The organism is Acinetobacter sp. IK40 (assembly GCF_035615075.1).
GTDB lineage: Bacteria > Pseudomonadota > Gammaproteobacteria > Pseudomonadales > Moraxellaceae > Acinetobacter > Acinetobacter courvalinii.
The window spans coordinates 1-57,671 of sequence record NZ_JANBOE010000006.1 but is presented as its reverse complement, the minus strand read 5'-3'; the positions used below and the strand labels follow the sequence as shown (position 1 = coordinate 57,671).

At 43.1% G+C, this 57,671-nt stretch carries 51 protein-coding genes, 1 tRNA gene, 1 other RNA gene and 1 pseudogene (1 of these 54 running past the window's edge); 22 read left to right on the top strand and 32 right to left on the bottom strand.

Annotated features, from left to right (window positions below):
- From MSG93_RS11810 to MSG93_RS11800, 3 genes are all read left to right on the top strand, one after another.
- Positions 1–708, top strand: the 3' end of a protein-coding gene (locus MSG93_RS11810; protein ID WP_324621987.1) for an aminopeptidase P family protein. It extends 1,095 nt beyond the left edge of the window; 708 of the gene's 1,803 nt are visible here — the last part of the coding sequence; the start codon falls outside the window, past its left edge; it ends in the stop codon at positions 706–708.
- Between the two features lie 285 nt (positions 709–993).
- Positions 994–1,578 (top strand): anthranilate synthase component II, encoded by a 585-nt coding sequence (locus tag MSG93_RS11805; RefSeq protein ID WP_005287941.1) that lies wholly within the window; start codon positions 994–996, stop codon positions 1,576–1,578.
- Positions 1,579–1,937: 359 nt separating this feature from the next.
- Entirely contained in the window at positions 1,938–3,302 is a 1,365-nt protein-coding gene (locus tag MSG93_RS11800; protein WP_005287944.1) for an L-cystine transporter, read from the top strand.
- 60 nt (positions 3,303–3,362) lie between these two features.
- Here MSG93_RS11800 and MSG93_RS11795 read toward each other — a convergent pair.
- A pseudogene (locus tag MSG93_RS11795) lies at positions 3,363–6,129 on the bottom strand (M1 family metallopeptidase).
- Between the two features lie 13 nt (positions 6,130–6,142).
- Positions 6,143–8,875, bottom strand: a complete 2,733-nt coding sequence (locus tag MSG93_RS11790) for a TonB-dependent receptor (protein WP_324621984.1) — start codon at positions 8,873–8,875, stop codon at positions 6,143–6,145.
- Between the two features lie 351 nt (positions 8,876–9,226).
- Here MSG93_RS11790 and trpD point away from each other — a divergent pair, with 351 nt between their 5' ends.
- Entirely contained in the window at positions 9,227–10,276 is a 1,050-nt protein-coding gene (gene trpD / locus MSG93_RS11785; RefSeq protein WP_009511060.1) for an anthranilate phosphoribosyltransferase, read from the top strand.
- A gap of 9 nt (positions 10,277–10,285) precedes the next feature.
- Entirely contained in the window at positions 10,286–11,092 is an 807-nt protein-coding gene (gene trpC / locus MSG93_RS11780; RefSeq protein WP_324621983.1) for an indole-3-glycerol phosphate synthase TrpC, read from the top strand.
- Between the two features lie 69 nt (positions 11,093–11,161).
- Here the strand turns inward: trpC and MSG93_RS11775 are convergent, their stop codons facing one another.
- Positions 11,162–11,899, bottom strand: a complete 738-nt coding sequence (locus MSG93_RS11775) for a hypothetical protein (protein WP_324621982.1) — start codon at positions 11,897–11,899, stop codon at positions 11,162–11,164.
- A gap of 90 nt (positions 11,900–11,989) precedes the next feature.
- On the opposite strand from MSG93_RS11775, the gene MSG93_RS11770 reads away from it, so the two are divergent.
- From MSG93_RS11770 to MSG93_RS11755, 4 genes are all read left to right on the top strand, one after another.
- Positions 11,990–12,583: a TetR/AcrR family transcriptional regulator gene (locus MSG93_RS11770; protein ID WP_324621981.1), complete on the top strand. Its 594-nt coding sequence runs from the start codon at positions 11,990–11,992 to the stop codon at positions 12,581–12,583.
- 174 nt (positions 12,584–12,757) lie between these two features.
- Positions 12,758–13,444 carry a Smr/MutS family protein gene (locus MSG93_RS11765; RefSeq protein ID WP_324621980.1) on the top strand — a complete coding sequence of 229 codons (687 nt, stop codon included), beginning with the start codon at positions 12,758–12,760 and terminating at the stop codon, positions 13,442–13,444.
- Between the two features lie 91 nt (positions 13,445–13,535).
- Positions 13,536–14,084, top strand: coding sequence for a GTP cyclohydrolase I FolE (gene folE / locus MSG93_RS11760; RefSeq protein ID WP_171062185.1), 549 nt, complete (start codon positions 13,536–13,538; stop codon positions 14,082–14,084).
- 14 nt (positions 14,085–14,098) lie between these two features.
- The gene (locus tag MSG93_RS11755; protein ID WP_202740711.1) at positions 14,099–14,461 is read left to right on the top strand and encodes a cupin domain-containing protein; all 363 of its coding nucleotides are present in this window, start codon (positions 14,099–14,101) and stop codon (positions 14,459–14,461) included.
- Here MSG93_RS11755 and MSG93_RS11750 read toward each other — a convergent pair.
- The 5 genes from MSG93_RS11750 to hemE all read right to left on the bottom strand — a co-directional run bounded on the left by MSG93_RS11750 (position 14,440) and on the right by hemE (position 19,815).
- Positions 14,440–15,300, bottom strand: a complete 861-nt coding sequence (locus MSG93_RS11750; protein WP_324621979.1) for a PoNe immunity protein domain-containing protein — start codon at positions 15,298–15,300, stop codon at positions 14,440–14,442. The two genes, MSG93_RS11755 and MSG93_RS11750, sit on opposite strands and share 22 nt — an antisense overlap.
- Before the next feature lie 2 nt (positions 15,301–15,302).
- Positions 15,303–17,183, bottom strand: a complete 1,881-nt coding sequence (locus MSG93_RS11745; RefSeq protein ID WP_199950071.1) for a DUF4105 domain-containing protein — start codon at positions 17,181–17,183, stop codon at positions 15,303–15,305.
- An 81-nt stretch (positions 17,184–17,264) separates the two neighbouring features.
- Positions 17,265–17,735, bottom strand: a complete 471-nt coding sequence (locus MSG93_RS11740) for a DUF3015 family protein (RefSeq protein WP_005231668.1) — start codon at positions 17,733–17,735, stop codon at positions 17,265–17,267.
- A 168-nt stretch (positions 17,736–17,903) separates the two neighbouring features.
- Positions 17,904–18,698: a DUF817 family protein gene (locus MSG93_RS11735; protein WP_324621976.1), complete on the bottom strand. Its 795-nt coding sequence runs from the start codon at positions 18,696–18,698 to the stop codon at positions 17,904–17,906.
- Positions 18,699–18,741: 43 nt separating this feature from the next.
- Complete coding sequence (gene hemE, locus MSG93_RS11730) at positions 18,742–19,815, bottom strand: uroporphyrinogen decarboxylase (RefSeq protein WP_324621974.1); 1,074 nt, start codon at positions 19,813–19,815, stop codon at positions 18,742–18,744.
- A 197-nt stretch (positions 19,816–20,012) separates the two neighbouring features.
- Between hemE and MSG93_RS11725 the strand changes: the two genes are divergently transcribed.
- Positions 20,013–21,215: a L,D-transpeptidase family protein gene (locus MSG93_RS11725; protein WP_005231671.1), complete on the top strand. Its 1,203-nt coding sequence runs from the start codon at positions 20,013–20,015 to the stop codon at positions 21,213–21,215.
- 58 nt (positions 21,216–21,273) lie between these two features.
- Here the strand turns inward: MSG93_RS11725 and MSG93_RS11720 are convergent, their stop codons facing one another.
- Entirely contained in the window at positions 21,274–22,545 is a 1,272-nt protein-coding gene (locus MSG93_RS11720; protein ID WP_324621973.1) for a diguanylate cyclase, read from the bottom strand.
- Positions 22,546–22,707: 162 nt separating this feature from the next.
- On the opposite strand from MSG93_RS11720, the gene pyrC reads away from it, so the two are divergent.
- From pyrC to MSG93_RS11705, 3 genes are all read left to right on the top strand, one after another.
- Positions 22,708–23,742 carry a dihydroorotase gene (pyrC, locus tag MSG93_RS11715; protein WP_004773730.1) on the top strand — a complete coding sequence of 345 codons (1,035 nt, stop codon included), beginning with the start codon at positions 22,708–22,710 and terminating at the stop codon, positions 23,740–23,742.
- Complete coding sequence (gene rnt / locus MSG93_RS11710) at positions 23,727–24,392, top strand: ribonuclease T (protein WP_032871505.1); 666 nt, start codon at positions 23,727–23,729, stop codon at positions 24,390–24,392. The genes pyrC and rnt overlap by 16 nt, the downstream gene beginning before the upstream one ends.
- 19 nt (positions 24,393–24,411) lie before the next feature.
- A tRNA-Glu gene (locus MSG93_RS11705) sits at positions 24,412–24,487 on the top strand.
- Positions 24,488–24,555: 68 nt separating this feature from the next.
- Here the strand turns inward: MSG93_RS11705 and MSG93_RS11700 are convergent.
- From MSG93_RS11700 to MSG93_RS11670, 7 genes are all read right to left on the bottom strand, one after another.
- Complete coding sequence (locus tag MSG93_RS11700) at positions 24,556–25,101, bottom strand: DUF2726 domain-containing protein (RefSeq protein ID WP_324621971.1); 546 nt, start codon at positions 25,099–25,101, stop codon at positions 24,556–24,558.
- A 110-nt stretch (positions 25,102–25,211) separates the two neighbouring features.
- Positions 25,212–26,456, bottom strand: coding sequence for an NADH:flavin oxidoreductase/NADH oxidase family protein (locus MSG93_RS11695; protein ID WP_005231675.1), 1,245 nt, complete (start codon positions 26,454–26,456; stop codon positions 25,212–25,214).
- A 99-nt stretch (positions 26,457–26,555) separates the two neighbouring features.
- The gene (locus tag MSG93_RS11690; RefSeq protein WP_324622108.1) at positions 26,556–28,160 is read right to left on the bottom strand and encodes a dipeptide ABC transporter ATP-binding protein; all 1,605 of its coding nucleotides are present in this window, start codon (positions 28,158–28,160) and stop codon (positions 26,556–26,558) included.
- Positions 28,138–29,148, bottom strand: a complete 1,011-nt coding sequence (locus MSG93_RS11685; protein ID WP_324622107.1) for an ABC transporter permease — start codon at positions 29,146–29,148, stop codon at positions 28,138–28,140. The genes MSG93_RS11690 and MSG93_RS11685 overlap by 23 nt, the downstream gene beginning before the upstream one ends.
- Positions 29,148–30,218 carry a microcin C ABC transporter permease YejB gene (gene yejB / locus MSG93_RS11680; protein ID WP_324621969.1) on the bottom strand — a complete coding sequence of 357 codons (1,071 nt, stop codon included), beginning with the start codon at positions 30,216–30,218 and terminating at the stop codon, positions 29,148–29,150. The genes MSG93_RS11685 and yejB overlap by 1 nt, the downstream gene beginning before the upstream one ends.
- Before the next feature lie 306 nt (positions 30,219–30,524).
- A complete protein-coding gene (locus MSG93_RS11675) occupies positions 30,525–32,366 on the bottom strand; it encodes an extracellular solute-binding protein (RefSeq protein WP_324621968.1) in 1,842 nt (613 codons plus the stop codon).
- A 6-nt stretch (positions 32,367–32,372) separates the two neighbouring features.
- The gene (locus MSG93_RS11670) at positions 32,373–35,633 is read right to left on the bottom strand and encodes a lytic transglycosylase (RefSeq protein WP_324621967.1); all 3,261 of its coding nucleotides are present in this window, start codon (positions 35,631–35,633) and stop codon (positions 32,373–32,375) included.
- 329 nt (positions 35,634–35,962) lie between these two features.
- Between MSG93_RS11670 and dnaQ the strand changes: the two genes are divergently transcribed.
- From dnaQ to nudC, 3 genes are all read left to right on the top strand, one after another.
- Positions 35,963–37,312, top strand: coding sequence for a DNA polymerase III subunit epsilon (gene dnaQ, locus MSG93_RS11665; RefSeq protein ID WP_005288002.1), 1,350 nt, complete (start codon positions 35,963–35,965; stop codon positions 37,310–37,312).
- Positions 37,313–37,439: 127 nt separating this feature from the next.
- Positions 37,440–39,086 carry a hypothetical protein gene (locus tag MSG93_RS11660; protein WP_005288005.1) on the top strand — a complete coding sequence of 549 codons (1,647 nt, stop codon included), beginning with the start codon at positions 37,440–37,442 and terminating at the stop codon, positions 39,084–39,086.
- Positions 39,086–39,838 (top strand): NAD(+) diphosphatase, encoded by a 753-nt coding sequence (gene nudC / locus MSG93_RS11655; RefSeq protein WP_324621965.1) that lies wholly within the window; start codon positions 39,086–39,088, stop codon positions 39,836–39,838. Before MSG93_RS11660 ends, nudC begins: the two co-directional genes overlap by 1 nt.
- A 38-nt stretch (positions 39,839–39,876) precedes the next feature.
- Here the strand turns inward: nudC and MSG93_RS11650 are convergent, their stop codons facing one another.
- The gene (locus MSG93_RS11650) at positions 39,877–40,380 is read right to left on the bottom strand and encodes a hypothetical protein (RefSeq protein WP_324621963.1); all 504 of its coding nucleotides are present in this window, start codon (positions 40,378–40,380) and stop codon (positions 39,877–39,879) included.
- A gap of 211 nt (positions 40,381–40,591) precedes the next feature.
- On the opposite strand from MSG93_RS11650, the gene MSG93_RS11645 reads away from it, so the two are divergent.
- Positions 40,592–40,846 (top strand): helix-turn-helix domain-containing protein, encoded by a 255-nt coding sequence (locus MSG93_RS11645; protein WP_005288014.1) that lies wholly within the window; start codon positions 40,592–40,594, stop codon positions 40,844–40,846.
- A gap of 66 nt (positions 40,847–40,912) precedes the next feature.
- On the opposite strand, the gene MSG93_RS11640 is transcribed toward MSG93_RS11645, so the two are convergent.
- The 4 genes from MSG93_RS11640 to MSG93_RS11625 form a co-directional block, all read right to left on the bottom strand.
- Positions 40,913–41,785: an alpha/beta hydrolase gene (locus MSG93_RS11640; RefSeq protein WP_324621961.1), complete on the bottom strand. Its 873-nt coding sequence runs from the start codon at positions 41,783–41,785 to the stop codon at positions 40,913–40,915.
- Positions 41,786–41,788: 3 nt separating this feature from the next.
- The gene (locus MSG93_RS11635) at positions 41,789–42,499 is read right to left on the bottom strand and encodes a BON domain-containing protein (RefSeq protein ID WP_005288019.1); all 711 of its coding nucleotides are present in this window, start codon (positions 42,497–42,499) and stop codon (positions 41,789–41,791) included.
- Between the two features lie 66 nt (positions 42,500–42,565).
- Positions 42,566–42,973 carry a YraN family protein gene (locus tag MSG93_RS11630; RefSeq protein WP_324621960.1) on the bottom strand — a complete coding sequence of 136 codons (408 nt, stop codon included), beginning with the start codon at positions 42,971–42,973 and terminating at the stop codon, positions 42,566–42,568.
- Between the two features lie 11 nt (positions 42,974–42,984).
- Positions 42,985–43,917, bottom strand: coding sequence for a penicillin-binding protein activator (locus MSG93_RS11625; RefSeq protein ID WP_199950059.1), 933 nt, complete (start codon positions 43,915–43,917; stop codon positions 42,985–42,987).
- Between the two features lie 16 nt (positions 43,918–43,933).
- Here MSG93_RS11625 and rsmI point away from each other — a divergent pair, with 16 nt between their 5' ends.
- Entirely contained in the window at positions 43,934–44,776 is an 843-nt protein-coding gene (gene rsmI, locus MSG93_RS11620) for a 16S rRNA (cytidine(1402)-2'-O)-methyltransferase (protein WP_324621959.1), read from the top strand.
- A 66-nt stretch (positions 44,777–44,842) separates the two neighbouring features.
- On the opposite strand, the gene MSG93_RS11615 is transcribed toward rsmI, so the two are convergent.
- Positions 44,843–45,484, bottom strand: coding sequence for a cation transporter (locus MSG93_RS11615; RefSeq protein ID WP_324621957.1), 642 nt, complete (start codon positions 45,482–45,484; stop codon positions 44,843–44,845).
- A 61-nt stretch (positions 45,485–45,545) separates the two neighbouring features.
- Between MSG93_RS11615 and MSG93_RS11610 the strand changes: the two genes are divergently transcribed.
- Complete coding sequence (locus MSG93_RS11610) at positions 45,546–45,995, top strand: MerR family transcriptional regulator (RefSeq protein WP_005288033.1); 450 nt, start codon at positions 45,546–45,548, stop codon at positions 45,993–45,995.
- A gap of 25 nt (positions 45,996–46,020) precedes the next feature.
- Here MSG93_RS11610 and MSG93_RS11605 read toward each other — a convergent pair whose 3' ends face one another.
- The 5 genes from MSG93_RS11605 to MSG93_RS11585 form a co-directional block, all read right to left on the bottom strand.
- Complete coding sequence (locus tag MSG93_RS11605) at positions 46,021–46,269, bottom strand: hypothetical protein (RefSeq protein WP_005231697.1); 249 nt, start codon at positions 46,267–46,269, stop codon at positions 46,021–46,023.
- Positions 46,270–46,443: 174 nt separating this feature from the next.
- Complete coding sequence (locus tag MSG93_RS11600) at positions 46,444–47,676, bottom strand: FAD-dependent monooxygenase (protein WP_324621954.1); 1,233 nt, start codon at positions 47,674–47,676, stop codon at positions 46,444–46,446.
- A complete protein-coding gene (ubiH, locus tag MSG93_RS11595; RefSeq protein WP_005288039.1) occupies positions 47,673–48,884 on the bottom strand; it encodes a 2-octaprenyl-6-methoxyphenyl hydroxylase in 1,212 nt (403 codons plus the stop codon). Before ubiH ends, MSG93_RS11600 begins: the two co-directional genes overlap by 4 nt.
- A 931-nt stretch (positions 48,885–49,815) precedes the next feature.
- On the bottom strand, positions 49,816–51,129 hold the full coding sequence (locus MSG93_RS11590; RefSeq protein ID WP_324621953.1) for an aminopeptidase P N-terminal domain-containing protein: 1,314 nt from the start codon (positions 51,127–51,129) through the stop codon (positions 49,816–49,818).
- A gap of 69 nt (positions 51,130–51,198) precedes the next feature.
- Positions 51,199–51,831, bottom strand: a complete 633-nt coding sequence (locus MSG93_RS11585; protein WP_309351619.1) for a UPF0149 family protein — start codon at positions 51,829–51,831, stop codon at positions 51,199–51,201.
- A 66-nt stretch (positions 51,832–51,897) separates the two neighbouring features.
- On the opposite strand from MSG93_RS11585, the gene MSG93_RS11580 reads away from it, so the two are divergent.
- From MSG93_RS11580 to ssrS, 3 genes are all read left to right on the top strand, one after another.
- A complete protein-coding gene (locus tag MSG93_RS11580; RefSeq protein ID WP_004773773.1) occupies positions 51,898–52,452 on the top strand; it encodes a hypothetical protein in 555 nt (184 codons plus the stop codon).
- Positions 52,453–52,454: 2 nt separating this feature from the next.
- Positions 52,455–52,742 (top strand): cell division protein ZapA, encoded by a 288-nt coding sequence (locus tag MSG93_RS11575; RefSeq protein WP_005288050.1) that lies wholly within the window; start codon positions 52,455–52,457, stop codon positions 52,740–52,742.
- Between the two features lie 90 nt (positions 52,743–52,832).
- A non-coding RNA gene (ssrS, locus tag MSG93_RS11570) (6S RNA) lies at positions 52,833–53,014 on the top strand.
- 107 nt (positions 53,015–53,121) lie between these two features.
- On the opposite strand, the gene MSG93_RS11565 is transcribed toward ssrS, so the two are convergent.
- From MSG93_RS11565 to MSG93_RS11545, 5 genes are all read right to left on the bottom strand, one after another.
- Complete coding sequence (locus MSG93_RS11565; RefSeq protein WP_005288053.1) at positions 53,122–53,562, bottom strand: SMI1/KNR4 family protein; 441 nt, start codon at positions 53,560–53,562, stop codon at positions 53,122–53,124.
- Between the two features lie 80 nt (positions 53,563–53,642).
- Complete coding sequence (locus MSG93_RS11560; RefSeq protein WP_324621950.1) at positions 53,643–54,881, bottom strand: putative solute-binding protein; 1,239 nt, start codon at positions 54,879–54,881, stop codon at positions 53,643–53,645.
- A gap of 285 nt (positions 54,882–55,166) precedes the next feature.
- A complete protein-coding gene (locus MSG93_RS11555) occupies positions 55,167–55,367 on the bottom strand; it encodes a hypothetical protein (protein ID WP_005231707.1) in 201 nt (66 codons plus the stop codon).
- A 253-nt stretch (positions 55,368–55,620) separates the two neighbouring features.
- The gene (gene tpgA / locus MSG93_RS11550) at positions 55,621–56,412 is read right to left on the bottom strand and encodes a trimeric autotransporter adhesin/peptidogylcan-associated protein TpgA (RefSeq protein WP_324621948.1); all 792 of its coding nucleotides are present in this window, start codon (positions 56,410–56,412) and stop codon (positions 55,621–55,623) included.
- Positions 56,413–56,469: 57 nt separating this feature from the next.
- Positions 56,470–57,671, bottom strand: a 1,202-nt coding sequence (locus tag MSG93_RS11545; RefSeq protein ID WP_324621946.1) for a YadA-like family protein, incomplete at its 5' end; no start/stop codon positions are given.

Sequence of the window (57,671 nt, the reverse complement as noted above, 5' to 3'; positions counted from 1 at the left end):
GCCACGATTGCAGGCTTTAATGCCAATGGTGCATTGCCTCACTACCGTGCAACGCCAGAACACTACTCATTCATCGAAGGTGATGGTCTATTATTGATCGACTCTGGCGGGCAGTACGTCGATGGCACCACGGATATCACCCGTGTTGTTCCCGTTGGGACACCGACAGAACAACAAAAACGTGACTATACGCTGGTTTTAAAATGTCATATTGCTTTGGCAAAAAGCATTTACCCAGAAGGTTTGGCTGCACCGCTCCTGGATTCAATTTGTCGCCAGACTTTATGGCAGCAGGGTCTGGATTATCGCCATGGCACAGGACACGGCGTAGGTTTTGCGCTGAACGTTCATGAAGGACCGCAAGTGCTTTCTTATTACGCGCCAATACATGCCTATAGCAAATTACGTGAGGGCATGATTATCTCCAATGAACCGGGCCTCTATCATGAAGGGAAATATGGCATTCGCATCGAGAATCTGGTGGCAAACCGGCTCCATGCAGGTTTTGAAAAAACCTACGGTGAATTTCTAGAGTTTGAAACACTCACCCTTTGCCCCATCCATTTAGATTGCATTGTTGTGGATATGCTTACGCAGGAAGAGAAAGACTGGTTAAATCGCTACCATCAAACTGTACAGGAAAGACTGGCCGAACATCTGTCTGGAGAGGTTTTAGACTGGCTGATTGATAACACCCGTAAGATTTAATCTTCTTCCGTGACTGAGGCAGAGGGGTTTTCTATGTCTAAAGAAAAGCTGATTCTGCCTTGATTGGCGTGATCTGTGTGAGTAATCATATGTGGCCTCCGTTAAACTTTTTTCTACAAAGTTTTAATGAATGAAATAGTTAAACTGGCCACTTCATTTTTTGTTATATTAGCCGCTTAAATAGCGGCTTTATTTTTATCCATTGTTTTGGGCACTTAATTCAAAACGGGTATCTTGAGAGACGAAATTTAAAAACACCTTAAACATCAAGAGGTTTATCTCAAAATGCTTCTAATGATCGACAATTACGACTCTTTTACCTATAACATCGTCCAGTATTTTGGCGAGTTAAATCAGGACGTAAAAGTAGTTCGCAATGACCAAGTCTCATTAGAGGATATTGAACGATGGCAGCCAAAATATTTAGTGATTGGACCGGGTCCATGTTCGCCAAGTGAAGCAGGAATTTCTATTCCAGCAATAAACCACTTTGCAGGAAAAATTCCTTTACTAGGTGTGTGCTTAGGTCATCAAGCCATTGGACAGGCGTTCGGTGGTAACATTATTCGTGCGAAAACCGTGATGCATGGGCGCTTATCCGACATGTACCATACCGATAAGGGAATTTTTAGCAACCTCCCTTCTCCATTCGCAGCGACACGTTATCACTCCTTGGTTATTGAGCAGGAAACACTACCAGAATGTCTGGAGCTCACTTGCTGGACCAATCAGGCAGATGGCACGATTGAAGAAATTATGGGTGTTAAACATAAAACCCTTCCTGTGGAGGGTGTCCAGTTTCATCCCGAATCAATTTTAAGCGAACATGGACATCAGATTTTTAAGAACTTTCTAGAGCAGTATGCTTAAAACCAAAACCTGATTTCCCATTTCGGCCTGTAAACAGCTTATTGCTTCCCAATAGGCTGTTTTTATTTTGAACATATAAAAACAATATACAACTTATACAAACTGTCTGTTTTTTAAGCTTTAAAATTAAACAATGACCTATACCTTTAATACAAATCATTCTTTTTCAATAATTAATCCACTTTTCACAGATTATAAAAAGTAAAGCTGCGACAGGATTTCAGATTGAACAGCTCCCTTTTTACTTTTTTAGATTAACTATAGTCATAGGAATGATTAAGTTTCAGGGCAGCTGGATGGTAGAATCTATGCCATTATTTTTTAGCATCCCCCTGAAATATCAATCAGGACAACCTATAGTGAATACCTTGGTTTTATTGAATATTATTATTTTTGTCCTGCTTATGGCCGGATTGTTCTTTTCCTACCGAAAAGATTGGAGCCTTTCCAAGAAAGTTCTGATCGGTATGGTGGTGGGTATCATTTACGGCCTGGCGCTCAAAACCATTTATGGTGACGGTCAGATCATTGAACACTCAGTCGCGTGGTTCAACCTGGTAGGTAATGGTTATATCCAGCTGTTACAGATGGTGATCATGCCACTGATTTTCGTTTCAATCGTCAGTGCCGTAGTGAAATTGCATCAGACCACGTCGCTTGGAAAAATTAGTGTTCTGGTGATTGGTATCCTGTTAGCCACCACGGCAATAGCCGCACTCGTAGGCGCCACTATTACCAACCTGTTTGGTTTAACCGCTGAAGGTCTGGTACAAGGCACTCAAGAAGCTGCACGTTTAGCTGCGATCCAAAGTCAATATATTGGGCAAGTCACAGATCTCGACGTACCAAAACTTCTGCTTTCTCTACTTCCTCAAAATCCATTTGCTGATTTAACCGGTATTCGTCCTACTGCCATTATCAGTGTGGTGATTTTCGCTGCATTTTTAGGTGTTGCCGCTTTAAAGCTGATGGATAAAGACACGGTCAATGGCGAAAGAATCAAACATGGCATTGAAGCATTACAAGCTTTGGTGATTAGCCTTGTGCGTCTGGTAATGCAATTTACACCTTATGGCGTGCTGGCATTGATGGCCAAAATGGTTGCCACTGCTAATCTTGCCGATATCGTCAAACTTGGCGAGTTTCTGGTGGCCTCTTATCTTGGTCTTGCGATCATGTTCCTGGTTCACGCACTGATTCTGGTCTTCGTACGCATCAATCCGGTCGATTTTTTCAAGAAAGTCTTTCCGGTATTGAGCTTTGCCTTTATTAGCCGTTCAAGTGCTGCCAGTATTCCGCTAAATATTGAAGCGCAAACCAAGCAATTGGGTGTACCCGAAGGCATTGCCAGCTTCTCGGCTTCATTTGGCGCGACGATTGGTCAAAATGGTTGTGCAGGTTTATACCCGGCAATGCTTGCCGTCATGGTTGCGCCTACCGTTGGTATCAACCCGCTTGATCCCTTATGGATTGCCCAACTGGTGGTTGTGGTCACATTGAGTTCAATCGGTGTTGCTGGTGTGGGTGGCGGTGCAACTTTCGCGGCTTTAATTGTGCTGCCTGCGATGGGTTTACCGATTACTCTGGTGGCCTTGCTGATTTCAATCGAGCCATTAATTGATATGGGCCGTACCGCATTAAATGTGAACGGTTCAATGACGGCGGGTACAGCAACCAGTCAGTTATTGGGAGTCAGAAATCCTGACGCTGCGGATGATGCCTAAATTATCCTGAAAATAAAAAAAGCCAACTTTTCATAGTTGGCTTTTTTTATGACGAGTAAATTACAACTTCAATTGCTGCACGATGGAGCCATCCTGTTTTGCAACTAAGGATTCACAGAGTTGAATCCTCTCTTTGGTCTGATTCAAACCGCGCTCGACTCCAACCAGTTCTTTGGTGCGTGGTGCAAAGAAGGTGTTGAGCTGTGTTGCTTGCTGTTGCGTACATGCCGCACCACTAAACAAGGCCGGAAAACGTCCAGCAGAAGACTTGCCCAAGCGATCAAACACTGCCTCATGATTATCCTCAAACCATGCCCATAAACCGCCTTGCTCTCCGCTATAGTTATTGATGGCGTTAATCACGGTACGTACTTCACCGACTTTCACCCGCGGATCTAAAACCAGTTGCTGTGCCAATGGACGTGTTTCAGTCTGGTTGGCTGAACCTAAAGCAGACAGGATGGCCAGACGTTGTGTCGGTTGGGTGACACGTTGTAATTCTCCAGCTAAGCGATCAAACGCAGGCTTGCCCTTTTGTTGCACACGGACTGCCAGAATCGTCGGTAATAACTCTGGCGTAAGCTGGGCAAAGTTCAGTTGCTTCTGTTCAAATAAAGCATCAGATTGCTTTAACAGTTGCTGGCGTACTTCTGGTACCTGAATATCCAGTGCGAGGAACTGCACCAACTCACTCCGCCATAAACTGTCTTCGGCAGACTCACCTGATTTACTGCTATAGCCCAATTGCTTCAACTTGGGCAGATATAAATTCGTGAGTGCTTTTCTAAAATGTTCACGTTCCGTCGCGGTTTTTAACACATGGCGATGAATCGTACTCAATTGCGGGAATAATGCGGTACTGATTTGACGGCTGTCTGAAGCAGCGAATTTCTTGGCGACATCTACCACTGCCAATAAATTAATATCACCATGATTAAACGCTGCCGAAACTGCATAGGCATAGGCCAATTGTTCGCTGTTGGATAATTTTCCTGTCGCAGCGGTTAAACGTGCCAACTCTTTTTCCGGCAAGCTGAACTGGTAATAGCCTGCCGCTCCAGCATTTGGAATATACCAGCTATTCACGGTTGCGCCTTTGAGCTCAATTTTGGCGTGGGCCTGATCAATCAACTCACACTGAACTTTACTTGAACCATTCGGCACCTCGTAACGTACACATAAAGGTACGCCCCAAAGACTGTTGGCATCACCTTTAGAACCCACTGGGAGATAACGTGTTTGCTGCACATTTAAAAAGACTTTGTTCCCTTGTTGTTGTAATGAGGTGCTCAACAATGGCACCCCAGTTTGGTCAATAAAACTTTTCACCGCTTTGCTAAAGCGCTCGCCTTGACCCGACTGCTCTGCTAACGCGCTGATTAAATCATTGGCGGTAGCGCTGCCATATTGATGCTTTTTAATATAATTGCGCACCCCTTGTTTAAATTTTTCTTCTCCGAGATAGCTTTCAAACATATTTAAAACCGCTGCGCCTTTTTGATAGGTGATCCCGTCAAAAGCGGTTTGAATATCAGCATTGCTTAAAATCGGCTGGCGGATACGGCGTACACTGACCAGACTATCGCTTTTCATAGCACCAGCAGTATCAACGACACGTTCCAGATCAGCATTAAATTCAGGGTGCAATTGTTGAGTGATTTTACTTTGCATCCATGTCGCAAAAGATTCATTCAACCACAGGTCATCCCACCACGGCATGGTCACCACATCCCCGAACCATTGATGCGCCAACTCATGTGCATTGACATTAAATGAACTTTGTACAAATGACACAGGAGAGTCTTTATCCAGCAGCATCAGATAATCCCTGAAGGTGATCAGTCCCGGATTTTCCATCGCCCCAGCAGCAAAGTCAGGTGCAGCAAGTAAATCCAGCTTGTCGAACGGATAAGCAAAGGCAAAATAATCTTCTAATGTTGTTAAAATTGCTGGCGTTTCAGACAAGGCATGCTGCATTTTTTCAGCCTTGCCAGCGGGTGCCAGTCCACGTAATTTGATCGCCTGTTTACGCCACGCTGTTGCACCAATATCAGGGCCTTGTTGTACTTGCCATGGTCCAACTGCCAGTGCCAGTAAATAGGTTGGCAAGGGTTTTGTTGGAGCAAAGCTGAGGGTTTTCCAACCTGATTTTTCGGTCTGTTCAGCAACCTGATTGGTATTGGCAAAGCCTGAATATTTACTTGGAATGGTTAAACGAATATTAAAGGGCGTTTTAAAACGTGGTTCATCAAATGAAGGAAAAGATTGACGCGCACTGATCGCTTCCATTTGAGTCATGACATAAGGTTTACCCTCAAATTCAATTTTATAAATACCATCCAGTTGCTGGTCATAATCGGCATTAAAATCCAGTACCAAGCTGTACTGACCTGCAGGTACAGCCTTGGCAAATTTAATTACACTCACCCCATCGACTTCTGACGCCTGCTCATATTGGGCCGTGGTTTTCTGCCCAGCTGTAGATAGGATATGGGTGTCTTTTACCGACAAAGATTTACCATGAATCCAGACATGATCGGTGGCTTGGGTCAGCTTTAAATGGATGGTGGTTTTACCTGTATAGCTTTTTTGTGCAGGATCAATTTTAAAATCCAGATCATAAGATTCCGGTATGGCCCATTCAGGTAATTTGCCGATTGGAATCTGTTCATTGCTGTTTGATGCAAAAATCTGTGTGGCAGATAAAGAAAGTAATGTTGTCAGTAGCAATTGTTTTTTAAATGAAGGTTTGACCAACATAGGAGATCTGTCCTCTGTAGTTTTTAAAATAAAAAGATGCAGCAAATGCTGTACCACTTCGCTGCATCCGTAGATCGTTGTTAGAATTTGTAGTTAAACTCCAGCCAGGCCTGACGGCCGAATGGTGAATAAGATCCTACTGGATAATATGGCCAGCCACCTGTGTCATCGTGTTTCACTTTGTCAAACAGGTTATTCACAATGATTGATGCAGAGGCTTGGGATGAGATTTGATAGCTTCCACTCCAGTTCACTAAATAAGTCGGGCTTAGATAAGCCGTTTGATTACCGTTTGGAATCTTGCCATAACGGTTGACGAGCACCGTTGATGACCAATCACCACGACTCCAGCCCAGACTGGTGTTAAAGCGGTCGCGCCAATCCGGAATGGTCAAATCTTTTAAATAGTTATCTTTCTCGCCATCTTTGGACTGTTGATATTCACGTTCAAGCACACGGCTATAATTCACAGTCCATAAGAAGTTACCCAGACGGTCTGTTTTCCAGCGCCATTTACTGGTGAAATCAATCCCGCGGGTATGATCTGAAGCCGCATTGATCGGAACAATATTGATATTGTTGATCACATTTGGATCAACCACGGCATTTGCAGGGTTGCGCTCAACTCGTGCTAATGCATCGATACATGGCGCAGAATTGATATCTTGCGTCCCTAAACGACACGCAGCTTCTTGACGTAGAATTTTATCTGGGCTGAGATTGGTCACTAGATTATCAATTTTGATATCCCAGTAGTCGACAGAGAGGTCAAATTTATTACTGGGTGACCAGACGAAACCTGCCCCATAAGATTTACCCTCTTCAGGTTTTAGATCTTTATTGCCTGTTAAGGTGTAATTGGCACCCGGCGAATAATCTTTAAAACTACATTTGTCTAAAGGCTGGCCTGTTTGACTGCAACGTAAATAATCGGTGGTACTTGGAAAATATCCCTTCTGTTTATTTAAAAACAGATAATTCATATCTGGAGCACGGAAACTGGTCGCGTAGTTACCACGAACCAATAAGATTGGATGGGGCCTAAATTCTAGTCCCGAACCGAAGGTGAACTTATCAATACTATTATCTGACAAGGCATAGCGGTCGTAACGTCCAGATAAGGTTAAATTTAATGGCTTGGCTAAAGGTAAGAACAACTCTGCACCCAAGGCTTGACGGGTACGTGCCCCACCATATTCACCACTGGACGTCGCATTATAAAATTCACCATTTTCCACCGCTTTATCCGGTTTAATAGAAAAACCTTGACGACCAATTTCTGCCACTGCCGCAAGCTTGGCAGTTCCGGCAGGTAATTCAAACACGTCGCCATTTGCACTGAGGGTTAAACTTTGTGCCCATGACTTATCCTTTTCCTCAGTCGTGCCTGAAATAGCTCTAAATTCACTGGCGCTCAGTGGTCGACTGATACGATCTAAATGCGGTGAATATATCGGAATGCCATCGGCATCTGTCCCCAATTGCCGGCCTAAGAAATATTCATCAACATTTGAACGGACCAGACCTTGTTTGCGTAATTGACTGGTATAAATCGAGCCATTATAGGCTGCTTCATAGCTCCAACTGCTGTCTCCAATATCACCACGGATACCAAAGTTTAAATTGGAGGAGAGTTCCTTCCATTTTTTATTGGCTTGCTCAACGCCACCGAGTTCTTCTGGCGCAAAACGTCGCGTCCAGATTTCATAATTTCCTGTGTCTTGATTGAGGAAATAGCCACTACTTGCACCTAAGGATGTCCATGTCGGTCCACGGGTATTATTTTCAATTTGATTAGCGCCAATCAACACATCTGCGAATAACTGGGTTTTCTCATTCAGCTCATAATCTAAACCGAGATAACCATTCTGGCTGCGATTCTTGGTCTGTACTGTCCAGTAGGTCGGTCGGGCCAGACCACTGGCACAGTTATCGGCTCCCGCTTTTCCAATATTTTTTACTGAACCTTTAAATAGTCCATCAAATGCGTCACACCCACCAATAGAAAGATACTGGCCAGTGTTGGCATTTTTACGCCCGACGATCGTGTCTGGCTTTTCTCCCCGGCGGGTTCGGCTGGTCATAAAGTCCCGGTCTGCTGCCCAGATCGGTTCACGTCCACTCAGCTCAAGTCCATACACCAGATTGAGCTTATCCAGGGTTTTACTGCCACTCAGTTGTAGGCGTAGGTTCTCCCCACCTTCTTTGGTCCCACCTGCCTTGATATTGAATTGTGTGCCATCGGTTTTCTTTTTCAGGATGATATTCACGACTCCCGCAATCGCATCCGATCCATAAATCGCGGAAGCACCACCATTTAAGATCTCAATCCGATCAATAATCGCCGTGGGAATATTGGCTAAATTGACAAAATTGACCGCACCATCATAGGGGACAGGATAGTCAGCAACACGATGCCCATTAATCAAGGTCAAGGTATGGTTCGGTCCTAACCCACGTAAACTGATCGCATTCGCTGCAGGCGTAAAGGTATTGCCATAGTCAGCCCCTTGTACAAAGCCAGTATTTTGGGTCAGGTTATTTAATGCGTCGAAGGCATTGCTATAGCCGTGTTTTTCAATATCGGCCGCAGTAATCACCGTCACACTGGTCGGACCATCTTTTTGAGCTTTAGAAATACGTGAACCTGTAACTGCAACACGTACCACTTTATCCGACTTTGTCTGGGTTTGTGGTTTTTCTACATTGGTCTCAGCATAGCTTTCTAATGGATGAAGGCATGCAAAAAGGACAAAAACAAAACAACCTTTGTTTTTCACGGCCCCAAGATATTTCAAGTAATTTAGATACATATTTATGGATGCATAAAATGAAGACCGACCTAATATATCCACTTTTATTTAGTTGATTTATACTCATTTTTTCTAGTGATATGTAGGATTAAGATATACCAAATGGTTAATTCCTTATCATAAAAACTCAGAATAAATTAAAGCCTTTTTCCATAAAAAATTGGAGTGAACGCAACATACCGGATTGGTAAACCAGCAAATTTTTTAAAACTCTGATCGAACAACAAAAATCTTTGTTTATTTTCTGATAACATAGCTCACAACTTGTGAATCATGGATCACAAAAAGCCAATCCACCCAGACAACTGACCTCACCCAAAATTTCAATCATTAATGCTATAACTCATGACTATGAATATCCAACAGGCGCTGAACCACATTACCAAAAACATTCATCTGACCCAGTCTCAAATGGAAGATGTCATGCGTAGCATCATGCAAGGCGAAGCAACTGAAGCCCAGATTGGTGCGCTGATGATGGGCCTGCGCATGAAAGGTGAAAGTATCGATGAAATGACGGCGGCTGCACGGATCATGCGTGAATTTGCCATCAAGATCGATGTCAGTGATCTGCCTCATCTGGTAGATATCGTAGGTACGGGGGGTGACGGTCAAAACCTGTTTAACGTTTCAACCGCTTCAAGTTTTGTGATTGCCGCTGCGGGTGCGACCATTGCCAAACATGGTAACCGTGGTGTGTCGAGTAAATCAGGTTCTTCAGACCTGCTCGAACAGGCCGGTATCCATCTTGACCTGGACATGCAACAAACCGAACGCTGTATCCGTGAAATCGGTGTCGGTTTCCTGTTTGCACCGAATCATCACAAAGCCATGAAATATGCCGCTGCACCCCGTCGTGAATTGGGGATCCGCAGTATTTTCAACCTGCTTGGACCATTGACCAACCCGGCGGGGGTCAACCGCTTTGTAATTGGCGTCTTCTCGGATGAATTATGTCGCCCGATTGCCGAAGTCTTAAAACAGCTGGGTGCAGTGCATGTCCTGGTGGTGCACTCTAAAGATGGTCTGGATGAAATCAGTCTGGCTGCACCAACCACTGTTGCTGAACTGAAAGATGGTGAAGTGACCGAATGGACACTCAATCCGGATGATGTCGGTATTCCTTCTCAAACCTTGTCAGGTTTAGTGGTCAACAGTTCAGAAGAAAGCTTAAAGCTGATTAAAGATGCATTAAGCCGTGACAAATCAGAGATTGGTGAAAAAGCAGCAAATATGATTGCATTGAATGCAGGTGCAGGAATTTACGTGGCAGGTATTACCAAAACCTACAAACAAGCGGTTGAGCTGGCTCAGGATATTCTTTATGGCGGACAAGCGCTCGAAAAAATGAGTATCTTGGCTGAATTTACCAAAACATTGAAACAATATCAGGCAGACTAAGGACTTCTCATGATCGATATTCAAAATACCATTTTAGGTAAAATTGTTGACCGCAAACATGAGGAGCTGGCAGCACGTTTAAAACAACGTAGCTTGCATGATGTTGAACAATGGGCAAAACAGGCAACCCCTGTGCGTGGTTTTGCCAATGCCTTACAACATAAACGTCCAGCCGTGATTGCTGAAATTAAAAAAGCATCGCCATCTAAAGGTGTGATTCGGGCGGATTTTAATCCGGCAGAAATTGCTCAGCAGTATGAACAAGCAGGTGCTGCTTGCCTGTCTGTATTAACGGATGTGGATTTCTTTCAGGGTGCCGATGAAAATATTGCCATTGCGCGTCAGCATTGTGCCCTGCCAGCTTTGCGCAAAGACTTCCTTATTGATCCTTATAACGTGGTTGAAGCACGTGCTTTACAGGCCGATTGTATTTTATTGATCGTGGCCTGCCTATCTGATCAACAGCTGGAAGAAATGTCGAAAACGGCCTTTGAGCAACAGCTGGATGTGTTGGTTGAAGTGCATGATGAATATGAATTAGAACGTGCTTTAAAGCTGTCTGAGCAATGTATTTTGGGTGTCAACAACCGCAATCTTAAAACCTTTGATGTGGATTTAAATACCTCATTGCGTTTAAAGAAATTATTGCCTGCTTCTCGTATATTGGTCACTGAAAGTGGCATCGCTACACCTGCAGATGTAGACATGATGCAAGCCAATGACATTCATACTTTCCTGGTCGGTGAAAGTTTTATGAAACAGCCTCGACCAGATCAGGCGTTTAATGAATTATTTGGACAACCTGTGCAAATTTAAGCCAATCAGGCTCAAGGTAAAACTCTACCTTGAGCCTCGATCTCTCTATGTATAAAAAGAATAAGTGGACTACTTTTTCTCATTCAATGACCATCCAAATGCACTACTGATCCAGTTAGAAAACTCATTTGCCAGATGCCATTGATGTCCTGAAATAACGGTTGGCAAAATCAACAAAGGATATTCAACCGTTAATTTAGCCCTAAAACCATTTCCTTCGTTACGAAATTGATGCCGAACTCCACCAATGGCCAAGCCATGACGTGATCTTGCAACACCTGCGATTTGCAAAGGAAAATCTGGATCAATATCAGAACGTAAGCTGGATAAGTTTTTGTAGTCGATATAGAAATGGGCTGCTAAAGGTGAACCGCCATTGGTTTCAATCACTTCCTGCACACCATGCGCCGTTGAAATAAGATAATGATCAGGCGTTCCAGCCAGCATCGCGTCTTCATCATTCTCTTTAGTACACGTTTCAAACCATTCTACAAACTGCTCAGCTCGCGCATTTTCTACAAATATTTCAGTAACACTTAATCGACGATAACCAAATGATAAACGGGCAATCAAATCCACAAAAAAATCTGAAATTCTTAACTCATTTTTCAGACGTGCTTTAATTCCCTCTTGCCCCAGTTCGCTCTTTCTTTTAAGTAAAAGCTGTCTGAGCACAATTAAATCATTGCTGTTAGAGCTGAGTCCCAGTTTTTTTAATACCAGATGAGCCCGTCGCGTTTCCCATTTAAGAATCGCAGCATTTGCTATGTGCTGACCGTTTATATAAACATGAATGTTAGAATACATTGGAAAATCACCCTTTAACCCACTAAAGCAACTATAGTTGCTTTAGTGGGTTGTATAAAGAACTAAATGCAGTTTTGGATGAATGGTCAAATGCCAAATACAGAATCAGAAGTCAAAAAACAAAGACGTCCCGGAGGACGTGCTGAAAGAATGGTGACAACAATACATCAGGTAACTTATGAACTACTTCTAACAACTGATTATCAAGATATTGAAATACCAGAAATTGCAAAATTGGCACAGGTTAATAAAACAACGATTTATCGCCGTTGGCCGACTAAAATTGAACTTATTCTGGATGTTGTATCAACACGAATCAAAGCAGATGTCGTGTTACCCAATACAGGCAGTACCTTAAATGATCTGTGTTCATTTTTAAAAACGATCCTCATTACCCTCTATAGCCCTTTTACTTTTAATATTTTAAAAGCCACCTTGAATTCTTCAAATGAACATGTGCAACAAGCCCGAAAGGATTTCTGGCATGAGCGTTTCTTATTAGCCGCCCCTCTGATTGACCGTGCCATTCAACGAGGTGAATTGTCTGCTTCAACACAGGTTCGTGATTTTTTTGAGCTCGCCGCCGCACCTATATTTTATCGAGTTTTCATTACTGGAGATGCGATATCAGATCAGGATATCGCTTTTTTTGCTCAAAGAGCGATGTCTTATTATCATCCGTGAGGAACATTAGCTTACAGCTTGATAGCACAAAAATATTATATTGAGGGTCTCGAAAGGTTTTACGATTTATCTTTTTAACTCATACAGTGACCATGCATACAATCGGTTCAAATTATCTCGGTTTCAGACTATAATTTCACACCTCTCTGGTATCTTGCCTATTGTTCTAAAATTATGAGTAAACATGATTCATCGCTTTCTAAAGATCAGTTTAATTTACTGAAAGCCTTTAAAAAGCAAATCTCTAATCCTCAATCCAGCGCGATTGCGAAGCAAGCCGAATCAAAAAAAGCTCAAGCTGCTGAAAAGCTGGAAGATACAGAACTGTTCAAAAAAGCCCTGCTTGGGGTCAAACCGATCGACAATCAAAATATTGCCGATACCAAAGTGACACGTAGCAAAAAAGTTGATGCCCAAACGCTGGCAAAACGTGCTGCGGCAGAAGGTGGTGCCGAGCAAGAGCTGACCGAAATTTCGGATACCCAAGCGATCTTGAACCCGGTTGCAAGTCAGGCTGCTTTAAGCTATCGCATCGCCACCTTACAGCACAAAGTATTTGAAGACTTAAAAACCGGTAAAATCCGTTGGTTTGAAGCAGTGGATCTACATGGCTGTACTATTGAACAGGCACGTGCAGCGGTTTTGCAAATCATTCAGATGGCCAAAGATGAAAACCAGAATGTCATCAAGATCGTGCACGGTAAAGGCCCCGAAGCGATTTTAAAAACCTATGTCAACGGCTGGCTGAGACAACACCGTGATGTATTGGCTTTTGTCAGTGCACCTGAAAATCAAGGGGGTACCGGAGCAGTTTTAGTCTTGCTCAAACGTGCTGAAAAGAACCCTAAATTCAAACAGTAATCGGCATTTATATCAAAATTAAGATTTTTAATCGTTTTCTGATACAATTGCCGTTTTTGTTCAACCCACCTAAGTGAACATTGTTATGTCTATGCAGCAATCGTACGCAAATATCTTAACTGCCGTTGGCGAAGACCTGAATCGCCCGGGCTTACAAGATACACCGATGCGTGCGGCGAAAGCTTTTTCTTTTTTGACTTCTGGTTATAGCAAAACGCTTGAAGAAGTTACAAATAGCGCACTCTTCCCTTCCGATAACCATGAAATGGTATTGGTTAAAAATATCGAATTTTATTCGCTTTGCGAACACCATTTATTGCCATTTTATGGCCGTGTGCATATCGCCTATTTACCTGAGGGTCAGGTACTGGGTCTATCAAAATTTGCCCGTATTACTGAAATGTTTGCACGTCGCTTACAAGTTCAGGAAAACCTGACCCAGCAGATTGCCGAAGCTGTTGCTCAGGTGACTCAGGCACGTGGTGTTGCCGTGGTGATTGACTCTGCACATATGTGCATGATGATGCGTGGTGTGGGCAAGCAAGAATCGACTACACGTACGGTTTCTTTTATTGGTGATTTTAAAACTGATAAAGACACACGTCGTGAGTTCTTGAGCGCTGTACCAGAAAGCTATTAATCCGGATTCTGCATATGTCATCCATTCAGCTCGCCGGCTTCGGTCATTTAATACAAAGTGAAGCCAGCATTGATTATCCTCGGCCAGATCGTCTGGTTCAGGGTAATCCTGAACGGCTCACCTATGGCCTATATGAACATCCGCATATGGATTGTGGCATCTGGCACTGTGAAGTCGGTGCCTGGAAAATTCAATTTGCTGAAAACAAGCAAGAATTTTTTCAGATCATTGAAGGCATTGTGCGTATCCACGATGCAAAAACCAATTCTTTTATTGAAGTCACTGCGGGAAATGCAGGCATTATTCCACCTGCATTCGCCGGAACATTTGAAGTGGTTGAAGCTGTGAAAAAATACTATGTGATTGTAGAAGTCTGATCAGTTATTTTTGAAAATAACTCTGGAAAACTTTGATATTGCGTCATTTCATTCAGGTCGATTTGATAAAGTTTACATAGAATTAAGGCCTCAAAGCGCCACTTTCCAAATAATGCAATGTGATGAAAAAATTTCTTTGACCAATACTTACCTTGTTGCTGGTCCCGTTCGATCTGTTCTACATACTCCCCTATGCTTGAAGCATCTACCTCTGTATTTAGGAGCTGATCGAGCTGTTGAAATGGATAACTGACCGTATAATCAGGACTTATTGATTCCACCTCAAGGTAAGGATAACTGATCAGGTCAATTAAACAATCTGGGGGATAACCCAGTAACCCATCAATGATTTTTACTATGTCGGTTTCATCGCCATAACAGATTGCACAGCACAGCAATAACAAGGCATGTGCATAGTCAGTGGCGAGTTGAATCGCAGTAATACCAGTCGAATGTCCCTGCTGTTGAATCAGAGAAAGTAAGTCGGCATAGGCCAGCCAGAACGCATAGACAGACTGATAAATATCGCGGATCTGGTCAGCTACCAGACCAAGGTCATAACCGAGACGAATCAGATAAGTGATCTCGAGACAGAAATTTTTAAAATAGATGTCCAGTTCTAATAATTGATAAATATCGATAGCTGCCGAGGGAGAAGAATCAAAGAATAAATACTCGTTCTGTTTATATTCAATGATTTGCTCTTTAATATTATTCCAGTGATCTAAACAACCTAGCTGTGGCACTCGCCAGTTCTGTACATCAGAAACCACGCCGTTTAGCGCTTCAAGGCATTGTTGTAATTTTTCAAATTCACTAGCTTGATCAATATGATACATGATTAGAAAAACCGTATATAAGCTAAACCTACTTTATTCCAGTCTTTATGATCCTGCTGTTCAAAATCCCAATTCAAACGCATAGCATGATTGGCATTCAAACTATATTGAAGCTGGGTACCGACTCTTAGATTCCACTGACTTAAATCTTGCCAATAGGGTAATTCTACCTGTACCACACTGTTGATATTGTCTGACCATACATTCATACACCCCACTGTAGGCCCGACACCAACGCGCCAGCCTTTATCCAGCGCTTTGCCACCTTGAATATGACTTTGCAGCTGACCATAGCAAATATGTCGACGGTCATAATCAGCCAGACTATAGCCGGCTTGCATATTCAGGTTCATCACGCCATGTTGTTTATCTTCACTAAACTGTCCGTTTTCAATGGCTTCCTGTTTCCAGCCCAGATTAAATCCCCAGCTTAAGGGCGATTTAAAAGGTTGAACCGGATTATATGAATTGACCGATAAAAAATCTAAGTGCTCAACTTTAAGCTTGTCATCGCGATACTGCACGCTACCATCCAGAAACAGTAATTGCGTACCTGTGCGATAGCCTGCTTGTGGATCAATCAAATCGTGATAGGCCTGACGATGCCCAAGTTCGACAAAGCTCTGGCCTTGTACTTCACCCACATTGACTGAAATATTGCGTGCATGATGCCCTTCAACAGGCTGTTTCTGTGGTCGGGTCGGTTCCTGACGTTGTTTATCCACCTGAATCTGACTACGCTCAGCAAGGAGCTGGCGCAGTTGCGGTTGGGCAAAATCAGTATCAACTTTACGGCTAATAAATTGCAGATATAAATCGTCATAGGCCATTTCAAGAATTTTGGCCTGCTCAGACTGACTGTAATTTTTGAGAATTGGCTGTGTCTGTTCAACCTCGGTAAAGGCGACTTTATGTGCAACTTTAGCCAAAGCTGTGCCATGCTGTTTGGCTTGAGCAAGTAACTGGGTTTCCAGTGCAGGTCGATAGACTACCTCTTTGACCAGATTTTGCTGATCAACAACCTTCAAGGTTTCAATCGGAATCGCAGCATAATTAAACTGCTGTTTTAAGTTTAAATTCGGACGTACCAGATCAATCAAGCCAAGCAAACGGTAAGCACAGTTATCGCTGACGAAATAGTAGGGAAAACTGACGTGCTGCATTTCCCAGATATGCTCGACCAGAAAGCGGGTTTCTTCTGGTGTCAGATTGAGTTCATATTCCCACAAGTCACGGCTTTCAAAATCACCATATTCTTTGACTTTACGGTAATACGGCATTAATGAATATTCACCGGGATACTGTCCGGTTAAGCCTTTCCATGCATAGGACCAGTTGTCCTCACCTTTCACCGTTGCCGCATAATTGACTGCGTATGACACCAGATTGAGCTGCTTCTGGTCTTTAGGGTCTAGACGTAGCAAGGTATGCCCGAACATCGAACTGGGATTACCCATAAAATCTGTTGCGTAAATCAGGGTAGCTTTATGCGGTTTAATTTGATTAATCCATTCATCAAATTCCACACAATTTACTTTCGGCAGTTGTTGAGGGTCAATCTGAAGCTGCTGCATTAACCAACGGCTGCGTGCAGGGAATTTACAGCGGATCGACTGATTATCTGCAGCTTGCTGAAATAAGGCTTTGATATCAGCTTGTAATTCGCTATTTAAATTTGTTTTGCCATCTTTGGCATAAAAATAACCAGCATAACTGACTTCACTATTTTGTTTTTGATCGGCATACATCAGACGTTGCCATGTAATGTTTTGATCTAATTGTTTTTGTTGAGCAAGGTCCAAATATTGCTGTAAATCCGTTTCAATCGAGGCATGTGCAAAATGACACATTAAAGACGCTATCGTAAAAGTTATTAATTTCATTCAGCAGCAAATATTTTAAGTATAAGGAAAATAACGATAACAAAACCCTGCCATCAAGACAGGGTTTTATCATGCAGCAAATTAAACGTATGCTTTTAACACCGCATCTTTTGCCATTACACTTTGTAAAGAGTCTAATACCTGAAGGGTATTTTTGTTTTTGCTTGAGTAGATTTCAGCAAAGTTTGCTTTAGATACTGCAAAGAAACGTGCTTTATCATTGGCTTTGATCTGCATTAACTCAGCAAGTACATTCAGGCTCTCACCTTGACCAACTGACATATCACGCGCTAAAGATTCAGCATTTTCATTGGTAAACGTGACCACCTGAGCAGTCACTGTTCCACCCTGACGGCAACCTAAAGTACCAAATGTGATACCGAGTAACTGGTTAGTAAAGATACCATTAGTGGTAGCCGCAAGAATTTTCGGCACTACACCTTTTTGACCCGCCCAAACCTGTGTACCCACACCACAACCTACATCGTTATCAGCCATTGCTACACTTGAACCAGCGGCCAATAATGCAGCTAATGCAATTTTCTTTAACATAGGAACGATCTCCAGCATAAATTATTTAAATATTTGTTATCACTATTGTGTTGTGTAATTGTTTTACACACAAATTAAAATAACCAGCTTGGCTTGTTTTAGCAAATAAATTTTGAAATATATGTGAAATATTCATAATAAAATTTCAAATAATTGAAGATGGTGCCTTTAATTCAGCTGCCACGTCCCATTTTTATCACGATTACCCAAAATTTTTAACACTAAAACCAGACTGAGTAATAATAATAAATACCAAGACCCTAACTTACCCCACCCCACCATATGCCATGCATCCACCTGACTTGGATACAGCCAGATTTGATAGAAAGTACTAATATTTTCAGCAATCCAGATCAGGAATGCCAACAGCAGCAGAACCGGTAACATCGGCACTTTAAAACGATGCTGATGGAGCTGGAAATATAGTCGGGTCTTCCAGAAAATCAGCACACTCCAGATAAATAAAGCCACCCGGATATCTGGAATAAAAAACTTGGTCATAAAGTTTAAATACGAAAAAACCGCTAGACACAACATTGTGCTAAAACGTGGCAAATCTGCCATTGAAACCTGATATAACCGTAACGAGCGTGCAAAAAAACTGCCCACAGCCGAATACATAAATCCAGCGAAAAGCGGCACAGTCCACAATTTAAACACGGCAGGCTGCGGATATTGCCAGGATGCAATTGCAGGATGGGTCAGAAAGATTTCCATCCCCATGGCCATGATATGAAACAAGGCAATGACCTTGGCTTCTGCCCATGACTCGAGTTTTAAATAGATCAGACAGACCTGAATGAGCAAGGCGTAAAACAGTAAATAGTCATAGCGAAAGAAGCCCCAGTATTCATGACTTCCTATCGGTGCCGTGACTGCAAATGCAATCAGCAGCAATAACCCAAATAAGGCAGCCGAAGCTGCCTTAGTGATAAAACTGAGTGGTAATACAATCAACTGCACGAAACTGATCCTAGCCTGTTTAACTTTAAATATCTGTTCAATATCAGCCTAGATATTTCGCACTGTATTCATGTACGGTATCCACAAAAATCTTCGGACGTGCCGGATCAACCCACTGGGTAATACCATGCCCCAGATTGGCGATATACCCTGTTTTCTCGCCATTGGCATAAGCATCATCCAGCATGGCTTTGACCGATTTCTCAATTGAAGCCGCTGAACCGTAAAGTACCGCCGGATCTAAGTTACCTTGTAAGGCAGCACGTCCTGCAATAACATCACGTGCCGTGTAAAGCGGTGTGGTCCAGTCCAGTCCAAATGCATCTGCACCCGTAGTCAGCATATTTTCCAGCCACTGCCCGCCACCTTTGGTGAAAACAATAATCGGAATACGGCGACCGTCTTTTTCTCGCTGTAGCCCAGCAATGATTTTGCTCATATAGCTCAAGGAAAACTCAACATATTCCCTATGCGCCAGTGCACCGCCCCAGCTGTCAAAAATCTGGATTGCCTGAGCACCGGCATCGATCTGTGCATTGAGATAATCAATCACTGAATCTGCCAGATGATCCAGTAATGCGTGCAAAACTTCTGGCTGCGCATACATCATATTCTTGGTAAAACGGAATTCTTTGCTTGAACCGCCTTCAATCATATAAGTCGCTAAAGTCCAGGGACTGCCAGAAAAACCGATTAACGGCACCTGACCGCCTAAAGCAGAACGAATGGTCGAAACTGCATTCATGACATAGGCCAAATCTGACTTGGCATTGAGTTTAGGCAGATTGGCAACGTCTTGTTCAGTACGTACTGTTTTATGAAACTTTGGACCTTCCCCAGTTTCAAAATATAAGCCTAAACCCAGCGCATCAGGAACCGTTAAAATATCCGAAAATAAAATCGCCGCATCAAGTTCATAACGACGCAATGGCTGTAACGTCACTTCACAAGCAAATTCAGTATTCTTGCATAAAGAAAGGAAATCACCGGCCTGCGCACGTGTTTCCCGATATTCTGGTAAATAACGTCCTGCTTGACGCATCATCCATACAGGTGTGGTGTCTACAGGTTCACGTAATAAAGCTCGTAAAAAACGATCATTTTTCAACGTTGTCATTACCAATCTCTAAATTTTCATATATCGCGCATGATAACAAAGTTAGCCTGGAATTTATAATTTGAATGCCATACAAAATTTCAGGCTTAAAATAAATTTTCGCTTTGACACAAAACTGCTACTGCAAGCGCGCTCATTTTCTGTAATACTTGCAATATCTTATATCTCAATATGAATAATTCATAAGGTTGAATTACATGTTTGTTCGCTCATTACTCGCTATGAGTTTAAGTTGTATTCTTGCTAATGTTGCTTTTGCTGCTCCAACAACTGAGCAACCATTAAATCCCAAAAAAATTGCTGGTTCAGTACAAGATCCGATTGATCCTCTCGCCATTGAGCGCCCTGCTTCAGCTGTTGCAGCTCAACCCGCTTCGAGTGTCGTCGCCCAAGCCGCATCTGAACCTCAGGTGAATACTGGCGCTGCTTCAGCTGTTTCGCAAAAATTAGAAAATACACCTGACTCAAGCACCACGACTGCTGCTCCTGCGGCGAAGGTTTCATGGACCCTGGATAGCATGAATAATGCTGAATGGCCTGAAAGTTTACCTAAAGGCCAGCTTCCAGCCTATGCCCGTGCGCACGTCATGCTCAACAATGCACATGCTTCACCGGGTGCTATTGATGGTTCAAATGGTAAAAATACCTTAAAAGCGATTGCTTCATTCCAGCAAATGAACGGTATTACCCCTACAGGTCAATTAACCAAAGAAACCTGGGATGCGCTGGTTGCCAAGCAAACCAAACCTGCTTATGTGGAATACACGCTGACCGAAGCGGACTTTAAAGGCCCGTATGCGGATTCAATCCCATCAGACTATGCCTTACAGGCGAAAATGAAAGGCTTGTACTACACCCGTGTGACAGAAATGCTGGGTGAAAAATTCCACATGGACGAGGCTTTCTTGAAGAAGCTAAATCCTACTGCAACCTTTAAAAAACCGGGTGAAAAAATTATTGTGGCCAATGTCCGCAATGACTTGCCTGAAGATATTCATCTGATCGTGGCGCATAAAGGTGCACGTCAACTGTATTTATTCAACAGCAATAACCAGATGATTGCTTCATTTCCTGCAACAATTGGCAGTACTGATACGCCTTCTCCGGCAGGTACCTATAAAGTAGTGGGCGTAGCGAAAAACCCTTGGTATAGCTACTCACCATCAAACTTTGTACAAGGTAAAAACCTTAAACCGCTTTCTCTACCACCAGGTCCAAATGCGCCAGTCGGCAATATCTGGATCGGTTTGAGCAAGAAATCGTTTGGTATCCATGGTACGCCTAATCCGTCTTTAATTTCTAAGACTGCATCACATGGCTGTATCCGTTTGACCAACTGGGATGCCAATGATTTGGGCGCCAAAGTACGTTCAGGCGTGACTGTAAAATTCTTGGAATAATTCAGAATTGTTCTAGATAAAAACCGGATATCGCCTTGATATCCGGTTTTTTTATGGTCTAAATATTTTCTTCTACGACCGGTAATGGCTGATAGTAAATCTGGTTACGTCCCAGTTGCTTAGCACGGTATAACGCTTTATCAGCGGTATGGATCAGCATTTCCTGACTGATTTTTGCATTGCCGTTAAACACCGTAATCCCCAAACTGATGGTGACATAATGAGAAACCATCGATTTTTGATGCGGGATCATTAAGCGATCAATCGCGCGATAGATATTGGTCGCCACCGCATAGGCCCCTTGAGCTGAGGTTTCAGGAAGCAACACCACAAATTCTTCGCCACCATAACGCGCTACAAAGTCCATATGCCGAATCGAGCCTTTGATCGTTTTGGCAATTTCAGAAATGACCTGATCCCCCATTTGGTGACCATAAAAATCATTATAGTTTTTAAAATAATCAATATCGATAAACAGCACCGACAAGGCGGTATGTTCTATACAGGCCTGCTGATAATAATAAGTGCACATTTCCTCAAAAGTACGGCGGTTTGAAACATTGGTCAGTTCATCATGCTGACTGAGATGTAACAGTTCAGAGGCCTGTAGGCGTAAAATCTGCTCATCAATTTCCGAAATTTTTGACTTGATAAAGATTTTTCTCTCTTTGGAGGTCAGCATCACACTAATTGAAAAACCCAATAATAAACTGCCAATCAGGGTCCTGCCGATCATGAGAAAATCACAGGGAATATTCAATACATATAGAAATACAACAATGCTCAAGGCAGCAAAAGAACCAATCCACAGCATATGTACCGGTCGAATGCCACTCAGGATAAAACCTAACATGTACAGGAATGCCACCAGCACCATTGCCTGATTTTGCAAGACCACATTGGAGACACTCATCATTAACAACGAGGTCAATACGATGGTCAGAAAAACAATCACACAAACAGCTGGATAGAATAAGGAACTTAGTTGTTTAAAACGGGACACGGCCCAAAACAGGAACAGCGCAGTACCGACCACAATCAGGCTGAGGATGCTATAAATAAAATCTAGAACAAAATTTTCACTGTTGCGAATTACAATAAAATTGGTGGGTAAAATCAGTAATACGAAAATCGTATAGGTAATGACGCCCTGACCGAAAAATTGAATGGCATTCATCCGGGTCCGGTCGATATTAAAGTTCCAGAATTCATTTTCCAGATTTTGGGGTAAAGTTTGATGGGCATTTTTGGACTGGACATGTTGGGCAACAAGCTGCTCTAGATCTTCTTTTGACCTCCTTAATTGATCAAGATCATATTGCTTATCCATCCCGACGACTCTTTTTATAATGCACTGTTCTTGTGCCGCATAAAAATAACACAATTTCTCATTTTGTCATGTGCTTTGCTTAACCACTTATCCGTAATTGTAGTTACCATTTTCGCGGTTTATGCATTATTATTTGTATTATTTTTAAGTTTGAAGTAGACCTTGAATACTCTTACACTTTTACAACCCGATGATTGGCACGCTCATCTGCGTGATGGTTTAGCTTTAAAACGTACTGTCCCTGATTTAGCCAAACAATTTGCCCGCGCAATTTGTATGCCGAATCTTGTTCCACCCGTTAAAACTGTCGAAGAAGCTTTGGCATACCGTGAGCGTATTCTGGCTCATGTACCGGAAGGCCTGAATTTTGATCCACGTATGGTACTTTATTTTACCGATCACACCTCTCCGGATGAAGTTCGTAAAATCAAAGAATCTGAATTCGTCAATGCAATCAAGCTCTATCCTGCCGGTGCAACCACCAACTCGGATAATGGTGTCAGTGATATCCGTAAGGTATATGGCGTGATTGAACAACTTGAGGAACATCAGGTTCCTTTATTGCTCCATGGTGAAGTAACCCATAATCACGTCGATATTTTTGATCGTGAAAAAAGATTTCTGGATGAAGTCCTGTCACCATTGCTCAAGCAATTCCCGCAATTAAAAGTCGTGCTAGAACATATTACAACAAGCGATGCGGCTAATTTTGTGCTTGAACAGGATCGCAATGTTGCTGCAACAATTACCCCGCAACATTTACTGTTTAACCGTAATGACATGTTGGTCGGCGGTGTTAAACCGCACTTCTACTGTTTGCCAATTTTAAAACGTCAAACTCACCAAACCACGTTATTAGAAGTGGCGACCAGCGGTAATCCAAAATTCTTCCTCGGCACAGACAGCGCACCGCATGCGCAAAATGCCAAAGAGAATGCATGTGGCTGTGCAGGCTGCTATAGTGCACCCAATGCCATTGAGCTGTATGCACAGGCATTTGACCAGGTCGGCAAGCTGGAACGTCTGGAAGGTTTTGCCAGCATGTTTGGTGCTGATTTCTATGGTTTACCACGTAATACTTCAACCATCACCTTGGTGAAAGAAGAAAATACGGTTGCCGAGTCTTTTGATTATCTTGAAGATCAAAAAATTATTCCACTTCATGCAGGCAAAACGCTGCAATGGAGAAAAGTGTGACACAAGAAGAAAACAAAGCGCCTGTGATTGGTCAGCGTTTTCGTGGATTTTTGCCTGTTGTCGTCGATGTCGAAACAGCAGGTTTTAACTCACAAACCGATGCACTGCTTGAAATCGCGTGTATTCCAATTGTTTACGATGAAAACGGTCAATTTGTACCGGGCCCATCGTTTCAAGCGCATATCAATCCGTTCGAAGGTGCCAACCTGGATCGCCGCTCGCTGGATTTCATTGGTATTGACCCTTCTAACCCAATGCGTATCGCCATGGCTGAAGATGAACGTACTGCTTTACGCCGTATTTTCAAATCTTTAAATGAAGTCCGCAAAGCACAACATTGTACTCATGCTGTGTTGGTGGGTCATAATGCACACTTCGATTTAGGTTTCCTGCAAGCTGCGATTGCGCGTTCTGGAACGAAGAACCAGAATCCGTTCCATAGCTTTTCAGTCTTTGATACGGTGACGCTAAGTGCAGTCATGTTCGGACAAACCGTGTTGGCACGTGCCTGTATTCAGGCTGGAATCGAGTTTGATGGTAAAGAAGCGCACTCCGCGTTATACGATACCCAGAAAACGGCTGAACTGTTTTGCTATATTTTGAACAAACTGTCTCCTCACCTTCTTGACACTTTGGTGACAGAGCCCTAATATACACCCACCTCAAGAAGTCCCTATCGTCTAGAGGCCTAGGACATCGCCCTTTCACGGCGGTAACCGGGGTTCGAATCCCCGTAGGGACGCCAAATTTGAAAAAGCCACTGCATCTTAAGACAGTGGCTTTTTTATTTAATTAAAATATTTTCTACAATAATCAAAGTACTTTTTGTTCATGTGATTCAGTTTCAAAAATAAAAGCCTCAGAGACTAGAGCAGTCTTCTCTAGTGTTTCAGATTCAATTGTTGTGGTTGCTATAGAAGTTATTCCGAAATCTTTTTTAACTTGATCTATATCAGGTGTTCTTTGATAGCGAATGATTCGATATCCTGCTTCAATAATTAAACTATCTCTATCCGCATCTTTATCTTCTTTCCCTTTATGGGATGAGTCATCAAGTTCAACAATAGCTACAATATTGAATTGTTTATCCAATACAACAAAATCAGCAACTTTACGGTTAAATAAATTCCTGGTAGCGTAGCCCTGAGCTGTCATAAATGCGCTAAATGAAACCTGCGCCAAAATAATATGCTCTGGTAATGCTTCTCTTAATCTGAAGAAAGTTGGTTGTTCATTCATTGTTAGAATACGTTTACCCTTAATCGGATTACGCGCCCCGCCTTTCTTTTCTTTCTTCGCATTCCCTAAAACTAAAGCCACCATTGCAAATACAACAATTAAAATAATGATCCACATCATAAATATCTCCCCTTTAATAAAAAGAACATTCTAAATTTAATTATTAAAAGAATTCTACTACGGTATTATTTATGAATAATAAAAAGGACTCCGAAGAGCCCTGACATAAATTACGCTGACTTACGCGAATTGACACGCCCTTTTACCACCGCCTTGATATTTCCTTTGGCATAATTCAAAAATACCAATAGCGGCGATAGTTTTGGATTTGGTTTTTTGCCTTGTCCAATCGCCTTAAATTGTGCTGCATACCAGATGATTTCCATGATGGCCATTTTATCGACAAATGGAATTCCAGTTTTAATCTGATTCACCGCATAACGGACATCATGTCCTGCGATTAAACGTTCAGGTAAATCAACTTCAACCGCCAATGGACGCGCAATTCCAATAAAATCACATGCGCCACTTTGCAATGCAGCATTCATGCCTTCCACGGTACGGAAGCCACCAGTTACCATCAGCTTACATGACACATGCTCACGGATCTTTTCGGCAAATTCCAAGAAATAGGCTTCACGGGCAATGGTGCTGGCTTTGCGTTTTTCTGCCTTTGCACCCGCCATCGCAGGTGCCTCATAGGTACCGCCAGAGATTTCAATGATATCAACGCCAGCTGCATCAATTGCCTTAAATACGGTAATTACATCTTCTTCGGTAATTCCACCACGCTGGAAATCAGCGGAATTTAATTTGACCGAAATGATGAAGTTTTCAGAGGTAACTGCGCGTACGGCCTTGTAGATTTCCAGTAAGAAACGCATCCGGTTCTCGATGGAACCACCCCATTGATCAGTACGTTTATTGGTTAAAGGTGATAAAAACTGGCTGATCAAATAGCCATGTGCGCCATGGAATTGTACCCCTTCAAAACCCGCCTTTTCACACACTGCAGCAGCAGTTGCAAATCGCTGGATAATATCCAGAATTTCTGCATGCGTCAGCTCACGTGGCGTGCCAAACATGGTTGCCAATACAGGGCTAAAAGGCACAGCCGAAGGTGCAACCGTTTCTTTATTTAAACCTTTAGGACACTGGCGACCAGGATGTGACAGTTGAATCAATTGCACCATTCCGTGTTTTTTACCCACGGCAGCCCATTGCTTTAACTTTTCCAGATCACGTTCGCTTTCAATTGCCACCACACCTGGTTCATTCTTGGCCCCGATATTGACCATCACATTGCCTGTAATGGCACAGCCTAAACCACCTTTCGCCCAGGCTTCATATAATCCAATCAGCACATCATTGGGTTGTCCTGCATCATTGGCAAGCGCTTCACTCATTGCCCCTTTAATGATGCGATTCTTAAATGTGGTATTGCGTATCTGGATACTGTCTGCAATCTGACTCATGGTCATCCTCTGCTTTAATTAGAGTGTTTACTCTAATTTAATCTGATTATTATGGCTGTCAATAGTTGTTCCGACAAATTGACAATATCACATGTCAGTTTATTTACAATGCTCATATTGGCTGGCAGCAATGAGTTGACGGGTGTATTCAGTTTGAGGATGGGCAAATAAGGTCTCGGTTGCTTGATATTCCAAGGCTTTCCCTGCATGCATCACCAGCACTTGCTGACACAAGGCTTTTATGACTTGCAAGTCATGACTAATGAACAGATAACTGATCTGCTCTTGCTGTTGCAAACGCCGCAATAATTGAATGATGGCAAGCTGGGTAGATCGATCCAGCGCTGAAGTAGGTTCATCCAGAATAATCAGTTTCGGCTGTACCACCAGCGCACGTGCCAGTGCGACCCTCTGCCGTTGCCCGCCCGAAAGCTGATGTGGATATTTATGTTTATCCTCTGGCGACAATTCAACCTTGAGTAAAACTTCTGCAATTTTTGCAGCGCATTGTTGTGGGGACATAGACTGTAATTCAAGTCCTTCGGCAATACTCTGCCCAACCGTCATTCGCGGATTTAAACTACTCAAAGGATCCTGAAAGACAATTTGCAAGTTACGACGAACCGGTCGAAGCTGTTTCTGTTTAAGGTGGTTCAGGTCTTGGCTCTGAAAACTGATTTCACCTGTACTGGCAAGTAAACGGGCGATTGCCAAGGCAATCGAAGATTTGCCTGAACCACTTTCCCCGACAATGCCTAGCGCCTCACCTTGCATGAGCCGGAAGTTGATGGATTCAGCGGCAATTTTATAAGACTGAATCCGGTTCAATAAACCTCGTTTTAAGGGATATTTTACTGTGACCTGTTTGAGTTCAAGCACAGGCTCAGTCGCTTGTAAGGTCAAAGCTTGCCCAAAATCTTGATTCAATAAATTTTGTGTATAGACGGTCTGAGGACAGCTAAAGATTTCCGTGCTACCGCCCTGCTCTTCTACACGCCCTTGGTTCAGCACCAGCACATGATCTGCATATTGCTGAACAAGACCAAGATCATGGCTAATCAAAATCATTGCCATCTGGCGTTGTTGCTGTAGTTTTTTTAATAAGCTCAAGACCTGTGCCTGTAACACCACATCTAAAGCCGTGGTTGGCTCATCTGCAATTAAGATCTCGGGCTCTAAAGCCAAAGCCATGGCAATCATCACGCGTTGACGTTGACCGCCAGACAATTCATGAGGATAACGCTTTAAAATGTGTTCTGCTTCTGGCAGACCCACCTCATGTAATAAGCCTAGTGTGTGCAGTCGTAGCGCAGCTCTTGTCTCACCCTTTAAAAGCAGGCTTTCGCCAAGCATTTTTTCCACGCTATGCAAAGGATTCAATGCCGTCATCGGCTCCTGAAAAATCATGGCAATTTTTTTGCCACGTATGTGCTGCAACTGCGGTTGGCTCAGTTTCAGTATGTCCTGACCCTGAAATTGAACGACTCCTGTCACTTGCAAGCTATTCGGCAATAACCCCAACAATGCCAACGCAGTAATGGATTTACCTGAACCACTTTCCCCCACGATGGCAAGCGTCTGTGTAGGGTAAATTTTAAAACTGACCTGCTCAAGCAGCGTTTCTGAACCATGAGCAATACTGAGCTGCTGTACGTTGAGTAAAGGTTGATTTAGAGGCAACTTATCGTCTTGGGTCAAATGCATCACGTGCCGCCTCCCCAATATAAATCAGCAAAGACAAAACCATCGCCAAGCTAAAGAAGCCCGACAATGCCAGCCACGGTGCATCCAGATTATTTTTCCCTTGTAATAATAATTCGCCGAGCGAAGCCGCATCCGGTGGCAAGCCATAACCCAAAAAATCCAGTGCAGTTAAGGCAATAATATTGGCCGTGAGCATAAAGGGAATTTGTGACAGGCTAGAACTCATCGCATTGGGTAAAATGTGTTTAAAGATAATCTTATGCTGACTGACACCCAAGGCTTGCGCTGCACGAACATAATCCAGATTGCGGGCACGTAGAAATTCGGCACGTACCAATCCTACAAGCTCGGTCCAGCCAAACAGCAGCATGATCACAAACAGCCAATACACACTCGGACTAAACATACTGACCAGAATCATCACAATGAAAAGCATCGGTAAGCCACCCCACACTTCCAGAATGCGTTGTCCAATCAAGTCAACCCAGCCACCATAGTAGCCCTGTATTGCCCCCACCATCATGCCGAGCACCGCAGAACAGAGTGTGAGTGCAAATCCGAACAGCAACGAAACCCGCAGACCATACAGGATTCGGGCAAATACATCCCGTCCCTGATCATCGGTGCCAAGCCAGTTCTGTGCGCTTGGGGCAGAAGGCACGGGTACAGCAAGGGAAAGATTCGGGGATTGATAGGAAAAAGCCACCGGTGGAGAAATCATCCAGCCCTGCACCTGTATCAACTGCTTGACCACGGGGTCTTGATAATCCGTAGCTGTTTCAAACTCCCCACCAAAGGTGGTTTCCGGATAATCTTTCAGAATCGGAAAATAAAATGACTGCTGATAACGCACCAGCAAAGGTTTATCGTTGGCAATCAGTTCCGCCAGCAAAGACAGTCCGAAAATAATCAAGAACAGGATCAGGCACCGAAAACCCAGCTTATTTTGCCGGAAGCGTTCCAATCGCGCTTGCATCAACGGTGGCATCATTGTCCACCTCTTGATTCAAAATCAATTCGCGGATCGATGAGCTGATAAAGTAAATCACCCAGTAAACGTAAAAGCATGCCGAATAGGGTAAATAAAAATAAAGTGCCAAAAATAACCGGATAATCACGTTGGGTAATTGCCTCAAAGCCTAATAATCCGATCCCATCCAGATTAAAAATGATCTCGATAAATAAATTACCGACAAAGAAAATCCCCACCAGCGTTTCTGGCAAAGCAGCAACTACAATCAGAATGGCATTACGAAAGACATGTCCATACAGCACCTGATTTTCACTTAATCCTTTCGCTCGGGCCGTTAATACATAAGGCTTGTTCAGCTCTTCTACAAATGCATATTTTGTCAGGTAAGTTCGTGCGGCAAAGCTACCGAGCAGCATACTCAAAATCGGCAAACACATGTGCCACAGATAATCTTTGATTTTTGCCAGAAAGCTTAACTGGGAGAAATTTTCAGACACCAGCCCTTGCAATGGAAACCATTGCAAATAACTGCCACCTGCAAAAAAAACAATCAATAAAATGGCAAAAACAAATGATGGAATGGCATAACTGACCGCCAATAATAACGATGTGGATTGATCAAACAGCAAGCCATTATTTTTTGCTTTTTTAATCCCGAGTGGAATGGCAATCAGATAAATCAGGAAAGTACTCCACAACCCCAAAGACAAGGTCACAGGCAGCTTTTCATAGAGCAGTTGCGTGACAGGTTTATCTTTAAAAAAGCTGGTGCCAAAATCCAGATGCATATAGCCCTTCAGCATCAGCCAGAAGCGTTCTGCAACAGGACGATCAAAGCCATACTGGGCTTTAATCTTTTCGATCATTTCGGGGCTTAAACCCCGTGCACCCTGATATTGTGCCAGATTCGCCAAACTCGTCTGTCCGCTTGCTCCTGCACCTAAACCTTGTGCATTTTGAATGTGCTGAATCGCCTGTTCAACCGGCCCGCCAGGCGCAATTTGTACAATCAAAAAATTAATCAATAAAATCAAAAATAATGTCGGGATCATCAACAACATTCTTTTTAGAATATAGTGCATCATTGAAATCGAACCCTTATTCATTAATTTACTCAGTTTTTATGAAATCTAACATGAGATAAAACACGCGGAAATGTCATCCACAAGCTGCGTGGTTTAAACAAGATCATGTTGTTGCGAAATAATAAAAGAGGTCCAATAAGTAAACAGGTTTTGTGGTGAGCTGCGATTATAGCAGCGTAACTTGTTATGAGGCGAAACCAAAGTCAATCCAGCTGAAAGCTTATCCTGAAATTAAGATGAGAACTCGGTAAGACACCGCCATATTAATCTAACAACTTCATCAAACGCTAGTCAAAAGCATGCTAATTAATGCTTTTGTATAGACTGCCCCTGTTTCTTAGTCTGATCTGCATCCACCCACCAATATTCCCATCCCACAGAAAGCTTTGGCTTCACGGACGGTTGCTGATAAATATCCCAATAGGCAAACCAGCGTTCAGGTTTTCCATAGGTCAGAATCTGGTAATAACCTGCACGTAACAAACGATCAAGCACACGGGTATAGAGCACAACTTCTTCACGTGTTTTGGCCCTAACAATTTTTTCAATCATCTGATCAATGACAGGATTTTTAATCCCTGAATAGTTATAGTTACCCGCTTCATCTGCTGCTGCACTCCCCCAGAATTGGGCCTGCTCTTTACCTGGCGTTAAGGTCTGTGGCAATTTCAATACCATCATATCAAAATCCTGACGACGAATCCGTTCCATGTACTGAGGAACATCGACCTGTCTCAGATTAACCTGAATTCCGAGTCTTTTCAGGTTCCGTACAAAAGGCATCAGCTCACGTTGCGGATTTTCCTGCTGCATCAACAGTTCAATTTGAATGGCTTTGCCGGTGCGATCATATAATTTTCCGTCACGAATCACATAACCCGCAGCTTTTAAGAGCTTTTGCGCGATCAATAAATTGTTCCGATTAAAGCCACTGGCATCGGAAACCGGATAGCGCCAGTCTGCCAATACCCCTTGTTGCATCAACGGATTCAGTTGTGCCAGATAGGGCTGCAATACTTTCAACTCCGCAGCACTGGGACGACCTGTGGCAGCCAGATCGGTATTGTCAAAATAACTTTGCAATCGCTGATTTTGATTAAAAAACAACGCTTTATTCTGCCATTCAAAATCATAGGCATAGGTCAATGCCTGACGTAGATGAATGTCATTTAAAGGCGCGCGACGGATATTAAATACCAGACTCTGAATATCAAGCGGTGTGGCTAAACGTGCTTTGTACTTTTTCACCAAGCCTGCTTTCGCAGCCGGGAAATGATAGGAGGTGACCCAATTCCGGATATTTTTTTCTTCGTATAAATTAAATTGCCGTGATTTAAAGCCTTCAAAACTGACCTCTAAATTTCGGTAATAGACATATTTCAATCGATCAAAATTATAACGGCCTTTATTCACAGCTAAATCTTTGGCCCAATAGTTCGGACTGCGTTTATAGGTAATACTGCGTCCAGCATCAATACGTTCCACCATATAAGGCCCGGAGCCGACTATGGGATGCAGCGTGACACGGCTAAAATCTTTATTTTTCCAGTCCAGTTTTGAATAGATCGGTAAGCTCGCAACGATCAGGGGCATTTCGACATTATGTCTAGATTTAAAAATGAATTTCACCTGATGCCGAGACAACACTTCTGTTCTGGCCAGATCAGACAAATACATTTGAAAGCCAAGATTGGCTTTGGTTTGGTAGGTGTCAAAGGTAAATTTGACGTCTTCTGCCGTTAACGGCTGCCCATTATTAAAACGGGCTTTGGGATTTAGATGGAAGATGATCGACTGTAAATGATCCGGATCATAACTGACCTTTTCTGCCAGTAAGGGATACATTACCCGAGGTTCATCCAGCGAACGATCCATCAGGCTATCAAACAGGTAATTCACCCCTTCGGTGGAACTGCCCTTGCCATTCATGCTATTTAAATTATCAAAGGTTCCCAGACTGGACTGACTCAGCACTCCACCTTTGGGCGCATTGGGATTGGCATAAGGCATTGCCTTGAGCTGGGCATATTTAGGCTGCACATGCATGGCCAAATAAGGGGTGGTGTGGATGGCAGCAAATGAAAGCGGAGCAAAAAGGCTTAGTCCATAGCATAGACTAAGCCTTTTTATGCAAAGCAATGAAGTCATGCTGAATTACAGGCTAGGCACTTTAATCACATCACCAATGCGTAACTGAGTACTTGGGGTTAAGTCATTCATTTCTGCCAATGCATTGGTTTCCATACCATAACGACTTGCTAAACCAATCAGCGTATCGCCACGTTTAACTTTGTACTCGGCAATGGTTTTCGGTACCAAGATATTTTGTCCACGTTGCAGACTGGTATTGGCTTTCAGATTATTTAAATCTGCCAACTCACGGCCCGACATACCAAAACGATTGGCAATACTGTTCAGTGACTCGCCTGCTTTTACACTATAGCGCTCGGTGTTGCGGCCTGGTGCTGCAGCTTTAGGTGCTGTTTTCGCCGTGTCTACGCTTGCTGCTTCAGCCTTAGGCGCATCTCCCGTGAGTTTCAAACGTTGACCGATACGCACGTTACTGCTACGGGTTAAACCATTTAGGCCTGCCACATAATCCAGCTGTAAATTATAACGGTTGGCAATATTGCCTAAGGTGTCACCCGACTTGACGGTGTAGACTTCTGGTGTACTGTCTTCTCTTGACTTTGTATTGCTGCTAGTCACTGTTTTTGCAGGAACATCGCCTGTTAATTTCAAGCGTTGACCTACACGTACGCCCGCAGTTCGTTCCAGACCATTCAGATCAGCCACATAGCTCAATTGCAGGTTATATTTGGCAGCAATCGCATTCAGGCTATCACCCGACTGAACCACATACTGGTCAGGCACGGTTGAACCAGCTGGAATCTTTAAACTTTGGCCTAAACGGACACCGCTATTTGCCTTTAAATTATTAAGTTCGGCCAGTTCACTCAAGCTGATTTTTGACTTGGTCGCAATACTGGATAAGGTATCACCCCGTTGCACGGTATAGTTTTCAGTTTTATAACTGGACGATGCCGTTACATTTTCATATTTAACCGTGTTTTTAGTCGGCTCGGCAGCTTCTTCTATTTGCGAAACTTCATGTAATGGAACATTGATTTTCTGTCCCACAAATAAACTGCTGCCCGCAGTTAAGCCCGAGGTTAAAGACGCCAGCTCCTGATTTGACAGCGCATAACGATCAGCAATCAGTTTCAAGTATTCGCCACGCTTAACCGTATAAGATTTTGTCGCGACCTTGGCTGTAGCAGACGCTTTGCTTTCGTTATTACGGGCGCTTTGCTGAGTCGTACGTGCATTATTTTTAGGCTCAAGCAATGTAAGTCGTTGACCAACGAATAAGCCATCTGTCACTGACAGGTTATTGTAATCGGCGAGCTGCTTCAGGCTTAAATCAAAACGTGAAGCCAGATTGGTTAAGCTATCGCCTGATTGCACCACATAGCTGTCGGGTTTCTCTGCGGCTTTCGGTGCTTCCGCTTGTGGTTTGGCATTGTATAAATACAAACTTGCGCCAACAAATAAAGTTCCGTTTGGATCAATCTGGTTCCATTGTGCAATATCACGCCAGTTCACACCATTTTTCTGGGCAATAACCGCTAAGGTATCCCCAGGTTGTACCACATAGGTACTGCGTTTACCCTTCGGTGCGGTCACCACAACGTCAGTATCGGTCTTGATATAAGGCTTGCCCTGGTTACGTTTAGCATCTTCGCTATTTGCCGTGGCACTGTCTTCAAGCAAATTCTTTGGATACGCAAAGCCCTTACTGACTTCTTGCCCTTTTTCATCTGCAACCGATTGGCTGGTTTGAATCGCAGTTAATTTGATTTTGCCATCAAATGGATCGACAATCTCGGTCCCTTTCGGCGCAATTGCCTTAATTTCTGCAACCACCTGATCCCGTTCAGCCTGAGTGGCTTGTGGCTCTAAAGCCTGAGCAACGGTTTCCTTCTTGCCCTCTTCCTTGATCGCAGCCGTGATTTGCTCACGCTCTTTCAGTGAAATTGGTGGCTCTGTTTTCACAGGTTTGACATTTGCAGCAGGCGTAATTGCCACAGGAATACGTGGTGCACTTGGCACATCTGCGGCGGCTGCAAATGAAGCCAGCGCATCCGATCCTCTAGGCGTATTGACCTTTGACTTTGGAATGCTTGACGTGGTGGTACGCGTGCTATTGCTAGCCGTCAAATTAGGTGGTGTCTTGGTCGACGGGCTTACGTTTTGTGGCGTGCTGGTTGTAGTTCGAATAGTGGTCGATGTACTCGACGAACTGTTTGCCATTGGCGGTGGTGTTTTATTGCTGGCCCAGAAACCACCTGAACCTGATTTGCCTGAACGTAGCTTGGCATCAATTGATGGGCTCAAATCCGCTGGGATTAAAATTCGCATCGGGCTCATTGGATCAACCATTTCGCCACGATAGCCCGGGTTCAATGCATATAATTCGGCACGACTCAAACCGGTAATCGAAGCGATCTGGTTTAACTCGAGTGGTGCTGACAAACTGACTTCACGGAAGTGAGGACGGTTGGCAATCGGCGGTAAACTCACACCATACGCCCCCGGATTTTTAATAATTTGGGCTACTGCCAAGAAACGCGGTACATAGTTCATGGTTTCTTGCGGCAGTTTTAAGGACCAGTAATCGGTTGGCAGGCCAGCGGCACGGTTACGGTTAATCGCCTGCTGAATACGGCCTGGGCCAGCATTATAAGCAGCCAGCGCAAGTTCCCATGAACCAAACTGGTTATATAAGCTTCCAAAAAACTCATAGGCAGCACGGGTTGACTCTACAACGTCACGGCGACCATCATACAGGCTGGTTTGTTGCAAACCATAAATACGTCCCGTACTTGGAATAAACTGCCATAAACCTGCAGCCGCAGCACTACTGGTCGCTGCCGGATCGTAAGAACTTTCAATAATCGGAAGTAAAGCTAGCTCGGTCGGCATACCGCGACGTTCTGCTTCTTTGACCGTATGATATAAATAACGACTGGCACGGGCGCTCAAACGGTCTAGGTAAGGTTGACGTGAAATAAACCAACTACGTTGTGCTTCAATACGGGAATCCCAATGATTCAGGTCCATCTTGAAACCGACCGTCATGCGTTTCCACACATCACCGTGTTTTAACACCAGTAAACGATCCCCTTCCACAGCACGCATATCGGTTGCAGAAAGCAAGTCTTCCAGTGAATCTAAACTGCTTGCGTCCAGATAGCCTGAACCGACCTGTTTAGAAGATGAGGTTTTCCCTGATTGAGGTGTTGAAGAACAACCCGTGGTAATTCCCAACGCGGCTAGAGCAGAAGTGAGTACAGTGATTTTGAATAATGATGTTGCAGATGTTTGCGACATCAATTTGCCCGATTTATACATAAAAACTTCCAGTCAACTCACGCTAGTTTTACTTTAGATTTGCCATTGTATTAAAGCATGTCACTTAGACAAGGTAATAATTTAACGTGATTTGCATGGAAATGTTACAAGAAATTTAAAAAGATGAGTTTTGTAACGTTCAAAAACAGAATTTGGCTTTACAATACCCCTTCGGGCATGGGGATGCTAAAATTCTCAAATGATCTGAACTCAAGTAAAAATCTGGGTTCTGGTTCATTTGCTTAATCCGCAATTGAAGATTAGCTTTCATTTTCGGATTCTAAAACTCAGATTTTTCACGCTGCTTATTTTATTGTTCAGGTTCAGATATGTCACAAACAATCACGCTTTATGTTGATGGCGCATGCAAAGGAAACCCAGGTCTCGGTGGTTGGGGTGCGTATGTCATTACCGAACAAGGTGAACACAAGCTTTGTGGCGGTGAAGCGTTAACAACCAACAACCGCATGGAACTGCAAGCGGCAATTGAAGGCGTTTCCTTTTGCCCGGTAGATGCCCATCTGATTATCTGGACAGACTCCAACTATGTCAAACAAGGCATCACCGAATGGATTCATGGCTGGAAAAAGAAAAACTGGAAAGATGTTAAAAATCCGGATTTATGGCAAAAACTGGATGCTGTCTGTGCCAATCGAAACATCGAGTGGAACTGGATCAAGGGACATGCCGGCCATGAAGGCAATGAAATGGCAGATCAGCTGGCAAATTTAGGCGCAGAACAGACGGCTCAACAATTAAAAAATGCAACGCAGGCTAACGCTGATACAAAAAAGCCTGAAGCTGACTGGCTCTTAAATGATCCTTTTGGCTTGGATATGGATGCAGAAGCGGATGATGTTGAGATGATCGAAGACACTGAAGATGATGTTGCAGATGAAATTGAAACTTCAGAAGAGACATCCTCGGCACCAGTTTCCAGTCAACATCCACAGATTGTGGTCACTGAAGCAAAATTAAAGCTGCAAGGCCCCCGTCAACTGATTCTGGATACCGAGACCACCGGTTTTTACTTTCAGGATGGCGACCGGATTATCGAGGTGGGTGCGATTGAGATGATCAACCGTAAACTGACCGGTAGCTCGATTCATATTTATATCAATCCGGAAAAACCGGTTGGTGACTCTGAAAATGTCCATGGTATTAGTGATGACTTTCTGAAGGACAAGCCGAAGTACGCCGAAATTGCCGACGTTCTATTTGCTTACCTGAAGGGCGCTGAAATTATTGCGCATAACGCTACCTTCGATATGAACTTCCTGGATATGGAGTTCAAACGCACGGGATTACCTGCACTTTCAGAAGTCTGCGACGTCACCGATACCTTGGCAATGGCCAAAAACAAGCATCCTGGACAAAAGAACTCTCTGGATGCGTTGGTACGCCGTTACGAAATTCCGGCACGCGATCGTACTTTCCACGGTGCGTTACTCGATGCTGAGATTCTGGCAGATGTGTACCTTGCCATGACCGGCGGGCAGGTCTCTTTTGATATGGATGCCCTGTCCCAGACCGAACAAAATCAGAATAAAACCACCCGTCAACGCGTGGAAGTCGATTTACCTGTGATCGAGCCTTCTGAACATGAGTTAAATGAACATGAGACCTGGGTCAAACAATTCGAGCAAAAACATGGCGAACCTTGCCTTTTCGCAAAATAAATTTACTGCTCAATGTAACTTTTTGTATTTCAAGTTTTAAAACTTACGTTATATTAACTCTTAAAGAATCAGGCCTTCTTTTTCAGAAGGCCCATGGATATAACAACTCAGGAAAGGTGTAGGTCATATGTCTTACCAAACCTCGATTCACTTCGACCCAACGGCATTATTAATAATAAAAAATGAGATCGATAATTCGATTAAATTGGTAGAAACAGCCGTCAATACCCTTGCCGAAGAACAAGCCTTACCCTTCGGGATTGATGATGCACTCAACCAGTTTGAACAATGTACTCAAGTACTTGCTCTGATTGATATGCCTCACTTATCACAAATTACTCAATATTCTGCTGAGCTGATGCGTAAAATCATGGCCCAACCGCAACAGGTTCAGACCAGTGATGTGGTTGCCCTCAGTGAAGGCACCACCATGCTGAAGCGTTATATTGAGTTTATCTGCCTGCGCGAAGTGAAAGTGCCACAGTTCTTGCTGGACACACTCAATCGTCTGGAAAAAGCATTAGGTAGACCGCTTACCAAAGAAGGTCAGACCGTTCAGCCATTGCTGGAATTGATTACCCCAAGTTTTAATTTGCCGCAGGCACCTACGCTGGAGCAATCGCAATATATTCATCAGTTATATAAGCTTTGCCTGAACAAACTGATCAAACAATCTGAAACAGCACTTGACCTGCAAGGCATTAAATTAGTGGGTGTTTATCTTGCTGGTTTAGCATCGGGCCAACCTAGCCAGCAGTACTGGCAACTGGTCAATGTTGGTTTAGGTCACATTGATGAGCTTTCGATTACCGAAGCACGTTTACGCACCCTCATCCAGATCGAAACCAATATCGGTCAATTTCTGGCACAACCCCATGCTTTCAAAAATAGCATTGCTGATCTGGCCGATATTTTATGTATCTGTATCAGTCAGGAAGATGAGATTTCTGAACATATTCGCGAACAGTTAAATATTGGTGATGAGTTACTCAGCGATACCCAGCTTCAGGTGCTGAGCCGCCATTTATACGGTCCTGACTATGAAACGGTACATACCATTAGCCAGTTAATGACCAATGAGATGGTGCAAATCCGTAATGAAATTGAATACAACCATCAGAATATGTCGCCTGAAAAGACGCAGGAAATTCAGCAAAAGTTGACGCAGCTTTGCAATGTTTTCAAGGTATTGAATCTCAACGAGGCCGCAAGAGAATTAACCCAGCAGGCGGAAAAACTGAGTTTGCCAAATACCTTAACCGATGCAACTTCAGTACAACAGCTCATGAACAGCATTCTGGCATCGATGAACTCAATTGGTATTCTGGAACGGAATTACACCTCAAGTCGTTTACAGTTACGGGTCAATAACATGCAGATCTCGCTGGATCGTTTAGATGAAGCGCATCAGGCCTTATTGACTGAAACCAAAACACTGGTGGAAACCTTGACACAAACGTTAAGCTTGTATGTTCAAGACCCGGCCTCCCATAGTCTGGAAGCTTTGCCAGGCTATTTGAAAGAGCTTGCGGGTGCTGCCCTGTTCCTTGGAAGTTCGGCGCAACAAAATGCCTTAATCGGAGCTGCACAATTTGCCCAGCATCGTCTGGATCAACATCAGGCCTTCTCTGCGGACGAAATTAATTGTGTTTTAAATGTTGTTGCCGGTCTGGATTTACTGGTGGATAACTTGAAGAACAAGCAACCCGTCTTGCAATCTATGTTTGATGTGGCATTATCGAACAGTCAGCAATTACAATCTAAAGCCGCATAATGACTCAATTATCACTTGCTTATATTTTTCAACACCAGAAACTTTTAGTAGACGAAAACTTTCAACTGCCTAAGGTTGAAAAGTTGGCAAGTGACCTCCCCATCCACCAGAATGATCAAGTCATCGCACGTGATCTTCTGGAAGATGAAGCCATTCCAGAAGGCTATCAACTGATTCCAATTCGGGAACTCATTCAAAGCTGGTCAAGCAGTGATTTTTTGCAAGCCAGTCGCGCCGTGCAATTACTGGAATGGCGACGTAACCACAAGTTCTGTAGCCACTGTGGTCATGCAACCGAAGTGCATGCTAAAGAATATGCCATGGTCTGTCCTGCTTGCGCTTATCATCAATATCCACGTGTTCAGCCGTGTATCATCACGATTATCACCAAAGGTGACAATGAAGTGCTGCTGGCTAAATCAGCGCACAATAAAAGCAATATGTATGGACTGATCGCAGGCTTTGTTGAAGTCGGCGAAACCTTGGAAGAAGCCGTACAACGTGAGGCTTTTGAAGAGGTCGGACTGAAACTGAAAAATATTCGCTATATGTCCAGTCAGCCTTGGCCATTTCCAAGCAACCTGATGATTGCCTTTCATGCTGAATATGAATCGGGGGATATCCAGCTGCAGCTTGAAGAAATCAGTGATGCACAATTCTTTAAATTCGATCAGCTACCAGAAATTCCATTCAAAGGCAGTATTGCGCATAGCATGATCATGCAAATGATCGAAAGTAGAACCGTGGCCTAATGGTTTTGATCAGGTTCTAGTCCATACACATAGCCTAATCAATGGATGTCTTTCATTCCGGCAATAATCCGCTGCATGTGTACTGAATCAATCTGTAATGCTTGTGATAAATGCTTCAGCACATCACGCACCTGTTCATCTGACCATTGTCGGAAAAACATCAGACTCAGGGTCTGCTGAATTAACCAGCAATGCGCCTGCTGATCGAGTAGATGTGAAATACTCAATAATTGCGGGCCAATATGTTGCAATCGCATGCTGGAACTTGACTGAAGTATGCGTTGAACCAGCTTCTGCTGTGCATCAGGATAATGCTTAAACAGGCATTGAATGACTGGCACTAGTCTAGCTTCACATTGCCCTTTTTCATTACGGATCAAATAATGAAATAGATTTGCCAATGTTGCAGGCACCACTTCTGGGGGAAATATCTCAGGATCAAGGGGTTGCGGCGCTAAAGACAACAGCTTTGGGGTAGACTCCTCTGTTAGCAACGCTTGGGCCCAATGTTGTATATCATTGTTGCAATTCATGTCCGCCATACCATTGTTCCTGTTCTCGCGCTCACTTTGCCCTCCAAGAAAACTTGCGGTAATGGCGGTTTTTTATAGCGACTGCCTAACATTCAATCCCCCTCAGCCTGTGTAAATTTTTATTGATCTATGTCGCAACTTCAGATTTTTTTATGCCCAACCCGACATTAGATTTGTACCTATTTTGGGTAATTGAGTTAATTTACCATAAATAGGTACAATGACAAGTAGTATTCATACCGATGAAATGAACATTTTGTGCCACTGGCTTAAACAGCAGCGCACAATGCAACAATTGACCATGCGTGAACTGGCCTCACGCATGGCTAAGCCACATTCATATGTACAAAAAGTGGAGCAAGGAGAACGGCGGCTGGATGTGGTGGAATATGTCTGGTACTGCACAGCGCTGAACATTGATCCACACACAGGGATTCATCTCATTCTGGATGCCATGCAATCACACAAAAAATAAAGGCAGATCACCGAGTTTCAGTAATCTGCCTTGAATATGCTGTGGATTGATCAGATGAGTCCTGTTTTAAGGCTCCAATGCCTCATCCAGAAAATGCAGGATAGTCCGCTTGGTCTTGAAATAATGGCTCATTAAGCTCGCCAGCGTCGCCACTATCGTGATATGACCTGTCTTTGGAATCACGGCGATATGACTATGATTCCCCTTCGCTCTTAGCGCCTTATCCAGATCAAAGCTATTTTCCTTCGCCACCAGTTGATCCTGTTCGGCCATCAATAAATAATGTTTAATCTGGTTCGGCTCGATAAAGTAATAAGGCATGACTTGCTGATAGGAAATTTTCTGATCAAAAGCATGCTCTGCCAGCGGATCGCCCTTATAGTCGAAATGATAAGGACCAGCCATACCGACAATGGCACGGATCTTGTCTTTATATTTAAAGTTTTGTGAGTAAGCAGAATACACCACAGACATCACATTAAAAGCGCCCGCCGAGTGCCCCATCAAAATGATATTATCGGTAGAAATATTCAGCTTGTCCTGATTCTGGCTCAGGTAGTGAATTGCTTGCGCAATGTCATCAATAAAGGTTGGAAAGATATGGGCCGGAGCAAGATGATAATTGATCACCGCAACATCATAGCCCTCTCTGGCAAAACTTTCTCCAACAAATAAATAATCACGCTTATTGCCATGCTGCCACGAGCCACCATGCACAAAAACAATCAGTGGTCTTTGCTTTTTCGGGGTTTTGGTCCGATACAAATCCAGCCGCTGTCTTGACTTTAGCCCATAGGCCAAATGCTCGTGTTTTTCAAACGTATCTTTCGGGGTTAGATAATTAATCGAATAACTGGCAAAATCATAAAGGCGAAACTCCTGATAGAACGTTTTCGCCTTGATGACATTTTCTTGTACTTGTTGGATGAGTTGCTTCATAAATTAAGGATTAGTTGGAGTAATGGTCGCAGGGTCCGCCTGATCTGGATCAATTGCAACAGGTGTCTCAACTAAAGGCTGTGTCGTCGCAGTATCCACCATTGGCGTAGCTGCTGTTGAACTGGCGACAGTACCTGAAGGCTGGTCCACATTGTCAATGAGCGTCACAATTTTAGTCACATTTCCAACTTTTTGTAAGACGTCATCCAAATCTCGTGATTCAGCTGTATTTAAACGTCCCATCACATACAGCACACCATTTTCGGTATGTACCAATACTTTGCTATCCGACACTACTGGCGCTTTCATTAACAGGCCACGAGTATTTGCAGTCACCGTCGCATCTTGCATGATGGTGTTATAGCCAACTTTGTCGCCCACCGTAATATAGTTGTGTACTGCTTTAACATCCGTCATTGAGCGCAAGTTATCTTCAGCCAACTGTTTTAAATACGGATCAGGAACCTGTCCTGTCAATAAAACATTGCTGTGAAAACTTTCAATGTTGATACGTGACTGTTTAAAACGGTGATCTAATTTATATAAATTGATATTTGCAGTACGCTTGATTGAAGAATCAATAAAAATCTGCCCCAGACTACGCTCACCACTATTTGTTCCGACTGGTGACGTTCCCGTACCCCCAGAAATAAAACTCGCACATCCCGATAAACTTGCAGCGCAAAGCAACGTAATCGTTAAACGTTTTAACACTTGGCAAGACTCCCTAACTACAAACACATTTGTTCAATTTCAATATTCAGCTTCAGACCCGTGCATTCACCCGTCTAAAGTAAACGCATGTTCAATCCATTGCTGATCATACTGCAATTTTGAAAAATCTGGTTGTACTGTTTTTGCAAATTTCCGTGGAAAATCAAAACAAATCACATCAAAACGACAGTCAAAGTCATAATATTTAGGATATTTCTGTAAAAACAGCTGAGCGGTTTTAATAATTTTTTGTTGTTGAGCTGGGGAAATCACTTCACAGGCTGCTGCATAACTCCCCGCCGATCTGGCTTTGACTTCGACAAAGACCAGTTCATGCTGGCGCTGTACAATTAGGTCAATTTCACCATAACGTGAATGATAATTTCGCGCAACACATTCATAGTGATGGGATTGGAGCAAGGCAAGTGCTGTCTGTTCAGCCCATTGCCCTAGATCCTGATATGACGGTTGCATGGATGGACCGTCTACTTCAATACCTGAATGCCATTTTTCTGTTGTTGATAACAATACGGTTGTCGGTAAATTTTACCGTCCTTCACCTCGATTGCCCCAGTACGACCTTCAAAATTAAATTTCCGGTCCGGACTATTCAGGAATTGCTGACTGATGCTCCAGGCATCGCCACCAAATGCCAGTAAGCGCTGGAACGCCATATTTTCAGGCTGCTCTTTATAAGCCTTGATGACATCGGCCCACTGTCCATTATATAAGGCCGGTGTATCACAGAAACTTAATCCTGTAGGAATCGGTTTATCCTGCTCTATACTTAGCGCTGTGGCATAAATATTCTTTTCTGGCAGTGGGCCCAGTTGTTCTAGCCATTGCTGGTCTCCGAGCAATAATAGCCCTTCTTTACGTGCCAGTTTTTTCGGCAGTTCATTCACGACATGAATATCTGAACCAAACTCGGACATCAACGCCATCATAAACAGTTCTGTTGCCGACTCTGTTCCCGCCTGACGTAGCACCAGTAGCTTTTTGATTTTATCTTTTTTCAACAGTTGATTCAGTGCCAATGCATCATGCTGTTTAGCCAGACTAAACTGCCAGACATTGGTCGCCTGAGTATTCACATCATTCAAGGCCAGCACCGGAATCGCCGGATTACGCTGCATCACATTTTCAATATCCGGTCGGGCCAATGGTCCAACAATCAAACGGGTCTTGTTATTAACCCGCTTTTTGAAAATGGTATCGATGTTATTTTTGGCGGAATCTACAAAAATGATTTTTTCTTTGCTACCAGATGCTGTATAAGCACTCAAGAAACCGCGTTTGATGTTCTGACCGGCTCGCGCCATCGCACCAGATTCGGGTAGAATCACCAGTACGTCCGCATAAACCGGACTCACAATTGCTGCCAAACTGAGTAGCAGCCAATATTTTTTGTAATACATGAGGGAGTTACCTTTTATGAGTGCTCAATTATTTGTTGTAGCAACCCCGATTGGGCACTTAGATGACATGACCTTTCGTGCAATTGATATATTAAAATCCGTTTCGGTGGTTGCCGCAGAAGACACTCGTCAATCTGCTCAATTATTCAAACACTATAATATCTCAACTCCACTAACCGCGTGTCATGATCACAACGAAAGTAACAAAATTGATCAACTTCTCCAAAAAATGTTAAATGGTGAAAATGTTGCCTTAATTAGTGATGCTGGAACGCCCCTGATTAGCGACCCTGGTTTTAAACTGGTGCGTGCTGCACAAGAGCACGGCATTCGCGTGATTCCTGTGCCCGGTGCCTGTGCTGCGATTGCTGCATTAAGTGCGGTGGGTTTACCCAGTGACCGTTTTAGCTTTGAAGGCTTCTTGCCATCGAAAGCGTCACAACGGATTAGCCAGCTGGAAAAGCTCAAAGATGAAACCCAGACCCTGATTTTTTATGAAGCACCCCACCGTATTCTGGCCTGTATTCAGGATATGGCTCAGGTCTTTGGTGAAGATCGTCCTGTCGGTTTTGCCCGTGAAATTACCAAGACATTTGAAACCATCAAGAAAATGACCTTAAAACAACTGGTCACCTTGATTGAAAATGATCACAACCAGCAAAAAGGTGAAATCGTGGTGGTGGTCGGCGGTGCTTCTGCCGAAAAAGATATGGAACAGGATAAACTGGATGAGCTATTAAAACGTTTATTACAGGACTTATCCGTCAAAGCGGCATCACAACTGGCTGCTGATCTAACCGGTATTAAGAAGAAAATTGCTTATCAACGTGCGTTGGAACTGACCCAACACGATCAATAAAACCTAAGGGGGAGATTATAAAAATCCCCCCCTTAACCGTTAAATATGAAATACCAACACTGTGTTTTAAGCCTTGGTAACGAGGTGAGCTTGATCCATTTTCCTCTCTGCTCTGGCCTGTTTAATCACGCTTAAACCCGAAGACACACCAAGATAAGCAATCACAAAAGCGACCAATAAATCAGGGAACATGGTGCCTGTGCCAAAAACACCGACAGCGGCAATAATAATCGCAATATTGGCAATTGCATCATTGCGGCTGCACAACCACACTGAACGCATATTGGCATCACCATCACGGAATGCGTAAAGCATCAATGCTGAAACCACATTCACCGTCAATGCCAACACACCGATTGCCCCCATGAGCATCGGCTCAGGGGTGATTCCAAGCCACCATGACCAGAACACTTTCACAATTACAAAAATACCAAAGGCCGCCATGGTCATCCCTTTCACCAAAGCTGCGGTCGCGCGCCAATACAAGCTCATGGAGAGTACGGCTAGAGAGATGGCATAGTTTGCTGCATCACCGGCAAAATCTAGCGCATCGGCCCATAAAGAAACCGAGCGTGCATGCGAACCACCAATAATCTCGACAAAGAACATCAACGCATTGAGGATCAAAGCAATCCACAACGCTTTGCGAAACTTGGGGCTAATCTTTTGTGTTGGGGAACATGTTGTATTGCAACCACATCCTGCCATGACTTTTCTCACTTAATCTTTTATAGTGATTTAAAACCCTAGAGTAACTCCAGAGTCAAGCATGATAAATCTTACCATTGGGCAACTGGCAAAAAAGACGGGCGTATCAGTGGATACCATCCGTTATTATGAAAAAATTGGGCTGCTTGAGAAAGCCAAACGCACGGCGGGCAATTATCGGCATTATTCTGAACAGATGCTGTCCGAACTTCTGTTTCTCAAGCATTGCCGTGAACTGGGCATTACCTTACAGGATATCCAAAAGCTCAAGGATATGTCAGAGAACCCCAATCAAACCTGCATGGAAGTCGATCATCTGATTGATCAATATCTGGCTGAGGTTTCCCAGAAAATTAAAAATCTGGAACATCTCAAACAGGATCTAACCCATTTAAAACAGCAATGCTCACAACATCGTACCATTGAACAATGTGGAATTTTAAAAGAACTCCATCAGCCACTGGAGTGCGAACACGAATCACACCAGCACAAAAAAGCACCACAATCGTGATGCTTTTTTGCTGTCTTTATTCGACTTAATCTTGATGTTCATCGGGTGGGACTTCGGTAATGCGTCCACCACGTGCAAGGAACGCAGCAACTTCATCTTCTAAAGCCTGGCGCTGTTTCTGCTTTGCCGTTACTGTTAAGGTTTCAGCCTCGGCAAGATCGGCATCATTGGCGCTCGATTCTTCGCTATCTGCACCAGTTTCTGCTGCTTTCGCCTCATCATCGTCTACAGCAGAATCTTCTGTGTTGTCGTCGTAATCATTCATTTCCGTCATATTAATCTCCCCACAATGACTAAACTTCTCATCATCGCTATTTGGTCATCAGAACTTGATGAAATTTAGCAAGCTCTTTTCATTTCGCAAAGTACAATATTGCTAAAATCGTATTTTTTGCGACCAAATTCACTCTGATTTATAAATGATTGTTTAAAAAATATCTACTCTTTTTTAGCAAGCGTAACGGGTGTCTTTTAACACACCTAATCCGTTGGCCTGTTGCATGAAACGATCCTTAAACCCGTCAAATTGTTCAACCTGTTTTAAGCCAAAATTTCGCGCCCAGACCAAAGGAAACAACTCCGAACTTTCCAGCCAGCCAATCGCAGACATGCTATGCATCATGGCATCATTCTGACCTTTACGTTGGTGCTCGTAACGCAGCAAGGTCTGTTCATTGGCCCATGCACCACGTTTTAAATCATGTAGTAACACATCACAAAGCACCGCGGCATCCAGACAACCTATATTCACGCCTTGTCCTGCCAAAGGATGAATCACATGCGCAGCATCACCGATCAATGCCAGCCCCGATTTAATATAGCGCTGTGCAGCACGTGCCTTAAGTGGAAATTGTGCTCTGGAACGCACTTCAACCACTTCACCCAGCATTTGCAGGCTTTCCTGAGTCAGCAATTGCATAAACTCTTGATCATTGAGTGCCGAATACTCATCGGCATAGTCATCGGGCAATGTCCAGACGATCGATTGCCAGTAACCGTTTTCCTGTGCATCCAGACTGGCCATCGGTAAATAAGCCAATGGGCCGGTCGGCAAGAAAATCTGGCGAGCTACATACTGATTCGGTTGTGTGGTTTTAATCGCACAACTGATGGCAGCCTGTTTGTAATCCAGTACATCTAAATCGATATAGGCCTGCTCACGTACAAATGAGTTTGCGCCATCTGCACCAATCAATAACTTGGTTTTTAAGGTCGTACCATCCGCCAGTTGAATCGACCAGCCTTGGGGAATCTGTTCAATCCGAATGACCTTGACCTGGGTACGGTAGTCTTTAAGCTGCTGCAACATCTTTTGTTGAATGGCAACATTGAGGACACTCGGCTCGACCATTGAACCCAATGCTTGATCTGAGTGTGGTGGCTGCTCAGAAGCATGGCCAAAATTGATTTCGCCATAGCCATTTTTATTCCAGACCTGCATGCCTGAATAAGGCATTTGACGTGCCAGATCATTCCATACATCAACCGTTTTGAGTAAGTGAATCGTCGCCTGACTGAGTGCCAACACACGCGGATTCATGACTGCCAAAGTTTTATCCTGATCAAGCACAGGCGCAGCATCCAGTACTGTGGCTTGTACGCCACCTTGGGCCAACAATAAAGCGGTTAAACCACCAACCAGACCACCACCGACGATGACCACATCTAATAGTTCACTCATGCTTTTAGCCCCATTGCATAGTTGGCAACCAAAGGCTTAACCCCCGGAATCACATCAAATGCAATCAGGCCGGTATTGCGCAATAATTTAAGGATTGGATTCTGATTACTAAAACCACGCACCACCGAATCACAGAATTTGATCACACGTTGCTGATCCTTTAAACGGGATTGCTCATAGGCCAGTAAATTTTCAGGCGCGCCAATATCATCAGACTTCGCCAGTTGCTCCATCAGGAAACGAACCAGTACATCGGCATCACGCAAGCACAGGTTAAACCCTTGTCCTGCAACGGGATGAATCGTATGTGCGGCATTCCCCATCAACACGACACGTCCAACGGCCTGCTTATGCGCCAACACTTGTGACAATGGATAGCTAAAACGCTTGCCAGTTTTTTCAAATTTACCCGCACGATCGCCATAGGTTTGCTGTAAAGCATCGAGGAAGTGCTGGTCGTTTTCTTCACCTAACCATTCTGCTTCTGTGCCTTTCTTCACCGGCCATACCACTGAACGACGGTATTCCCCCGGTAAAGGCAACAATGCCAATGGACCTAATGCGCTAAAACGTTCAAAACCAACATGCTGATGCGGTTTAGAGGTTTGTACGGTCGTGACAATCGCGACTTGATCATAATCATGCTCATCTACACCGACACCGATGGCTTGTCGACAGAAAGAATCACGACCATCGGCTGCAATCACCAACTTGGATTTCAAGGAATGAATATATTCACCATTGCGCATCGCTTCGATGTGAACCTCATCTTCATTTTGCGTGAGTGAGGTCACTTGCACCCCGTCAATCAGCTCAATCAACGGCTGCTGACGTACTTGGGTCAGTAATACACGACCTAACCATGCGTTTTCAATCACTTGTCCAAAGCTTTCTACTTTTTCTTGTTCAGCAACGAGGCGTGCCTTACCAAAACTGCCCTGCTCGGTAATATGCACTTGCAGAATTGGGGTGGCATGTTGTTGTAAAGCTTCCCATAAACCTAACTTTTGGTAAATCTGTACGCTACGACGTGACAAAGCGGTATTACGCGCATCAAAACTGGAATGATAAGGGGCAACATTTTCATCGTCATAATTCGGATATTTCACAGCTTCTAATAGCTTTACCGCGATATTAGATTTTGCCAACATTAAAGCAAGGCTGAGTCCAACCATACCTCCACCGACAATGATGACTTGTTGCTGCATAATATTATTCCTTATCAGTTTTTCATGACTTGATGTTAAGGGTCTGTTGATATTTCATCTATGGTTGCGTTGTAGGCTAAAACAACTTAAACAAGGCATGAAACGTAGGCAATGGCGAACTCCCTTGTCAAGTTTCATAACAAAGTTTAAGGAAGTTTTAGCCACAACCTGAGCAAGAGCAAAGCATTGCTTTGATCACAGCGCAAGGACAGGGACATTTTTTGACGCTACGGCGTTATAGCTTATTTATTTAGAATGACTAAATTACATAAGCCATGCCTTGTATCACCTAAAAAATGTCCACTGTCGCAAGCATTTGTGAAATATCAACAGACCCTAGCCTATCTTACTCTAACTTAAATCAGGAAGGGAATTTGTACTTTGTTTGGTCTATGTTTTTAAAATATCTTCAAAAGTTGTTTTGAGCACCGATAGGAAAGAAACACGCCTATCTATCTTATTCAGCCTTCTCACTTTAGTAGGTCTTTCAGCAGGAAAGAAGATAGAAGTCACTAGATTAAGTATATTTTCTTGGAAGATAGACGATAAAAACTGAACTCATCAAACAAAAATAAATAAAATACAAAGCCCACTCAATAGATCGATATTTCCCAACGTTATAAAAAATAGTATAGATAAACAATGCCGTTACACTGACAAAAAATATAAAAGAAATAAACAGCAGGGAAAGTATCTGTCGATCTTCATGCCACTCCCACCGTGTCAGATAAAAGTAATAATGGTGAACCTTTAAATATACATAAATTAATAAAATCAAATAAATGTCAGTGACTATTCGATAAACACAGCTCGACAATTTCATATAAGTCTCTTATTTTTGTAAATATTATTATAATTTTTTGTTTGCCTCTTCATACATTATCAAGAGGCATTCATTAAAACTAAGGCTTCAGTTCTGCAACTAGACTGATTAGCGACTCGCCATCAAGCTTTCAATCTCTTCAACAGTTTTAACTACATTTTTGGTCAGAACCAATGGACCATTTTCTGTCACGACAATATCGTCCTCAATGCGAATGCCGATACCACGCCATTTTGCATCAACCGTTTCATCATCTGGTGCAACATACAAACCTGGCTCAACGGTCACCACCATACCGGCTTCATAAGCACGCCAGTCTTCGCCATTCTTATAAGCACCGACATCATGCACATCCATACCGAGCCAATGCCCTGTACCATGCATATAGAATTGACGGAATGCCTCATTTTCAACCAGCTCATCCACATTACCGTGCAGTAAACCAAGATCAACCAATCCTTGGGTTAAAATCTTTACCGCCACTTCATGTGGATATTTATAGTGATTGCCAATACGGGTTGCATCAATCGCAGCCAGTTGTGCTGCAAGCACCACGTTATATAACGCTTTTTGTTCAGGGCTAAATTTACCATTTACCGGAAATGTACGGGTAATGTCCGATGCATAGAACTCATATTCACAGGCTGCATCGATCAGCACTAAATCACCATCTTTTAACGGCTTATTATTCTCAACGTAGTGCAAGATACAGGCATTTTCACCACCGCCCACAATACTGTTATAGGCTGGCACACAGCCATTTTGACCAAAGATATAATTCAGTTCCGCTTCGAGTGCGTATTCCATCATCCCAGCTTTAACCGTTTGCATGGCACGGGTATGCGCTTCTGCACTGATATCCGATGCAATCTGCATCAACTCAATTTCTTGTGCTGATTTTTTTAAACGCATTTCATCAACAATACGATCAAGCTGTACGACTTCTGCGGGCGCAGTCCCCCCGCGATGTGCATCCGCCTTTTGCATCCATTGACTTACACGTGCATCAAATTCAGCATTCTGAGCAATACGATAGTAAAGACGGTGTTTATTTAATAACTTGTCGATGATTTCTTCATCAAGCAGATCAATTGCATAAGCTTCATCAGCTTCATAGATTTCAATCGCGCCATCAATTCCGGCACGATAGCCATTCCAGATTTCCATTTCACGATTGCGTTCACGACAGAATAAGCTATAGCTATATTCCTCACCCTCTTCAAAGGTTTCGATCACAGCAACCGCTTCTGGCTCTGCAAATCCAGTCAGATAATAAAAACTACTGTCAGCACGATATTTATAATCCGCATCGCGGTTACGATACATTTCTGCCCGCGTCGCAATAATTGCAATGCTATTGCTGCCGATATGTTGAGCGAGAAGATCACGACGTTGTTTAAAATCAGCCTGACTTAATTTCATATTGTCCTTCTGATGAAGATGAATGATTGTAAGTATGTTTATTTATAAAAGTTTAAGGCACCGCCCGAGTTAACTCGGACGATGTGGGGTAAACATTTCTACCACGGTTTGCGGATCGGAAGGATTGTCTGAATTTCTGCTTTTAGCATGAAAATTTTGTAACAAAGAACTTTCAGCCACAGCAATCTTTTTACGACCAATCGACAAGCTCACAGGAATCAGGCGTACAAACTCATACAATTCCTGATAGCTTTCTTCGCCTTCTTCATCATTATCTGAGTCTTCAAACTCAACCGCTGCAACATCTTGTAAATGTTCAATCAGCTCTTGCTCCTCGCCACGAATATGACCCGAAGCCAAACCGAAACCCAGCACCACTCCGGCACACCAGTCAGCCAATGCCTGAACACGATCGGCCAGCAAATGACTGTCATCCGGGAGCATTGGTAAGTAGTCTAATTCATCATCAGATAAAGCATGCGCCACATCCTCTGCTTCATCCGTCAAACTGTCCAGTGCTTGGGGTTGTAAAGCAGGTACATTAAGGGTGTTTAAGATTTGTGACCATTCATCTGCGGTTGGCGCTTGTGTCACACAAACTATACCAGTGAGTAAACCATGTAACTCACTTGGACTTGAAATTTCTTCAATCCCATCAAAATGGGCATTCCATTCCGTCCAACCTGAAATATCGTCTTGCATTCGTTTATCCAATCTCTATACTGCTGTATATATTACCTTTGATTGCAACTCTGTGCGACCTTCGTTATGTTAGAACAATTACAGCGTCTACAAGCGCATATTGGTGTTTTAAAAACACGCCTACATCACTTTGAGCGAGAAAATACATCGCTCACTGAAGCTAAACAATTAGCTGAAACTGACCATCATGCACAAGTTGTGCAGAAAAATAGCATCATCACGCAAAAGCAGGAAGAAGTTGATAACTTAACTGAACAACTGACTCAGTTACAAGATCAATTTAAACAACTGAATCAAGATGCAACAACTTTAGCGGAGCGTTATAGCCGTTTAGAGAAAAGCACCACCGATTTAAAAAATCGCTTTCAGGAAATTCTGGCTGAGCGTAATGACTTGCGTGTCAACAAAGAAAAATTACAGGCACAGCAACGTCATAGCCAACAAGAAATTCAGGATTTACAACAGGATCGCGATCGCTTGTTGCAGAAAAATGAACTTGCAAAATCTAAAGTGGAAGCCATTATCCAGCGTCTTTCTATTTTAGGTACGGCCCAAGATCAACATGCACAAGAAATTCAGCAACTTGCTCATCCAAATGCTGAAACTCACGAGGAGACCTGATCATGAGTGAATCCATTGTTGTCGAACTTCGCTTGATTGAACAGACTTTCCGTTTAAACACGACTGAAGATAAACGTGAAGAGCTGGAACGTGCGGCTGAATTGCTGAATCAGAAGTTTCATGACATGCGTCGCAATGCGCCACGCGTAGAACATAACAAACTGGTGATCATGGTGGCCCTGCAAATGGCGCAGGAAGTGTTTAGCCTGAATAAGTCTTTACAGGAATATGCACATTGCGAACGTCTGCTCCAGAGCATTTTGGAAGATGTCGAACAAACTGTTGAGTAAAATTGCACAAAGCCCCATCAATTAGTAAGTATCTTTACAGATAACTGCCTTGCAAGGATTGTCATCGCGTAAAGATCAGTTATACTAAAACTGTCTCTAGGGTGTTCGCCAGTACGTCTAGTCCCCTGCCGATACTTATATTTATGGATGTGTTCTGTGTATTTTGAGTGTATGCCTGCCTCGAGTAGGAAACCCATTAAGTACGCGTCACCTCCACCTTGAACTCATCGGGTTCAGGGTAACGACCATGCAGCGGCACCTCTGGAGCATTATTTTTAATATAAAAATAATAACTAACATCGAACCATTTTTCTCTAAAACCTTTCTTTCTCTCCTCTATTTATCAAACATAGGCATATAGTAGGCGTTAAAGATATTCTTATAATAATTCATTACTATCGATTAAATATTGTTGTAAAAATGCTGTGAATGAATCTGCAATTTTTCTTTTTGTTGATCCTCCCACATGATATACAACACCATCCGAACCAATCTGATCGAGTAGTACTGCATACCCCCAACACCACACTAGATAGTCCGAAAATACAAAACAGTTAGGATATAAAAACTTATCTTTATCATAGTAGCTTGAAATACTTTCAACCGATTGAAATTCACCCAGCGACACGAACGTAAAATAATTATCATCCATATTTCGGTCAGCTATACCATTAAATTCTAAAAAGTAAGCTCTTAAAACTGGTGATAATTTAACTTGATGATTATATTCAAAAGCCAAAATTTCCTGCCACGTTGCTGGTTTATTCAAGCTTATATTCTGTTTCTGCAATTTACGTTTAATCTTATTAATTAAATCCATGATTTATCCTACTAGATATCAATCTAAATAAAATAAATCATTCCTACAAACCAGATGATCAATTCTTTGGATATGGTTTATTACTCATCTTTCAAAGCACATTCATAATTGCTTGGCTCTTGTGAACAACGTACCTGCTTCAACAACTTCATCATATCTTTATCGTAAAAACCTTCTTTGGTCATTTGAATCCGCGCTTCACGCATCAAGCGTACATAGCCAGGCTTATCACTTTCATTCAGCTTTAACCAGAACTTGTCTGGAATCTTGGCTTCGATTTTATCGACAAATTCAAAGGCTGGATTCAACTGTTTGGAAATCACCTCACGAGCAATCGATCCCATCCCTGCCGGAAACTTATTGCGCTGCATAATCAAGGTTCCTGTCACCTGTATCACAGGAAATTTAATAATACCGCCAACCGTTTTACCTGATTTATCGGTCATGCCTTTTTGTAGTTCCAATGGCTCAAATAAAATCGCTGGTCCAGCCATGATATCGACTTCTTTATTATTAAACTTTCCGCCCACCGTCACCAGATCGACAGAAACCGGTTGTGCGCCAACATTCTGTACCAATTTCTTTTGCGTTTCATCAAACTGGAATACCGCAACCTTTTTACCCGCAGCTTTTGCCAAAGTATTAATATTACGATCGGTCACCATGATATAGGCGGCACCTAAAGGAACGATTCCCACGACTTCATAATCTTTATTGACCATCTTTTCATCGAATTTTGGATTGGCCAAAACCTGAATGACAGAACTGAGCTGCTTATAGGTTTGCAATGCACCAATCGCATCGATACTGCCGACGAATTTATTGAATTGTTTGGCACGGAGGTTACTGATTCCTGCCCCATCACAGCGCTTGCTACGGAAATCTTCAGTAAGCACCGCTTCATTGGTATAGACCTTGAGATTGACTAAGGTTGAGGCCTGTTTTTTTAATTTGGGATAATCAAAATCCAGTTTAAATTGTAAATGCGAAGGCCGGGTCACATTCATATTGACGCCGAACTGTTTTGCAACACGAACCATGCGCGGGATTTCAGTAATATAACTGGTGGCCTGCTCAAAGGCTTCACTATGCTCGCCATTGGGTGAAAACACACATAAAGTGACTTGCTTGGGAATCTGTTGCCAGGTTTTCGGATCATTGAGCAACTGTTTGATCTTATTCTGTGAATGTGTCGAAAGCGTCAGGTCCAGTTTGCCTTCGGGTGCTGCATAAGCTGTATTCATCAGCAGAATTGAACTTGCCACAGTACAATGCACCAAAAAGGATTTTGTAAATTTGATAAATTTATTATTTTGCATAGTCCGATCCATTTTTAGCTATTTCCCAACAGTTTTATTCAAGTTAAGGAGAAAAGATAAAAATAGAATTGACTGTATTTAGTTAGCCGATGTCAATTGAGTCAACATAAATCAGGCGCTTAAATTTAAGCACTAAAAGATGCTTGGCAATGCAAGGATGTGGGCTTGTAACAGGAATTTCGCGTTTATCGGATATTTTTATAAATCGGTAGATTTAACTAAAATATGGTAAATAAGCTGCTCTTTAGCGCATTAAAACCAGCAGCTTATCCAAGGCTTTTTAAATTAAATAAATGACCAGAGCACATTTTCATCCTGAGGTTTTAACAAAAAGCTGGTCTGAGCATCATCTTCTACCACGATATGCTGATTCGAAATCATTTTGACCTTGAGCAAAGTATCATTTTCATAAACCAGATCACGTTTACCTTCTTTTTTTAAGACAAGCATTTGATCCAGAACAATGAGATTTTTTGATTCAAACATGTTTTTCCCCTCGTAAGCGATACCCGGTGAATGACTTTTTCAAGCAACTATTTCACGCCGTGCATTTTAGATCATTAATTAAGCACAATTATGTATTTTGTCTAACAGTTCACAAAAATTTAACTTTTTGCCTTATCTGAAGCAAAAGTGATTCTACTTGACTTAAAATGCTTGATGGCATCTAGCCAACTGATTTCATATAGAAATAAAAAATGGCCACTATTAAAGCAGCCATTTTTTAAGATGAACTGTATTACCAGCTTACGTTAACGCGTCGATTTGGAGCCAAACAGCCCACAAGTTTAGCGTTGGCTTTGCTGCCTGCACATTGCTGATATAGGTCTGTCTGGCTATTTGCCTGGATCTGGATACGGTTTGCATCTACACCTTCATTTACCAGCAACTTCGCGACTGTATTGGCACGTTGTGCTGATAATTGGTGGTTATACGCAAATTTACCCAATGGATCAGCAAAGCCAGAGACAAGGATTGGACCTGTCGCATTGCTTTGTTTAATACGTTGTGCAATTGCTGATACTGAAGCCGAACCCTGTTCAATTGCATTGGCATTGAATCGGTCAAAGGCAAAGAATACGCTACCAGAACGTGCCGTATTTACGTTTGCATCGCTCGGCACCTGATTATTTGCACCCCAAGCCATTAAACCCTCACAGGCTTCACCTTTCCATGACAATCTTTCTGACAGATATTTTTTGTCAAAATCGACGCGGAGTTGGCAACGTAAATAGTCTTGGCTATTTGGCTGGCGAATATCTAAAACATAGTTCCAGGTTTTTACCAAGAATACGCCTTCGCTAAATTGAGGATTGCCCAATAAATGACGGATCTGGTCTTTGGTTAAACCTGTATCTAAACGGGCAACGTCATCATATTCATAACGCTTTACCTGTTTTAAATAACTTTTTTCAACCGCAGGAAACTTGACTTCTTCCTGTTGAACTACCGCTGTATCTTCGTCTGCATAAGTCGCTACCGAGAAACCGGCAAGAGCTGCTACTGCCAAGCATTGAATCGTTTTTTTCATTTCATAACTCTCTTGATATGTTGAGTAAGGAGAGCCTGCGCTCTCCCCGCCAGTTTCTTAGTTAATGACACCACTTACACCGATACGTACGCTTGGCTCACCTTGCGATGCTGCAGCAACACCACCGGTAATTGACCAGCGACCATTATCCGAGGTTTTACGCAAGGTAACGCCGACTGCATTTTCACCGCCGTGATAAGCAGCACCCGCAGCATAGGTATATTTACCTGCAACGAATGGAGCTGCTTCCAATGCCATTGCTGCTGCAATACCCGCATTGGCTTTTTTCTCTACGCTATCAATACGCTGGTTCGTGTCATAGAACGCTTGCTGTAACTGATCACCCAAGTTTGTAATACGGTTACCCAATTCCTGATTTGACTGGTTCAAGGTACCAATCGCATCATGAATATTGTCTTTACCTGTACCACCAATGTTGTTGGTTTTAATCGTACCGTCTTGGTTAACCGTGGTGTTACCGCCAATGCTGTTCTTGATGCTGTCAGAGATATTATGGATCTGACCACCATTCACAGCCTCTTTAGAGTCTTTGGCAATGGTTCCATTATCGACGCCCTTAATGACACGGTCGCCATCTTTACCTGCCATATTGACACTCTTACCGCCAGTGTCTTTACCAACCGTGATTTCGCCCTTCGGATCCTGTTGCTGAACAAGACCAGACTTACCATTGTTGATGTTGTTGATATTGTTCTGGATGTTCTGGATATCATTGGTGTTCTTGTCAACATTCTGTTTGACATCCCACAATTGACCGCCATTCACCGCATCTTTAGAACCTTGCTCAACCTTACCATCCGCAACATTCTTCAAGTTAGTGCCCTTATCGCCACCACCTAAAGTCACTGAGTTTTTATCAACATTGCCATCTTTGTCTTTGTCATACTTCACAGCATTATCAGACAAATCACCAATCTCTTTACCGATTTGGTCTTTCACATCATTGATTTGCTTGTCCAGCTGGCCTTTATTTACAGCATCTTTCGCATCGACACCGTCAGCAACATTGGTAATTTTCTTACCACCAGCATCAACACCATTGATGGTGATACTTGGGCCACCTTTAATTACCAGGCCATTGTTGTTCAATACTGTATTGCCCGTGGTAATGCTGTCGAACTTCGCATCTTTCAACAATTCAATCTTGATGCCATCTTCTGTGGTACGGGTAATGACGTTTTCACCGCTGGTCTTGTCTTCTGCTATTGCAGCATCAGCACCACCCACGATGTTGAGCT

What these genes read in the sequence shown, in the direction of transcription:
- MSG93_RS11805 (WP_005287941.1), top strand. Translation starts at nt 994, where the DNA reads ATGCTTCTAATGATCGACAATTACGACTCTTTTACCTATAACATCGTC.
- MSG93_RS11790 (WP_324621984.1), bottom strand. Translation starts at nt 8,875, where the DNA reads ATGTATCTAAATTACTTGAAATATCTTGGGGCCGTGAAAAACAAAGGT.
- trpD (WP_009511060.1), top strand. Translation starts at nt 9,227, where the DNA reads ATGAATATCCAACAGGCGCTGAACCACATTACCAAAAACATTCATCTG.
- trpC (WP_324621983.1), top strand. Translation starts at nt 10,286, where the DNA reads ATGATCGATATTCAAAATACCATTTTAGGTAAAATTGTTGACCGCAAA.
- MSG93_RS11775 (WP_324621982.1), bottom strand. Translation starts at nt 11,899, where the DNA reads ATGTATTCTAACATTCATGTTTATATAAACGGTCAGCACATAGCAAAT.
- MSG93_RS11770 (WP_324621981.1), top strand. Translation starts at nt 11,990, where the DNA reads ATGCCAAATACAGAATCAGAAGTCAAAAAACAAAGACGTCCCGGAGGA.
- MSG93_RS11765 (WP_324621980.1), top strand. Translation starts at nt 12,758, where the DNA reads ATGAGTAAACATGATTCATCGCTTTCTAAAGATCAGTTTAATTTACTG.
- folE (WP_171062185.1), top strand. Translation starts at nt 13,536, where the DNA reads ATGCAGCAATCGTACGCAAATATCTTAACTGCCGTTGGCGAAGACCTG.
- MSG93_RS11755 (WP_202740711.1), top strand. Translation starts at nt 14,099, where the DNA reads ATGTCATCCATTCAGCTCGCCGGCTTCGGTCATTTAATACAAAGTGAA.
- MSG93_RS11750 (WP_324621979.1), bottom strand. Translation starts at nt 15,300, where the DNA reads ATGTATCATATTGATCAAGCTAGTGAATTTGAAAAATTACAACAATGC.
- MSG93_RS11745 (WP_199950071.1), bottom strand. Translation starts at nt 17,183, where the DNA reads ATGAAATTAATAACTTTTACGATAGCGTCTTTAATGTGTCATTTTGCA.
- MSG93_RS11740 (WP_005231668.1), bottom strand. Translation starts at nt 17,735, where the DNA reads ATGTTAAAGAAAATTGCATTAGCTGCATTATTGGCCGCTGGTTCAAGT.
- hemE (WP_324621974.1), bottom strand. Translation starts at nt 19,815, where the DNA reads ATGACAACGTTGAAAAATGATCGTTTTTTACGAGCTTTATTACGTGAA.
- MSG93_RS11725 (WP_005231671.1), top strand. Translation starts at nt 20,013, where the DNA reads ATGTTTGTTCGCTCATTACTCGCTATGAGTTTAAGTTGTATTCTTGCT.
- MSG93_RS11720 (WP_324621973.1), bottom strand. Translation starts at nt 22,545, where the DNA reads ATGGATAAGCAATATGATCTTGATCAATTAAGGAGGTCAAAAGAAGAT.
- rnt (WP_032871505.1), top strand. Translation starts at nt 23,727, where the DNA reads ATGGAGAAAAGTGTGACACAAGAAGAAAACAAAGCGCCTGTGATTGGT.
- MSG93_RS11700 (WP_324621971.1), bottom strand. Translation starts at nt 25,101, where the DNA reads ATGATGTGGATCATTATTTTAATTGTTGTATTTGCAATGGTGGCTTTA.
- MSG93_RS11695 (WP_005231675.1), bottom strand. Translation starts at nt 26,456, where the DNA reads ATGAGTCAGATTGCAGACAGTATCCAGATACGCAATACCACATTTAAG.
- MSG93_RS11690 (WP_324622108.1), bottom strand. Translation starts at nt 28,160, where the DNA reads ATGCATTTGACCCAAGACGATAAGTTGCCTCTAAATCAACCTTTACTC.
- MSG93_RS11685 (WP_324622107.1), bottom strand. Translation starts at nt 29,148, where the DNA reads ATGCCACCGTTGATGCAAGCGCGATTGGAACGCTTCCGGCAAAATAAG.
- yejB (WP_324621969.1), bottom strand. Translation starts at nt 30,218, where the DNA reads ATGATGCACTATATTCTAAAAAGAATGTTGTTGATGATCCCGACATTA.
- MSG93_RS11675 (WP_324621968.1), bottom strand. Translation starts at nt 32,366, where the DNA reads ATGACTTCATTGCTTTGCATAAAAAGGCTTAGTCTATGCTATGGACTA.
- MSG93_RS11670 (WP_324621967.1), bottom strand. Translation starts at nt 35,633, where the DNA reads ATGTATAAATCGGGCAAATTGATGTCGCAAACATCTGCAACATCATTA.
- dnaQ (WP_005288002.1), top strand. Translation starts at nt 35,963, where the DNA reads ATGTCACAAACAATCACGCTTTATGTTGATGGCGCATGCAAAGGAAAC.
- MSG93_RS11660 (WP_005288005.1), top strand. Translation starts at nt 37,440, where the DNA reads ATGTCTTACCAAACCTCGATTCACTTCGACCCAACGGCATTATTAATA.
- nudC (WP_324621965.1), top strand. Translation starts at nt 39,086, where the DNA reads ATGACTCAATTATCACTTGCTTATATTTTTCAACACCAGAAACTTTTA.
- MSG93_RS11650 (WP_324621963.1), bottom strand. Translation starts at nt 40,380, where the DNA reads ATGGCGGACATGAATTGCAACAATGATATACAACATTGGGCCCAAGCG.
- MSG93_RS11645 (WP_005288014.1), top strand. Translation starts at nt 40,592, where the DNA reads ATGACAAGTAGTATTCATACCGATGAAATGAACATTTTGTGCCACTGG.
- MSG93_RS11640 (WP_324621961.1), bottom strand. Translation starts at nt 41,785, where the DNA reads ATGAAGCAACTCATCCAACAAGTACAAGAAAATGTCATCAAGGCGAAA.
- MSG93_RS11630 (WP_324621960.1), bottom strand. Translation starts at nt 42,973, where the DNA reads ATGCAACCGTCATATCAGGATCTAGGGCAATGGGCTGAACAGACAGCA.
- MSG93_RS11625 (WP_199950059.1), bottom strand. Translation starts at nt 43,917, where the DNA reads ATGTATTACAAAAAATATTGGCTGCTACTCAGTTTGGCAGCAATTGTG.
- rsmI (WP_324621959.1), top strand. Translation starts at nt 43,934, where the DNA reads ATGAGTGCTCAATTATTTGTTGTAGCAACCCCGATTGGGCACTTAGAT.
- MSG93_RS11615 (WP_324621957.1), bottom strand. Translation starts at nt 45,484, where the DNA reads ATGGCAGGATGTGGTTGCAATACAACATGTTCCCCAACACAAAAGATT.
- MSG93_RS11610 (WP_005288033.1), top strand. Translation starts at nt 45,546, where the DNA reads ATGATAAATCTTACCATTGGGCAACTGGCAAAAAAGACGGGCGTATCA.
- MSG93_RS11605 (WP_005231697.1), bottom strand. Translation starts at nt 46,269, where the DNA reads ATGACGGAAATGAATGATTACGACGACAACACAGAAGATTCTGCTGTA.
- MSG93_RS11600 (WP_324621954.1), bottom strand. Translation starts at nt 47,676, where the DNA reads ATGAGTGAACTATTAGATGTGGTCATCGTCGGTGGTGGTCTGGTTGGT.
- ubiH (WP_005288039.1), bottom strand. Translation starts at nt 48,884, where the DNA reads ATGCAGCAACAAGTCATCATTGTCGGTGGAGGTATGGTTGGACTCAGC.
- MSG93_RS11590 (WP_324621953.1), bottom strand. Translation starts at nt 51,129, where the DNA reads ATGAAATTAAGTCAGGCTGATTTTAAACAACGTCGTGATCTTCTCGCT.
- MSG93_RS11585 (WP_309351619.1), bottom strand. Translation starts at nt 51,831, where the DNA reads ATGCAAGACGATATTTCAGGTTGGACGGAATGGAATGCCCATTTTGAT.
- MSG93_RS11580 (WP_004773773.1), top strand. Translation starts at nt 51,898, where the DNA reads ATGTTAGAACAATTACAGCGTCTACAAGCGCATATTGGTGTTTTAAAA.
- MSG93_RS11575 (WP_005288050.1), top strand. Translation starts at nt 52,455, where the DNA reads ATGAGTGAATCCATTGTTGTCGAACTTCGCTTGATTGAACAGACTTTC.
- MSG93_RS11565 (WP_005288053.1), bottom strand. Translation starts at nt 53,562, where the DNA reads ATGGATTTAATTAATAAGATTAAACGTAAATTGCAGAAACAGAATATA.
- MSG93_RS11560 (WP_324621950.1), bottom strand. Translation starts at nt 54,881, where the DNA reads ATGCAAAATAATAAATTTATCAAATTTACAAAATCCTTTTTGGTGCAT.
- MSG93_RS11555 (WP_005231707.1), bottom strand. Translation starts at nt 55,367, where the DNA reads ATGTTTGAATCAAAAAATCTCATTGTTCTGGATCAAATGCTTGTCTTA.
- tpgA (WP_324621948.1), bottom strand. Translation starts at nt 56,412, where the DNA reads ATGAAAAAAACGATTCAATGCTTGGCAGTAGCAGCTCTTGCCGGTTTC.